Source organism: Megasphaera paucivorans, from assembly GCF_900103535.1.
Classification (GTDB): domain Bacteria; phylum Bacillota; class Negativicutes; order Veillonellales; family Megasphaeraceae; genus Megasphaera_A; species Megasphaera_A paucivorans.
The window spans coordinates 1-57,671 of record NZ_FNHQ01000017.1; the positions used below are offsets into that span (position 1 = coordinate 1).

At 38.1% G+C, this 57,671-nt stretch carries 49 protein-coding genes and 1 riboswitch (1 of these 50 running past the window's edge); of the genes, 33 read left to right on the plus strand and 16 right to left on the minus strand.

Annotation, left to right across the window (positions count from 1 at the left end; genetic code table 11):
* The 5 genes from BLR11_RS08575 to BLR11_RS08595 form a co-directional block, all read left to right on the plus strand.
* Window positions 1-739, plus strand: a 739-nt coding sequence (locus BLR11_RS08575; protein ID WP_143006418.1) for a beta/alpha barrel domain-containing protein, incomplete at its 5' end; no start/stop codon positions are given.
* Window positions 740-775: 36 nt separating this feature from the next.
* Window positions 776-2,077, plus strand: coding sequence for an MFS transporter (locus tag BLR11_RS08580; protein ID WP_218118755.1), 1,302 nt, complete (start codon window positions 776-778; stop codon window positions 2,075-2,077).
* A 174-nt stretch (window positions 2,078-2,251) separates the two neighbouring features.
* Complete coding sequence (locus BLR11_RS08585; protein WP_176762927.1) at window positions 2,252-4,162, plus strand: sigma-54-dependent Fis family transcriptional regulator; 1,911 nt, start codon at window positions 2,252-2,254, stop codon at window positions 4,160-4,162.
* A 202-nt stretch (window positions 4,163-4,364) separates the two neighbouring features.
* The gene (locus BLR11_RS08590) at window positions 4,365-5,189 is read left to right on the plus strand and encodes a basic amino acid ABC transporter substrate-binding protein (RefSeq protein WP_091650750.1); all 825 of its coding nucleotides are present in this window, start codon (window positions 4,365-4,367) and stop codon (window positions 5,187-5,189) included.
* A 30-nt stretch (window positions 5,190-5,219) separates the two neighbouring features.
* Window positions 5,220-6,029, plus strand: a complete 810-nt coding sequence (locus BLR11_RS08595) for a basic amino acid ABC transporter substrate-binding protein (RefSeq protein ID WP_091650751.1) — start codon at window positions 5,220-5,222, stop codon at window positions 6,027-6,029.
* A 205-nt stretch (window positions 6,030-6,234) separates the two neighbouring features.
* Here the strand turns inward: BLR11_RS08595 and BLR11_RS08600 are convergent, their stop codons facing one another.
* The 8 genes from BLR11_RS08600 to BLR11_RS08635 all read right to left on the minus strand — a co-directional run bounded on the left by BLR11_RS08600 (window position 6,235) and on the right by BLR11_RS08635 (window position 16,781).
* Window positions 6,235-7,650, minus strand: a complete 1,416-nt coding sequence (locus BLR11_RS08600) for a sodium:solute symporter family protein (RefSeq protein WP_091650753.1) — start codon at window positions 7,648-7,650, stop codon at window positions 6,235-6,237.
* Between the two features lie 309 nt (window positions 7,651-7,959).
* Window positions 7,960-10,521, minus strand: a complete 2,562-nt coding sequence (locus BLR11_RS08605; RefSeq protein ID WP_091650756.1) for a heavy metal translocating P-type ATPase — start codon at window positions 10,519-10,521, stop codon at window positions 7,960-7,962.
* A gap of 12 nt (window positions 10,522-10,533) precedes the next feature.
* Window positions 10,534-10,854 (minus strand): metal-sensing transcriptional repressor, encoded by a 321-nt coding sequence (locus BLR11_RS08610; RefSeq protein WP_091650758.1) that lies wholly within the window; start codon window positions 10,852-10,854, stop codon window positions 10,534-10,536.
* 319 nt (window positions 10,855-11,173) lie between these two features.
* Window positions 11,174-13,720 (minus strand): EAL domain-containing protein, encoded by a 2,547-nt coding sequence (locus tag BLR11_RS08615; protein ID WP_176762928.1) that lies wholly within the window; start codon window positions 13,718-13,720, stop codon window positions 11,174-11,176.
* A gap of 166 nt (window positions 13,721-13,886) precedes the next feature.
* Window positions 13,887-14,315, minus strand: coding sequence for an OmpH/Skp family outer membrane protein (locus BLR11_RS08620; protein ID WP_091650763.1), 429 nt, complete (start codon window positions 14,313-14,315; stop codon window positions 13,887-13,889).
* 119 nt (window positions 14,316-14,434) lie between these two features.
* On the minus strand, window positions 14,435-14,866 hold the full coding sequence (locus BLR11_RS08625; protein ID WP_091650766.1) for a GerW family sporulation protein: 432 nt from the start codon (window positions 14,864-14,866) through the stop codon (window positions 14,435-14,437).
* Window positions 14,859-15,599, minus strand: a complete 741-nt coding sequence (locus BLR11_RS08630; protein WP_091650769.1) for a hypothetical protein — start codon at window positions 15,597-15,599, stop codon at window positions 14,859-14,861. The genes BLR11_RS08625 and BLR11_RS08630 overlap by 8 nt, the downstream gene beginning before the upstream one ends.
* A gap of 84 nt (window positions 15,600-15,683) precedes the next feature.
* Window positions 15,684-16,781 (minus strand): NADH:flavin oxidoreductase, encoded by a 1,098-nt coding sequence (locus tag BLR11_RS08635; protein ID WP_091650771.1) that lies wholly within the window; start codon window positions 16,779-16,781, stop codon window positions 15,684-15,686.
* 269 nt (window positions 16,782-17,050) lie between these two features.
* Between BLR11_RS08635 and BLR11_RS08640 the strand changes: the two genes are divergently transcribed.
* Complete coding sequence (locus BLR11_RS08640; RefSeq protein WP_091650773.1) at window positions 17,051-18,337, plus strand: adenylosuccinate synthase; 1,287 nt, start codon at window positions 17,051-17,053, stop codon at window positions 18,335-18,337.
* Window positions 18,338-18,407: 70 nt separating this feature from the next.
* Here the strand turns inward: BLR11_RS08640 and BLR11_RS08645 are convergent, their stop codons facing one another.
* From BLR11_RS08645 to BLR11_RS08655, 3 genes are read right to left on the minus strand one after another with little or no spacing between them, the layout of a single operon-like run.
* Window positions 18,408-19,265: a methylenetetrahydrofolate reductase gene (locus BLR11_RS08645; protein WP_091650775.1), complete on the minus strand. Its 858-nt coding sequence runs from the start codon at window positions 19,263-19,265 to the stop codon at window positions 18,408-18,410.
* Window positions 19,262-21,649 carry a homocysteine S-methyltransferase family protein gene (locus BLR11_RS08650; RefSeq protein WP_091650777.1) on the minus strand — a complete coding sequence of 796 codons (2,388 nt, stop codon included), beginning with the start codon at window positions 21,647-21,649 and terminating at the stop codon, window positions 19,262-19,264. Before BLR11_RS08650 ends, BLR11_RS08645 begins: the two co-directional genes overlap by 4 nt.
* A gap of 7 nt (window positions 21,650-21,656) precedes the next feature.
* Window positions 21,657-22,325, minus strand: coding sequence for a vitamin B12 dependent-methionine synthase activation domain-containing protein (locus BLR11_RS08655; protein WP_143006420.1), 669 nt, complete (start codon window positions 22,323-22,325; stop codon window positions 21,657-21,659).
* Window positions 22,326-22,394: 69 nt separating this feature from the next.
* A riboswitch (SAM riboswitch) is annotated at window positions 22,395-22,488 on the minus strand.
* Between the two features lie 234 nt (window positions 22,489-22,722).
* On the opposite strand from BLR11_RS08655, the gene nuoE reads away from it, so the two are divergent.
* The 9 genes from nuoE (at window position 22,723) to BLR11_RS08695 (ending at window position 31,823) form a co-directional block, all read left to right on the plus strand.
* On the plus strand, window positions 22,723-23,220 hold the full coding sequence (gene nuoE / locus BLR11_RS08660) for an NADH-quinone oxidoreductase subunit NuoE (RefSeq protein WP_091650782.1): 498 nt from the start codon (window positions 22,723-22,725) through the stop codon (window positions 23,218-23,220).
* 115 nt (window positions 23,221-23,335) lie between these two features.
* Complete coding sequence (gene nuoF, locus BLR11_RS08665) at window positions 23,336-25,213, plus strand: NADH-quinone oxidoreductase subunit NuoF (RefSeq protein ID WP_218118756.1); 1,878 nt, start codon at window positions 23,336-23,338, stop codon at window positions 25,211-25,213.
* A gap of 13 nt (window positions 25,214-25,226) precedes the next feature.
* Window positions 25,227-26,951: an NADH-dependent [FeFe] hydrogenase, group A6 gene (locus BLR11_RS08670; protein ID WP_091650784.1), complete on the plus strand. Its 1,725-nt coding sequence runs from the start codon at window positions 25,227-25,229 to the stop codon at window positions 26,949-26,951.
* A gap of 195 nt (window positions 26,952-27,146) precedes the next feature.
* Window positions 27,147-27,911 carry a ParA family protein gene (locus tag BLR11_RS08675; protein ID WP_091650786.1) on the plus strand — a complete coding sequence of 255 codons (765 nt, stop codon included), beginning with the start codon at window positions 27,147-27,149 and terminating at the stop codon, window positions 27,909-27,911.
* Window positions 27,901-28,824 carry a ParB/RepB/Spo0J family partition protein gene (locus BLR11_RS08680; protein WP_245675124.1) on the plus strand — a complete coding sequence of 308 codons (924 nt, stop codon included), beginning with the start codon at window positions 27,901-27,903 and terminating at the stop codon, window positions 28,822-28,824. Before BLR11_RS08675 ends, BLR11_RS08680 begins: the two co-directional genes overlap by 11 nt.
* Window positions 28,825-28,924: 100 nt before the next feature.
* Window positions 28,925-29,449: a DUF4446 family protein gene (locus tag BLR11_RS08685; RefSeq protein ID WP_091650792.1), complete on the plus strand. Its 525-nt coding sequence runs from the start codon at window positions 28,925-28,927 to the stop codon at window positions 29,447-29,449.
* A 15-nt stretch (window positions 29,450-29,464) separates the two neighbouring features.
* Window positions 29,465-30,415: a M23 family metallopeptidase gene (locus BLR11_RS08690; protein ID WP_091650794.1), complete on the plus strand. Its 951-nt coding sequence runs from the start codon at window positions 29,465-29,467 to the stop codon at window positions 30,413-30,415.
* 205 nt (window positions 30,416-30,620) lie between these two features.
* The gene (locus BLR11_RS14600) at window positions 30,621-30,755 is read left to right on the plus strand and encodes a hypothetical protein (RefSeq protein WP_281240850.1); all 135 of its coding nucleotides are present in this window, start codon (window positions 30,621-30,623) and stop codon (window positions 30,753-30,755) included.
* 201 nt (window positions 30,756-30,956) lie between these two features.
* Complete coding sequence (locus BLR11_RS08695; protein ID WP_091650796.1) at window positions 30,957-31,823, plus strand: cation diffusion facilitator family transporter; 867 nt, start codon at window positions 30,957-30,959, stop codon at window positions 31,821-31,823.
* 53 nt (window positions 31,824-31,876) lie between these two features.
* Here the strand turns inward: BLR11_RS08695 and BLR11_RS08700 are convergent, their stop codons facing one another.
* The gene (locus BLR11_RS08700) at window positions 31,877-32,605 is read right to left on the minus strand and encodes a M48 family metallopeptidase (protein ID WP_091650799.1); all 729 of its coding nucleotides are present in this window, start codon (window positions 32,603-32,605) and stop codon (window positions 31,877-31,879) included.
* A gap of 172 nt (window positions 32,606-32,777) precedes the next feature.
* On the opposite strand from BLR11_RS08700, the gene BLR11_RS08705 reads away from it, so the two are divergent.
* Complete coding sequence (locus BLR11_RS08705) at window positions 32,778-33,335, plus strand: 3'-5' exonuclease (RefSeq protein ID WP_091650800.1); 558 nt, start codon at window positions 32,778-32,780, stop codon at window positions 33,333-33,335.
* 165 nt (window positions 33,336-33,500) lie between these two features.
* Here the strand turns inward: BLR11_RS08705 and BLR11_RS08710 are convergent, their stop codons facing one another.
* On the minus strand, window positions 33,501-36,503 hold the full coding sequence (locus BLR11_RS08710) for a diguanylate cyclase (RefSeq protein ID WP_091650802.1): 3,003 nt from the start codon (window positions 36,501-36,503) through the stop codon (window positions 33,501-33,503).
* Window positions 36,504-36,919: 416 nt separating this feature from the next.
* Here BLR11_RS08710 and BLR11_RS08715 point away from each other — a divergent pair, with 416 nt between their 5' ends.
* Window positions 36,920-38,809: an LTA synthase family protein gene (locus BLR11_RS08715; protein WP_218118757.1), complete on the plus strand. Its 1,890-nt coding sequence runs from the start codon at window positions 36,920-36,922 to the stop codon at window positions 38,807-38,809.
* Between the two features lie 78 nt (window positions 38,810-38,887).
* Here the strand turns inward: BLR11_RS08715 and BLR11_RS08720 are convergent, their stop codons facing one another.
* On the minus strand, window positions 38,888-39,730 hold the full coding sequence (locus tag BLR11_RS08720) for a pyridoxamine kinase (RefSeq protein WP_091650805.1): 843 nt from the start codon (window positions 39,728-39,730) through the stop codon (window positions 38,888-38,890).
* A gap of 213 nt (window positions 39,731-39,943) precedes the next feature.
* Between BLR11_RS08720 and BLR11_RS08725 the strand changes: the two genes are divergently transcribed.
* From BLR11_RS08725 to BLR11_RS08780, 12 genes are all read left to right on the plus strand, one after another.
* Window positions 39,944-41,413 carry an aminotransferase class I/II-fold pyridoxal phosphate-dependent enzyme gene (locus tag BLR11_RS08725; protein ID WP_091650809.1) on the plus strand — a complete coding sequence of 490 codons (1,470 nt, stop codon included), beginning with the start codon at window positions 39,944-39,946 and terminating at the stop codon, window positions 41,411-41,413.
* Window position 41,414: 1 nt separating this feature from the next.
* Window positions 41,415-42,092: a dTMP kinase gene (locus BLR11_RS08730; protein ID WP_091650815.1), complete on the plus strand. Its 678-nt coding sequence runs from the start codon at window positions 41,415-41,417 to the stop codon at window positions 42,090-42,092.
* Between the two features lie 95 nt (window positions 42,093-42,187).
* Window positions 42,188-43,177 (plus strand): DNA polymerase III subunit, encoded by a 990-nt coding sequence (locus BLR11_RS08735; protein WP_091650818.1) that lies wholly within the window; start codon window positions 42,188-42,190, stop codon window positions 43,175-43,177.
* The gene (locus BLR11_RS08740) at window positions 43,178-44,029 is read left to right on the plus strand and encodes a PSP1 domain-containing protein (RefSeq protein WP_091650821.1); all 852 of its coding nucleotides are present in this window, start codon (window positions 43,178-43,180) and stop codon (window positions 44,027-44,029) included.
* Window positions 44,004-44,753 (plus strand): tRNA1(Val) (adenine(37)-N6)-methyltransferase, encoded by a 750-nt coding sequence (locus tag BLR11_RS08745; RefSeq protein ID WP_342707196.1) that lies wholly within the window; start codon window positions 44,004-44,006, stop codon window positions 44,751-44,753. The genes BLR11_RS08740 and BLR11_RS08745 overlap by 26 nt, the downstream gene beginning before the upstream one ends.
* Before the next feature lie 22 nt (window positions 44,754-44,775).
* Window positions 44,776-45,618 carry a 16S rRNA (cytidine(1402)-2'-O)-methyltransferase gene (rsmI, locus tag BLR11_RS08750; RefSeq protein ID WP_091650824.1) on the plus strand — a complete coding sequence of 281 codons (843 nt, stop codon included), beginning with the start codon at window positions 44,776-44,778 and terminating at the stop codon, window positions 45,616-45,618.
* 36 nt (window positions 45,619-45,654) lie between these two features.
* A complete protein-coding gene (metG, locus tag BLR11_RS08755; protein ID WP_091650827.1) occupies window positions 45,655-47,586 on the plus strand; it encodes a methionine--tRNA ligase in 1,932 nt (643 codons plus the stop codon).
* Between the two features lies 1 nt (window position 47,587).
* The gene (locus tag BLR11_RS08760) at window positions 47,588-48,358 is read left to right on the plus strand and encodes a TatD family hydrolase (RefSeq protein WP_091650829.1); all 771 of its coding nucleotides are present in this window, start codon (window positions 47,588-47,590) and stop codon (window positions 48,356-48,358) included.
* A 464-nt stretch (window positions 48,359-48,822) separates the two neighbouring features.
* Window positions 48,823-49,698, plus strand: a complete 876-nt coding sequence (locus BLR11_RS08765; protein WP_091650832.1) for a LysR family transcriptional regulator — start codon at window positions 48,823-48,825, stop codon at window positions 49,696-49,698.
* A gap of 50 nt (window positions 49,699-49,748) precedes the next feature.
* On the plus strand, window positions 49,749-50,441 hold the full coding sequence (locus BLR11_RS08770) for an iron-sulfur cluster assembly scaffold protein (RefSeq protein ID WP_091650837.1): 693 nt from the start codon (window positions 49,749-49,751) through the stop codon (window positions 50,439-50,441).
* A 12-nt stretch (window positions 50,442-50,453) separates the two neighbouring features.
* Window positions 50,454-51,464: a GGGtGRT protein gene (locus tag BLR11_RS08775; protein WP_091650839.1), complete on the plus strand. Its 1,011-nt coding sequence runs from the start codon at window positions 50,454-50,456 to the stop codon at window positions 51,462-51,464.
* Between the two features lie 252 nt (window positions 51,465-51,716).
* Entirely contained in the window at window positions 51,717-52,670 is a 954-nt protein-coding gene (locus tag BLR11_RS08780; RefSeq protein ID WP_091650842.1) for a C40 family peptidase, read from the plus strand.
* 53 nt (window positions 52,671-52,723) lie between these two features.
* Here BLR11_RS08780 and BLR11_RS08785 read toward each other — a convergent pair whose 3' ends face one another.
* The gene (locus BLR11_RS08785) at window positions 52,724-53,506 is read right to left on the minus strand and encodes a hypothetical protein (protein ID WP_091650845.1); all 783 of its coding nucleotides are present in this window, start codon (window positions 53,504-53,506) and stop codon (window positions 52,724-52,726) included.
* Between the two features lie 22 nt (window positions 53,507-53,528).
* On the minus strand, window positions 53,529-54,422 hold the full coding sequence (locus tag BLR11_RS08790; protein WP_091650848.1) for a LysR family transcriptional regulator: 894 nt from the start codon (window positions 54,420-54,422) through the stop codon (window positions 53,529-53,531).
* Between the two features lie 178 nt (window positions 54,423-54,600).
* Between BLR11_RS08790 and BLR11_RS08795 the strand changes: the two genes are divergently transcribed.
* From BLR11_RS08795 to BLR11_RS08810, 4 genes are all read left to right on the plus strand, one after another.
* Entirely contained in the window at window positions 54,601-55,776 is a 1,176-nt protein-coding gene (locus BLR11_RS08795) for a DNA polymerase IV (protein WP_091650851.1), read from the plus strand.
* A 48-nt stretch (window positions 55,777-55,824) separates the two neighbouring features.
* On the plus strand, window positions 55,825-56,118 hold the full coding sequence (locus tag BLR11_RS08800; protein ID WP_091650853.1) for a hypothetical protein: 294 nt from the start codon (window positions 55,825-55,827) through the stop codon (window positions 56,116-56,118).
* Window positions 56,119-56,645: 527 nt separating this feature from the next.
* Entirely contained in the window at window positions 56,646-57,533 is an 888-nt protein-coding gene (locus BLR11_RS08805) for a LysR family transcriptional regulator (protein WP_091650856.1), read from the plus strand.
* A 123-nt stretch (window positions 57,534-57,656) separates the two neighbouring features.
* On the plus strand, window positions 57,657-57,671 hold the beginning of the coding sequence (locus BLR11_RS08810; protein WP_091650860.1) for an MFS transporter. The gene runs 1,206 nt beyond the window's last position; the window shows 15 of its 1,221 coding nt (coding positions 1-15); its start codon is at window positions 57,657-57,659; its stop codon lies beyond the right edge, outside the window.

The window sequence follows — 57,671 nt, forward strand, 5'->3', positions numbered from 1 at the left end:
CCCGCAGATGCGGGATGCCGCGGAGGTAGTCTGCCGGACACTGGAAACGCATGGCGATGAAGGCGTAGAACTGTATGCACTGGTTCCCAACACCTACGGGGCTAAGGCCGCCGCTGCTGCCGGACTGAGTGAAGTTGCGACGGTTATCTCTGTCAGTGAATCGCATAATAAGGCCAATATCAACCGGACGGTCGAAGAATCGCTGCAGGGATTGGAAAAAATGCGTCAGGCCCTGCCGGACCTGAATATCAATCTGTCCATGGCAACGGCTTTTACCTGTCCGTTTGAAGGGGTAACACCGGTAGAAAATGTATTAAAGGTTATCCGGCGGGCGGCCGGGCTGGGAATCACCCGGTTCTGCCTGGCAGATACGATTGGGGAAGCCGATCCGAAGATGGTGCGGGATACGCTGACCATCGTACAGCAGGTATTTCCGGATATTACGCTGGACGTGCATATTCACGATACGCGCAACATGGGAATTGCCTGTACCCTGGCAGCCTTAGAGGCGGGTGTTGTCAACGTGCAGGCCGCACTGGGAGGATTGGGCGGCTGCCCCTTTGCCCCAGGTGCCTCCGGCAATGTCGCATCGGAGGATTTGATTTTCATGCTGAACAAAATGGGTTTTGAAACGGGGATCGACTTTGACAAGATGCTGGCTGCCGCTAAATACGAACGGTCCGTCATTACGGGCAACTTCAGCGGCCACCAGGTACATATCGGGGAACCCTGCAACTAATATTATAATCCGTATATATTGAAAGGAAGTGTCTTTATGCAAAAGAAAACCAACTATCGCTGGATAGTTATGGCAATCTTATTTATTCTTTATACGGTAGCGAATGCCGACCGTGCGAATTTGGGCTTTGCCCTTCCCTATATCCGTCAAGAATTTAATATGACGAATACAGAAGCAGGGGCTATTATTAGCTTTTTCTTCTTCGCATATGCGTTTTTCCAAATTCCGTCGGGTTTTTTGGTAAAAAAGTTTGGCAATAAAATTATGTTTTGTTTAGGAATGGCGGTTACCTCTATTTGTACGGGATTAATGGCAATTGCACCTAATGCATTAGCTTTTAAACTTTGCCGTCTCGGTGTTGGAATTGGTGAAGCACCGGTAGCTATTTCCAGTTCTGGTACTATAAATAACTGGTTTCCTCCTAAAGAAAAAGGTACGGCGACGGGGATTTTTTTGGCGGGTTCCAAAATGGGACCTTTAGTCGTTCCTTTTATCTGTGCATGGATCATACAAATGTGGAGCTGGCATATGATTTTTGTTGGATTTATGATCCCGGGGCTGATGTTGGCAGTGGTCTGGTATTTTCTTGTAGCCAATCGCCCACGTGAAAGCCGTTTTTGTAATGATGCAGAAGCTGATTATGTTGAACAAGGGGAAGCCGTTGTAAAAGAAGAAATAAAAAGTTCTTATAATATGAAATGGCTGGATAAAATTGTTCGTGCTAAGAAAGTAGTACCCCTTAGTTCGGCTAAAGAGGTATTTCGCTGCAAAGACATGTGGGCTATTGCAATAGGTTATTTCTTTGTTGTTGGGTTATCTAGTGTATTTATGTCTTGGCTGCCTTCTTATCTAGTTAATGTGAAGCATTTTGCTATTATGAAAACTGCATTTGTTGCTGCCGCACCATTTGCGGGTACGGTCGTAGGAAATTTCTTTGGCGGCTGGGCATCGGATCATATTTTTGGCAAACGCCGTAAACCGATGATGATGATTACAGCACTTTCGACTAGCGTATTTATGTATGCCATGCTTTCTGCTCCGGAAAGTCCGGTGCTTTTGGGACTGTTGCTCTTTGGAGCTGGTGTATTTTTGGCATTTGGTTATTCTATGTATATGGCATATGGCATGGGACGTGCTGATCATAATACCTATCCCGTTGCTTTTTCTCTTGTTAATACAGGCGGTCAAATTGGCGGAGCTATCATGCCGCTGGTTGTTGGAGTTATTTTGGATAACTTTAGCTGGGATGCAGTTTGGCTGACGATTGCGATTGGATCTCTGATTTGTTTTGCTGTAGTGTGTACGGCAGTTGAACCGGTAGATGATCCACTGGTATAAATTTTGCAATAATATCAATTCATTGTAATATACAACAACCGCAGTAACAGCGTATAGAATTTCTGTTACTGCGGTTGTTGTATATATAAAATGTTATATTCTTTATGATAAATTTGTGGTAAAATTTATTTGTATATAATCGGGATGATAGTTGATATAAGGGAGACTATGGACATGAAACAGATATTGCTGATCGCGCCCTCGGAATTATTTGCATTGCGGGCTCAAGAAATTATTGATGAACGGGGTATGGAGGTTGATGTGCAGATTGCTGTACTGGAAGATGCTTTGGAGGTAGCACAGAAGGGCATCAGCCGGGGGGTTAAAGTTGTTATTAGCCGCGGCGGGACAAGCAGTTTTATCCAGCAGCATGTCCAGGTTCCGGTTATTGGTGTAAAATTAAACAGTGGCTGTTATATTGATGCCTTCGAAAAAGCTAAGGATATAGAGGGTACTGTAGCCTTTTTTTCTTTTGACAAAATGGCAGATAGTGTGGAAACATTATGCTATTTATTAGATGTTAAAAGTCGGTATTATCGTATTACTAATTATGAAAGCTGCCAGCATATTGTGCAGCAAGCAATCAAAGATGGTGCAAAATTAGGGATAGGCGGTTCTGTAACTAAAATATATGCTGAACAAAGCGGGTTGGATTATATTATGGTAGAAAACACGCGCGATGATATTGAACAAGCATTGGACTCGGCACAGCAAACACTAAATTCTTTACTTTTAGAAGAAAAGCGCAAGCGTGATTTACAATTGCGCCTGCATCGGTATGAAGCTATTTTTAATTATACACATGACGGTATTATTGCTGTAGATAAGCAGGGCAAAGTAGAAATTGTCAATAAACAGGCTGAAGAAATTCTTCCTTTGAAAAATAAACCGTATGAAGGGAAATATATTGAAGAAATTTTACCGAATACAAAACTTCCCGCTGTACTCCGGAATGGAGAAATGGAAACAGATGAACTGATGAAAGTACAAAATGTGATTATTAATACAAACCGCATTCCGATTATGATTGATGGACATGTAGAAGGTGTTGTGGCTACTTTCCGGGATATTGAATCTATTCGTCTTAGTGAACAAAAAATTCGCAGTAATATGCATAAAAAAGGTCTTATTTCCAGATATCGTTTTCATGATATTATTGGAGAATCGAAAGCTATTAAACGGACGGTACGAATGGCAAAAGGATATGCGAAATCACAATCTAACATTCTGCTTTTAGGTGAAATAGGAACAGGAAAAGAAATGTTTGCTCACTGTATTCATCATGAAAGCAATCGTAAAAAAGCCCCATTTGTAACCGTTAATTGTGCGGATATATCTTCGTTGGCATTAAAAACCGAACTTTCCGGATTTGAAGAAGGATCATCCCCCTATGGTGTTTCGGGAAGTAAAGAGGGTGCTTTTGAAATGGCTCATGGTGGGACGATATTTCTTGATAAAATTGGAGATGCTTCTTTGGAAACACAAACCATGATTTTACGTGTTTTGGAAGAGCAGGAGGTTCGCCGTATTGGTGGAGATCATGTCATTCCTGTAGATGTAAGAGTTATTGCATCTACAAATAAAAATTTGCGGGATGAAATCTTATCAGGAACTTTTTTGGAAGAATTGTTTTATCGTCTTAGTGTGTTGACATTAGCGATTCCACCGTTACGAGATCGTGGCGATGACTATATGTTGTTCAGTGATGATTGGTTTCGTCGCTACTTTAGTGCTGATTATTATAAATATGAACGTTCTATTCATATTATTATGGAACAATTGAAAGATTATTCTTGGAAAGGTAATATGCGTGAATTGTCTAATGTGGTTGAACGGATTAGTGTTTTACTGCAAAATGATATTACTATTGAGGAAATTTTTTCGGCATTGCCGTTGAATACAAAAGATATAGAACAAAAAGAAGATGTTATGTTAGGAAAATGGACACGAGCATCTATATTAGAAGCATTGACCGTCAGCAAATTAAATATTTCTCGGACAGCACGCCTGCTTAACTGCAGCCGCAGTACTCTTTATAAAAAAATGAATGAATTTAATATTAAGATTACTAATATGAATCAGTAAGATAAATTTCCATTTCATTCACATTAATATACAAAAATATTCGAAAAAAGCTAGACATTTTCAGATAAATTATTTATAATTATACCAAGTTATAAATATACTGAAGATGTCTTTTTTTATGTAAGAGTACCGGATGAGTCTTAGGGTGAGCATGTAGGGAGAAAATATCTTTGGTTATGGGGTAAAATGAGGAGGATATAGTATGGGTCGAAAAAGGAAGATAATATGTTTATTGTCGGCAGTTCTGGCAGTGATTGTTATTACTGGCTGTGGACAGCAAAAAAGTGCAGAAAAAACGTCGAATCAGGATAATGCACCGCTTAAAGTTGCAACAAATGCTACCTTTGTGCCATTTGAATTTAAAAGTGAAGAAAATGGTGATTTTGCTGGATATGAAATGGATTTGATTCGAGCTGTTGGCAAAAAACTTAATCGAGATGTACAAATTCAAGATATGGCTTTTAACGGACTGATTCCGGCATTGCAATCGGGTGAACTGGATGTAGCTGCTTCTGGTATGGCTATTACTAAGGAACGAACAGATAAAGTATTGTTTTCTTCACCATTTTATGAAACGCGATTGGTAATTTTAGCTAAAAAGGGAAGCGGGATCCAATCAGAGGCTGATTTAAATACTCATCGGATAGCGTGTCAAATGGGAACAATTGCTGCAGATTATATTCAGCAGATGGGGTTAAAAGCGAAACAATTTGACCATAATGCGGATGCGTTAATGGATTTAAAAGTTGGCGGTTCGGATGCTGTTGTTGCCGCAAAACCGGTACTTGATTATTTTGCTGCTAATAATGGAAAAGATGATTTTGTAGTTATTCCTATAAAAGATACACCGAAACAATATGTAGCATTTGCTCTTAATAAACAAAATACAAAATTACAAAAAGAAATTGATGAAGCATTAGCAGAAATGAAAAAATCAGGGGAATTTCAGCAAATTTATAAAAAATGGTTTGGACATGAGCCAGAAACATTGCCGGTTACAACGGAAGATGCTCTTCAGGCAAAATAATTATTTTATCATATTAGGGAGGATATACTTATGAAATTAAAGAAACTTATGACTATTTTGTTAACTACTGTTATAACAACTGCTGTACTTACCGGCTGTGGGCAACAGGAAAATGCAAAAGATGCGCAGAAAAAACCATTAAAGGTTGCAACGAATGCTACGTTTGTTCCATTTGAATTTAAAGGAGACGGCGATTCGGATTATAAAGGATATGAAGTGGATATGATTCGTGCTGTGGGCCGTGTTATGGGACGTGACATTGAATTTAATAATATACCTTTTAGTGGAATTATTCCTATTATTCAATCAGGTGATATGGATGTAGCGGCTTCAGGTATGACTATTACAAAAGAACGAGCAGGAAAAGTTTTATTTGCGGCTCCATTTTATGAATCTAAATTAGTTATTTTAACAAATAAAAATAGTGGGATTAAATCAGTTGAAGATTTAAAAAATCATAGCGTTGCGGTGCAAATGGGAACAACGGCTGCTGATTATGCTCAAAATTTGGGCCTTAAGACAAAACAGTTTGATCATAATGCGGAAGCTCTTATGGAATTGAAAATTGGTGGATCGGATGCTGTTATTGCGGATAAACCTGTTGCGGACTATTATGTCGCGACGGAAGGCAAGGGGGAAGATGTTGTTATTCCTATTCCAGATTCAAAAAAGGAATATTTAGCGTTTGCTATGAATGCTAAAAATAAAGATCTGCAGAAAGAAATTAATGCAGCTATTGCAAAATTAAAGGAAACGGGTGAGTTCCAGCAAATTTATAAAAAATGGTTTAATGTTGACCCCGGTGATTTACCGAAAACAGCAGAAGAAACATTGCAATAAAGTTACAAGGAATAAAAATTTTGTGTTCTTAATGTTGTAAAAAAAAGTTATGAGTATATGGAAGTGTATGATAGTAATAATATTTTTATCGCCATCCAATCATGGATGGCGATTGTTATATCAATAATAAAAACGAAACGACATAAATTTTCAAGGAATTATCTTACTTTCCGGAAATTTATGTCGTTTCATTTTTTGTGTTTTATTAATTTATGTCATTATTTTTTTTAGGGGGAATAATAGGTGTATGGTCTAGTATGCGGACGAGTAACAAAGTAATAATACAAATAACCCATTCAAAATAAATTACGTGTGGTAAAAATCGTATTGTTGGGCAAATCTGCCAAAGAAATAAACCTAAGATTCCAATCAAAGTTGTATAAAAAGCTGTGTTTTTACGACAAAGACCAGGAAAAAATAAAGTGCATAGAAAAACTAATGTAAATGCAGTAGTTAGACTTAAACCAATCATCATTACTTTAACAATACCTACCGCGTTAAAAGCTAGCCATAAGGTCCCTATCCCAATAAGAAGGATAACAAGCCGATTGATTTTTAAAAACTTTTCATTTGTTACATTAGGGTTGAAAAAACGTTTATATATATCTTGAGAAATCAGTGTTCCTGCACCTAAAAGTATTGTGCAAGCTGTTGATACATCAGCGGCCCATAAAGCAGCAAGAGTGATTCCGGAAGAAAAAGGATCAAGGCTCATAATGATTTGTGGTAAGGCTAATGTAGGATTTAATTCAGGAAATTGTGCTTTTGCAGCGAGACCGAGTATGGCAGAAAAAAAACCAATTGGAAATATCATAATGCCACCTAAAATAAATCCGTTTCGAGCTGACTTGGAATTTTTGGCACCACATGCGATCTGGACAGGTCCTTGCGCTGTAATAGCTTGGGAAACCATAACTAGAATCCAACCAAGAAGGACGGCAACTCCTAATCCACCCATTGGACTAAACCAATCGAAAGGAGCAGCTGGTAGTTTTGATTCAATGCCGCTAAGTCCACCGTCCCGAATTAGAATCATGATCATAGAGTAAAGAATTCCAATGTAAATAAGAGAAACGCTGAGTACATTAGATAGTCCGGAAGACCAAAGCCCACCAATGGCCGTTATGCCAATAAATACGATAGCACTGGTAATCATGCCACCATGCATAGAAAATATATTGGGCATCAGAGTTGAAAGAATAGAACCGCCAGCGACATATTGCAGGGAAGTAATACAAATCATGATGAGGGCTAGGCCAACGACACTAATGACACGTGCTTTTTGATCATAACTTCGTTCAAATAGTTCAGGAATGGTAGTGCAATTTAATTCGCGGTATTTTCCTGCCGCTAAAATTCCCATAACAATGGCTCCGATAGACCAAGCCCCATTATACCATCCTGCGGCAAAACCGATTTTAGTGGCACTTTCGGCAACTCCAACCGTTGAAGCAGCACCAACTGCGAGTCCGGTAACACTTACAGCAACAAGTCCGGTACTTAATTTGCGGCCGGCAAAAAGATATTCTGTTGGATTTTTATCGGCTCTTTTTTTTACGTAAAATGATATAGCGAATAATAAGATAATATATAGTATTACAATTGCTAATTGAATAGACATGCTATATCGACCTCCTTTTTTTTTACAAATTTAGCACTAAACACTTTCACACTGTAAAGCTTGTTAGCACTAAAGTGCATTACTTATATTTTAGAATGAATTTAAAATAATTACAACTGTTTATAAATATTATTTTTAAATGTTTCACGTGAAACATTTAATTTATATAAAGACTACTCATATAAATTAAAATGAGTATAGTCTTTAAATTAATTAAAGCTCGCATAAATCTGATATATTTTCAGATCCTGCGAGCTTTAAGCAATAGATATTACAAGATGTTCAATTAAATAAATTGTAGTTGCATTGTTATTGTACTAATTCATATCCAGCATTTATGATGCTTTTTTCAAACTCTGCAGTAGTTATTTCACGAGTACTTGTAACATCAGCTTTATTTCCTTCTAAATCGACGCTTACTGTTACAACTCCGTCAATTGCTTGCAGTGCTTCCTGAACATGTTTTTGACAATGAGTACACATCATACCTTTAATTTTTAATGTTGTTTTTATCATAGTAGCCTCTTCTTTCTTTTGAATTTGTGAGAATGTTTCACGTGAAACATTCTGATTTATATGATCCGTTTTAAAAAAACGTAATCGTAACGCATTAAGGACAACACATACACTGCTCATACTCATTGCGGCAGCTCCAATCATAGGACTTAATTTAATACCAAACGAAGGATATAACAATCCGGCAGCTAATGGAATGCCAATAATATTATAAAAAAAGGCCCAAAATAAATTTTCTTTTATGTTTTTAATAACTGCTTTGCTTAAACGTATTGTTGTGACAGCATCAAGCAAATCATTTCTCATAAGAACCGCATCAGCACTGTCAATAGCGATGTCGGTACCGGCTCCAATCGCAATTCCTAAATCAGCTTTTGCTAAAGCAGGGGCGTCATTAATACCATCGCCAATCATTGCAACTTTATGTCCTTGACTTTGTAAAACTGTAATTTGTTTTTCTTTATCCTGTGGTAAGACTTCGGCAATAACTTGTGGTATTTGAAGACGTTTGCGCAGTGCGTCTGCAGTGCGTATATTGTCACCGGTGAGCATAACAACAGATATATTCATTTTTTTAAACAAAGAAATAGCACGAGCACTTGTGGGTTTTTCAATATCAGCTACAGCTAAAATGCCAATAATATCTTTTTCACAAGCAAATAATAGTGGCGTTTTTCCTTCATCTGCCAATTGGTTCAGTGTAGAAGAGACAAAAGAAATATTTGTTCCTTGTTTTTCCATAAAAGCGGCATTACCAGCATAATATGTACTGTTTTTATGAATTCCCTGTATTCCTTGTCCAAATGAAGCCTTGAAATTATTAAATACATAAGGCATAATATTTTGCGAATCGGCATATTTTACAATTGCTTCAGCTAAAGGATGTTCACTGTTTTTTTCTAGCCCAGCTGCGATAGCTAATAATGTTTTAGAATCCATATTAATCGGCAGACAATTTGTTACTACTGGATGACCTTCGGTAATAGTTCCAGTCTTGTCAATAACGACCGTGTCAATTGTATGGGCTATTTCCAGTGCTTCACCGGATTTAATTAATATTCCATTTTCTGCCCCTTTTCCGGTTCCGACCATAATTGCTACCGGGGTCGCTAATCCTAATGCACAAGGACAAGAAATTACTAAAATTGCAATACCAATAGAAAATGCAAATTCGATAGAACTTCCTATGAAAAGCCAAATACAAGTAGCAATTACTGCTATTGTTATTACTACAGGAACAAAAATACCAGATATTTTATCAGCAAGTTTAGCAATGGGAGCTTTACTGCTGCTAGCTTCATCAACTAATTGGATAATTTGATTAATGGTTGTATCAGACCCTACTTTTTGAGCAATAAAATGGATAGAACCATTTTTATTCAGCGTAGCAGATATAACAGTATCACCTATTTGTTTTTCAACAGGAATACTTTCACCAGTAATAGCTGATTCATCGATACTTGTATTGCCTGTAGAAATGATTCCGTCGACAGGGATAGCTTCTCCTGGACGAACAATGATTTCATCGCCTACCTTTAAAGAGTCTATTGGAACGATAATTTCTTGATTGTTTTTTAATATTGTTGCTCGTTTTGGTACTATATTAATCAGTTTTTCAATAGCTTCACTGGTTTTTCCTTTTGATTTACTTTCTAAAAACTTACCTAAAGTAATCAGTGTGATGATCATGCCGGCTGATTCAAAATATAAATTGGAACTATAGTCTATTACTAAATTCCAATTTTCATGACCTAATCCCCAACCTATACGAAATATAGAAAAAATTCCGAATAATACAGAGGCGCCAGCACCTATAGCAACAAGACTATCCATATTCGGAAATCCTTGGAAAAGATTTCGGAAGCCATTTTGAAAGTATTTCCGATTAAAATATAAAATAGGTAAAACTAGTAAAAATTGTGTAAAAGAAAAAGTCAGCGCATTTTCTGGTCCATGAAAAATACTGGCAATCCATATAGGAACAGGTAATCCTAACCACCTAAAAAACATATGGTGCATAGCAATATATATAATAGGTATTAAAAAAATAAGGGAAGTAATTAATCGATATTTTATCCGCTGTGTTTCATTTTTTGTGCTAACAGGGGTATTGGAAGATTCTTGCTTTTCTATAGATCCTTTTTTTGTGATAGAAGCTCCGTATCCAGTACGAATGACTGTTTGTATTATCTTTTCAGGAGTTAAACATGTCTCGTCATAGTCAACCTGCATACTGTTTGTCAATAAATTAACATTAATTTTTTTTATTCCTTCTAATTTAGCAATTGATTTTTCAATTCTGGTTGCACACGCTGAGCAACTCATTCCTGAAATATTATATTTTTCATGTTTCATATACAACCCTTCTTATTTCATTAATTTTTGTAATGTACAAACTAATTCATCAACGACTTCATCGTTACCCTTTCGAATATCATGGACAACACAACTTTTGATATGTTGCGCAAGTAATTCTTTATTAAATGAATTTAAAGCAGATTGAACAGCACTGACTTGTGTTAAAATATCAACACAATATCGATCATCTTCAACCATATTTTTAATTCCGCGAATTTGTCCTTCAATTCTATTTAAGCGACTGATAAGATTTTTATATTCTTTGCCATTTTTATCACGATGTTTTATTTTCATGTTTGAACAACATCCACTATAATTATTAGTATCCATATATAACTCCTTAGTTAGTGTTTCTTGACATATATACCCCACGTAGGTATATTATACCTGTATGGGGTATATATGTCAAGAAACGAAAAAGTAGATATGCCTAAATTTGTGTGTATTTTTGATTTTAAGCGCATTTGTCCGTTCTTTATATAAAACTATTAAAAATAAATAAAACGAGCTTACATGGCGACTGAAGAACGTATAAATAATATTTTTATAAGAATTAATATTCAGATAAATAATATATATTTTTATAATAAAAAAACATTGTGATAATGTACCGTCACAATGTTTTTTAAATAAAATACAGTATATTTTCCTATTTAATTTTTTCTAATTTATTATTGTAATATTTAATTGATTCAAAAACATTTTTTACACGCTGTTGTAAAATAGCAGGAACAAATGGCTTTACAATATAATCTTTTATACCCATTTCCAACAAGCGATTTTGCTGCTGGGGAGAATCATCAGCTGTAATAACAATAACGGGAATTCCGGCAATTTCGGGAATTGTAAGCTTTCTTTCCAGAAAAGTAATGCCATCCATTTCTGGCATTACTAAATCCAGCATGATTAAATCTATCAGACTATTGTGGTTTTTTAATATACATAAAGCACCTTTTGCATCAGTGGCTTGAAGAACGTGAAAATCACCTTTAAAAATATTACTTAAAATTGTACGATTTACCTCTGCATCATCAATAATTAAAATTGTTTGTGGTGTGTTTTCTTTTGAAGCAAGAGCTGTACGATATTTTAATACTTCCATTTCCATGATTTTTTGTGAAGTAATATCACAAAGATTTACAAGTATGATATCTTTTTTTGCCATTTTTCTGATATATTTTAATTTCATATTGATCCATTTAGGGTTTCCATTTTTTGGTTTTCGACAAAATTCGCATTCAGCTTTTTGATGATTGGAAGCTACTTTATGAAACGCATTCCAAATATTTTCATAGTCGGAATCACTAATAACGTCTATAAAAATATGACGAATAGTAGCAGCTTCCTGATACCCAAACATTGCATGATAAGTATCATTTCCGCGTAGAACTTCAATATTAGTGCCATCAAATTCATATAAAGCCATAGCTTGAAGCATATTAGAAAACAAAGATTCCAATTGAGAGGTTGTATTCCAAACATCATCTGCACTGATGGTTTGATTTGTATCAGGTGGTGGCGGGATAAACGTACTTTTTTTAGCAATTAGTGTTTCAAAGTCTCCAATAGAAATTGGTTTGGAAAAGTAATATCCTTGGACATATTCACAGCCAATACTGCGAAGAAAATTCACTTGTTCTGCTGTTTCTACACCTTCTACAATAACGAGTAAATCAAGCCATTTTGCCATTCGGACGATAGAACCTAAAATATTTTCTCCACGTCCGGGTATTTCACAATCGGAAAGAAAACGCATATCTATTTTTAATATATCTACGATGATATCTTTTAGCATATTTAGTGAAGAATATCCAGTGCCAAAGTCATCCATCAATATAGTAAATCCTTTTTCCCGCAGTGAAGCCATTCGTTTTTTTATTAACTGTGGGTTGCTTGTGTAAGCACTTTCGGTTAGTTCTAATTGCAATAGCTTGGGTGACAAATTATATTTATTTACAAGCGCGCAAATGGTATCGACAAGTTTTGGATTAAATAAGTCTACGCGAGATATATTAACCGAAATTGGATAAATGGGACGACCTTCATCAAGCCAGCGGCGTAATAATTTACAAACTTGATCCCATATGTAAAAATCTAAATTTACAATAAAGCCATTGTGTTCAAATATAGGAATAAAAACATTGGGGGAAATGAGGCCTTGTTCTGGATTATTCCACCGTACTAATGCTTCGGCTCCATCAATGGTATTTGTTCGCAAATCATATTTTGGCTGTAGATAAATAATAAATTGGTCATTTTCCAATGCCTCTTTCATATTATTTACGACATATTGTTCTTCTATGGATTTATCATTCATAGAATTTTCATAAAAACAAAAATGTTGTAAATAATTTGTACTGCAGTTTTTACTTGCAAGAACGGCTTGATCAAAAAGGATATTAATATCTGTTTTATTATCTTCAATGAGTGAGATGCCAATCCGTGGCTGAATGGCAAATGGAAGGGGATACGTTTCTAAGTTGTTGTACAATTTATTGCTTAAAGCGACAAGTTGATCGTGGGTATTAAAAGATACACAGAAAGAAAAAACATCTCCGGACATATGACCGTAGGAAAAATATGGAAATATCATTTGGTACTGTTGTAAATGCGCGGCAATATATTTAATAACGTTATCCCCTTCACGCCTTCCAAAAAAAGCATTTATCAAGCGAAAACGTTGTATGTCAAAATAAAAAATGGCAAAATTTTTGTTAGGATGGTCATTTAATAATTTTCGAGTTACTGCAAAAAAGTGACGTTTATTATAAATTCCGGATACAGGGTCATAATTAGATAAATATAGAAGTTTGTCAGTCAGTGTAAAATTACTATGCTGTATTGCATTTTTTACACGAAGTTGAAATACACAGTTTTTTATAGGCTTGGCGATGAAATCCCATACGCTGTAATTTAAATATGATTCCTCTTCCTGCCAATTACTAGTTGTAATAATTAATGGAATAGATTTATATTCTATTGCGTTATTATATAAGGTAAGAAATGGTGTAAGCTCTGTAATGGATTTATCCGTATCTATAATGATTAATATAATTTGAGTGACAGTATGCTTGAGGAATTCCGGGGCTTGAGAAATACATACTAAGTATGGGATAAAACCATCTTTTATGATATTTTCTAATATAATTGATTTTATAGAGGTATCGGTTATTAGCATGACAATATCTTTTTTCATATAGTACTCCATTTTTTAACGAACAAACACATTGCTGATAAGGTATATTTCTAATTATAATTTTTTTAAGAAGAATATGCAACTTACAAGTAATCAACACAGTGGTTACACTAATTTATAATAAAAAAAGACTCTGTTTTTGACCAGAGTCTCAATAATAAAATTATTACTGCAGTAATTTACTTACTTCATTTGTTTCGTCTACGGCATTATCAGCACCAGCAATAATAGCTCCCTGGGCTACGATACAGTCTAGATTCTTGTCTACTCGTACTTGTTCTACTTTTGCAACAACGTCTTTTTCAATTGGCGTAATTAATGTATTTTCCAGCGTGTTTAGGCGCTGTGCAAGTTGTTTCCCCAAATCTTGTTTTTCTTGATCTGTTTTTAACGAAGGTGCTTTTTTAGTAAATTCTTCATTGGCAGATTTGATGGCGGATTGCATTTGAGCACTTACCTTTGGGAAATCCTTATGGGCTTGTACTAATGCGTCAAAATTAACATATCCCACACCCGAAGCAAAAGCAGATGTTGTTGCAATAATGCTCATCATACCTGCTATAGTCAAAGATGCTAATTGTTTTTTTAATTTCATGCTATATTCCTCCTGAATTTATTTCAATAATTTTTATTGTTATTGTGACTATGATTATAACAAACTTAGTATAAAAAAACAACTAAACGAAACCTATTTCCGACTGTTTTTGTCTGTCTTTAAAGCGGTGTATTTTTTTTAGATGCTAACGTGTCCGTGTCAATATCATCTAATTCTTCATCTTTAATATAAATGTATTTATCCTTTTTCATTTTATCAATGATTTCCGGTGCCATGGTAATTAATTTTTCAAAAGCCGATGCTTGATAACCGCCCTTTTTGATGGAAAACATTTCTACACGGTCGCCCTTGATGACCAAAATTGCTGTTGGTTCCAATTTGGCTCCACCGCCACTACCAGCACTGTTGCGGCCTGTTTCACATTTTCCGTTATACCCGCCGGAAGCAAAGCCTAAGGTCACGTCAACAAAAGGAATAAGAATTGCGTCGCCGATATGTACTGCTTCACCAACAACGGTTTCTACTTTAATCATACGCTGGAAGTTTTCAAAAATTGTTTCCAAATTGTTTTTTATGTAGCTATTATCCATGTGAGTGTTCCCTTCCTTTTTTTAGCCAGTGAAACAAAAATAAACGGACTGGCTTAGATAATATAAAGTTGATAGAATATGTAAGCAACACCGCTGGATATACACGGCCCGCGGCATATCCTTGACAGTCGTATTCTTCTTCAACAAAATTAAAACGGAGTTCGTTAATATTTGAAGGTATTGCAGCATATAATATGCCTGCAAATATGCCTGTTTCGTAAGGTTCGGGGAATCCTAATGAACCTTTTAAATAAAAAGAACGCATACGGGAATGTCGTAATATTTGCAGCAGATAAGCAGTTCCTGTTTCAATAAATGGCTCATTTAATACATAGGGCCGCCACCAAGATATGGGCGGTTTTTCTTTGGGTGGGAGCGTATTTTTGTTGGATATTTTAATTTTCTCATAGGTTGTCTGGCGGCTTTCCTGCTCTAATTTATGCCAGACTGATTGTGCATCATTTTGAATTGAATCAGCAGTATCGCTGGATTTTGATGGGGGAGTAGATACGGCACTTTTGCATGTGTGCCAGCGTATATACAGGATAGTTTGCAGGGGTTTTCCATATTGGTAATCTAATTCACAGTATAATGCATGTCCTAACCAATGCACTTTCCAATTAAAATGAAATGGATTATGAATATATATTCGGCTCTCATATACTACAGGGATGCAAAGGCATATGATGAGGAGCATGAAGAATAGTACCGGAATAATGGTTAACCCATTCATACAATCACTCCTTGTTTATAATGTAATAGCATAGTTATATTATTCTGCATTATATGGTTTGAATCCTTTTTTTATACACCTATATTACTCTTGTTTGTTAAAAATACAATTAACATTTTCTGAACCAAAACAGCGTGAACAGGAAATACAAAGAGACGGCTCTGTATTTCCTGTTTTCCAGATTTTAGGAAGATCGGGTTGGCGTAATAAAGGGCGGCACATAGAAATAAATGCAACGGGACTTTGTTTTAAATATTGCTCCATATCAGTGGCAGAACGAAAACCACCTACAACGCCTATATCTATTTTGTTTTTGAGTAAGGTCGAAATATCAGCCGCATATTTTGAAAAGTACATCGGTTCTTTTGTACGGCGTATAGCACGAATAGGACCTTGACGAGGTAAGGAAGATGTATTTCCTCCGCTAATTTCAACAGCATTGATACCGATACGGGATATCCACAGAATGACTTGTTTGCTTTCTTCAAAAGTCATACCGCTCTCTTTCATAAAATCAGAACTATTGATTTTGACCCAAATCGGAAAATCCGGACCCACAGCTTGACGGATAGCTCTTAAAGAAAATAAAAGAAAACGAGCTCTGTTTTCTAAAGTTCCACCATAGTCGTCAGTACGAGTATTATAATACGGTGTTAAAAATTTGCTGGCCAAATATCCATGAGCACCATGGAATTGAACACCATCAAAACCCGCTTTTTTTACTCGAATCGCAGCTTTTGCAGCATCTTCAATCAGTTTTTCAATTTCTTTTATTGTTAAGGCGTGAGATTCTTTGCTTCCGGCATTCATCTCTGGAATTCCGCTTGGACTGACAATAATTCGGTTTTCTCCCTCAGGAACTAAGATTGCCGAACCCATGATGACAATTTGAGCAATAATTTTCCCACCTTTATCATGCACACGTTTTGTCAGTGCTTGTAAGGGCGCAATACAGTCATCTGTGTCAATGCAAACTTGGCAATGTTGATGAGGTTCCATGGGACTGATAGCCATCATCCCCGTAATAATAATACCCACACCGCCGTCTACCAGTGTTTCATACATCTGGATCAGGCTTTCCGTAGGGTATCCGTTTCTATCAGCTCTTCCTTCAAACGTTGCGGAACGGACAATGCGGCAAATTGTGTTGATACCGCCGATGGTTGTATTATCAAATAACATAAAATCTCTCCTTAAAAAACTAAATAATGCAAAAAAGTTTTTTGCATTACCACTATTATATGATAAAACTAGTAAAAACGCTACAATTATTATTAATAATTCAGGTAATTTTCCTAAATCAACTTAGACATAACTTTTGTCTTTTCTAGTTAGACAAATGACATTTAGCAGATACAGTATAATGTGTAGATTTCGTTGTATTAAGTAAAGATTTCGTGTATAATAAGGGTGTTTGTTAAAAGATGTTATACGAAGGGATGTTATGATCAATGGCTACTAGCATGGTAATAGGAACCCAATGGGGCGATGAAGGTAAAGGTAAGATTGTTGATTATTTAGCCCAAAAGGCCGATGTTGTTGTACGCTCTCAAGGCGGAAATAATGCGGGACACACGGTTGTTGTGGATGATAAAGCTTTTGCACTGCGGTTACTGCCTTCGGGAATTCTTTTTGCTGATAAAACGTGTATTATAGGAAGCGGCGTTGTTGTTAGTCCAAAAGTGCTTTTGCAGGAAATAGAAAATATTACCTCGCAGGGAGTTGAAATCAGTAAAATAGAACTATCCACTCGGGCCCATGTTATTATGCCTTATCATATTCGGATAGATGAAGCAGATGAAAATTTGAAAGATACTTCCAAAAAAATTGGGACTACCAAAAATGGAATCGGTCCTTGTTATGCTGATAAAGTTAATCGGGTCGGCATCCGTGTAATTGACTTAATGGATGAAGCTGTATTTAAGGAAAAACTCCGCTATAATATTGATACGAAAAATCGTCTTTTTGAAAAATATTATGGGGTACAAGGTTTTGATTATGATGAGGTGTTAAAAGAGTATTTAATGTATGCTGAACAACTTCGTCCGTTTGTCAAGGATACAGATTATTCGGTAAATACATATATATTAGAAGGCAAAAAAGTGCTTTTTGAAGGAGCACAAGCATCTATGCTGGATTTAGATCATGGGACGTATCCGTTTGTAACCAGTTCCAATCCAACTGCGGGGGGCGCATGTACGGGTTCCGGTGTAGGACCGCGCCGTATGCAGAATATTTTTGGTGTTGTAAAAGCATATACGACACGTGTGGGCGCGGGGCCATTCCCGGCGGAACAAAAAAATGAAATAGGAGACTTGCTGCGTAATACAGGACATGAATTTGGTACTGTTACAGGTCGGCCTCGGCGTTGTGGCTGGCTGGATACGGCAGTTGTCCGGTATGCTGCTATGTTAAATAGTTTAGATTATTTGGCAATTACCCGCTTAGATATATTAGATGGTTTGGATAAAATTAAAATTTGCAAGGGATATACATATGAAGGAAAAGAACTAAAGGAATATCCGGCAAGTTTAAAAGTTTTAGAAGCAGTAGAACCAATTTACGAAGAATTGGATGGCTGGAATACGGACATCTCACAATGCAAAAATTATGAAGAATTGCCAGCGAATGCTCGGTATTATGTGGAACGTATCAGTCAACTGGTTGGCGTGCCGCTAGGCATAGTTTCAGTTGGTCCTAATCGTTCGCAGACGATTGTATTGCATGACGTTTTTTAAGATACCATTTGGATAACACCATAACATAAACACAAAGAGCAGCTTTCTTCCTGAAGGCTGCTCTTTGTATTTATGCTTTTACGATTTCGTTTATGATATCAATGTGATTCATTGGCATAATATGTACACCTGCAGAAAGCTGGCGAATTTCTGTATACTGTTCACGAGCAATTTCAATTCCCGCTTCTAAACCGCCTTTGCGGAGACGATCCATTATACTCATGGGAATGGAAATACCTGGAACATTGTTTTCTAAATAGGTTGCCATTTTGATTCCTCGTAATGGCATAAGACCAAGCAGTATGGGAATATTGAATCGAGATGCATTATCTATAAAGCGTTTGGCTACTTCTAGATCATATATTGGTTGGGTTTGAATAAATTCTGCACCAGAAGAGACTTTATTTGCTAGTTTTGCCATTTCAAGCGATTGGTCAGATATCCCGGGATTTGCTGCGGCACCAATGTAGAAATGAGTAGCAGCTCCCAATGCGTTTTCGTTTATGTCTGTGCCTGTATTGAGGGTATGGGCTAATCGAATCAAACCACAAGTATCTGTATCAAAAACAGCTTTCGCCTGGGGAGTATCACCATTTTGTGGATTATCACCGGTTAGAGTTAGTATATTATGTACACCTAGTCCGGCAGCTCCAAGCAGTTCTGCCTGCAAGCCGATATAGTTACGATCACGGCAGGTAAGGTGAAAAATAGTTTCAATGCCGCAGTCTTCTTGAATAATGTGAGCTAAAGCGATAGGACTCATGCGCATTTTTGCCATAGGACAGTCTGCAATATTAATACCGTCTACCAATCCTTTTAATGTGGATGCTTGTTCTTCGGTAATTTTAGCAGAAGCACTTTTTGGCGGATCTAATTCTACTGTGATTGTGAATTTTCCATCCTTGTGTTTTTCTTTTAATGTGTTCATTGGTTTTCTCCCATTAATATATTTGCCAAACGGACAGTATCTGTGGCATTGCTGGCGTAAGCATCAGCACCTGCTTTTTGTGCGTATTCTGAGGTGAGTACTGCTCCGCCGACAATAATTTTAACTGTTAAATTTTCTTTTTTTAATGCCTGTATAGTTATATCAATTTGCGGCATTGTTGTTGTCATAAGAGCACTGAGTCCCACTAGCGGAGCTTTTGATTGATGAACGGCAGATACAATTTTTTCTGGGGAAACATCTTTTCCTAAATCAATGACTTCATAACCACTGTTTTCTAAAAGTGCGATGACAATATTTTTCCCTAAATCATGAACATCTCCTTTTACTGTTGCGATAACAAATGGACCTTTTCTTGTAATATTAAATTTTCCTGGCAGTGCTTTTTTTAAAGCTATAAAAGCTGCTTGCATTGTTTCTGCCGCTATCATTACTTGCGGTAAGTAACAGCGTCCTTTGCCATACTCTTCTCCAATTGCTGTCATAGCAGCAGTGAGGCCATCGTTTGTAATAACCATGGGATCTATACCGGCATTCAAAGCCTCATTTAATAAGGAACCAATTTCTTCTTTTGAACCATCTCGTACGGCTTGTTGAATTTTTTTTAAAGGAGAAAGGGTTTCATTGTTTTTGAGTTGATGCTGATTTTCGATAGGCTGATTTTGAAAACGAGTAATATAATTATGGGCGGCGGAATCATAACCGAGTAATAGAAGAGAACGAACATACGCATCTATTAAATCGGACTGCAATGGATTCATAATCGGAGCGTTGAGACCAAAAGCTAGTGCCATAGCTAAAAAATTGGCATTTAAACCAGAGCGGCCGGGCAATCCAAAGGATATATTGCTTAATCCCATGACAGTAGGTATTTTTAAGGTTTCTTTGTAAGTGCGTAATGTCTGCAGCGTTTCTTTTGGTGCGTTAGTTGAGGCGGCTGCTGTAAGAACCAAGGGGTCTGCTAATAGATCTTCATGGCGCAAGCCTGTTTGCAAAGCTGCGTTGTATATTTTTTTGATCAATGTGAGACGGTCAGCTGCTGATTCCGGAATTCCTTTAGAGCCTATGGGCAGACAAAGAAGGGCAGCGCCGTATTTTTTTGCAATGGGAAAAATAGCGGACATTTGTGCGGAATCGGCATTAACAGAGTTTATTAAGGTTCGTCCAGGATATATACGAAGTGCTTTTTCTAAAACCGAAGGACTCGTTGCATCAATAATTAACGGGGTATCTACAAGCATAGAGAGTTCTTTAACGACATTTTCCATAAGTGCGGCTTGGTCAACGTCAGGAACACCCATATTGATATCCAAAAGATGTGCACCTGCTTTTACTTGATTCAGTGCTTCAGTCTTAATTGGAACTAAATTTTTCTCTTGCAAATCTTTTTGCAGTGTTTTTCGTCCTGTAGGATTAATGCGTTCACCGATAATGACGGGAGGATGACCTTCGCCGATATATACAATGCTGGTTCGGGAAGTAAGTGCGGTAGGAGGTGTAATTACTTTTCGCTTGTATGGTACCGCACGATCTAAAGCCTGTCTCATGGCGGCTAGGTGTTCAGGTGATGTGCCGCAGCAACCGCCAATATATGTAGCACCAGAATTAACCATGGCTTGGACATACTCGGCCATGTCATTGGGATGTAAGGGAAAAACAGTTTTACCGTCAATTAGTTTGGGTAATCCGGCATTAGGCTGAATAACAAGCGGCAAATTACTTACGGCGGACATACGAGAAATAAGAGGAATTAATTTATCCGGACCGAGGGAACAGTTTGCTCCAATAATAGAGGCACCTAAGCTTTCCAGAAGCACCGCAGCTGCTTCTGGTGTTGTGCCCGTAATAGTTCGACCATCTTCGCTGAAAGAAAATTCACACATAATGGGGATGTTTGGAGCTGCCTCTTTAGCGGCCAATATGGCTGCACGCATTTCCTGAATATCAATAATAGTTTGAATAAGTAATAGATCGACACCCGATTCAGCTAATATACTGGCTTGCTCATAATAGGCTTGGTATACGTCTTCAAAATCAGTGTCCCCTAAAGGGAAAATAAACTTACCGGTAGGCCCCATGTCACCTAAAATTCTAGTATTTGTCCCATCAACAGCTTTTTTTGCATTAAACACAGCGGCCCTGCATATTTCTTTTACTTTATCAGCACATCCGTATTCATTCAATTTGATGCGATTAGCTCCAAACGTATTGGTTTGAATCAAGTCACTACCAGCTTTTATGTAACTACGATGAATATTTTCAATAGCTTGTGGATGTTCTATATTTGATAATTCAGGACAATCTCCAGGCCGTAAATAACCTTGTTGCTGCAATAAGGTCCCCATAGCGCCATCTAATAAAAACATAGTATAATCATTCCTTTCTAGAAGAACACGTATTGTGCATAGAACAATTACGGCAACCAGATGGGATGCCGCTTTCGACAACCGAACGAGCCATACCGATAATTGCAGTAATAGATTTTTGGGGTACCAGCATGCAACCGGAAGTTAGATGAATATCAATTTGATCCGCGTGTACCGCTTTAATTAAATTCATCTGCTGCGTCAAAGGCCAATCTCCATATCCGGGACTATAGCGCCAGGTGGTTTCATATCCATGTTTAGCCGCCATTTCATCAATATAATGATTTAATTGATCGGCAATCATTTCAGTAGCAGTTGTGGCGGCTGCATCCAGCATAAGTCCTTTGGAATATTCTTTTTTTGAAAATAGGGTATTAACTTCTTTTTCTATGTCACCGCCAATCGTTACGGCCATGATAATTGCGATTTCTGAATTTTTTAAATGTTCGCGAATTTTAGAGCCTTCAATAGTAAACGGCTCTTCGCATAGGAGTTGGCAAGAATCGGAGTCATAGCAACATTGTTGAAAAATACCCCGTGGTTTGGCAATAGCTTGTGCAGCCATACAAGCGTCTGCCACAATTTTATCAGAAAAATTTTCAGATGTGCGCAAACCAGCATATCGCTTTGTTTCTGCAATGTCTATTTTTTGAAGAAAGCCATTAAATATAGGCATAATATATTTCCCTTCATATAACAAAAAAAGGCTCTTTCACAAATGAAAGAGCCGAATCTACGTGCTATTCTCTCATCTGTCAGATAATATCTGCAGGAATTGGCACCGCTTTTGCGGTTGCCGGATTTCATCGGGCCTGTCCCTCCATCGCTCTTGATAAGAGTTATCTTTATTAATATATCAGGTTTACGTGTATTTGTAAAGATTTATAAGTGTTTTATACTGTTTTAGTAATCTATGAAGTATAAACTAAAAATATAAACACAGGTCAATATCGTATTATGCATAAAAGTAATATTGATAATTCCAAAATAATATGATATTGTAATTGGTATAAAAGTATGTTGTAAAACGATGCTGTATTATGTGTAAACAATGGAAAAGGAAGTGGCAAAATATGTCTTTAGTAGAAAAAAAATCAGCTTATAGAGACGATAGTGTTCCTAAACAGTCTTGTATTGATGAAATTTTGAATACCTACAAAGATGAAAAAGGGGCATTGATTCCTATTCTGCAACACACACAAAACTTGTTTAATTATTTGCCAAAATCGGCGCTGCTGTATATTGCAGATAAGACAGATATCCCTATTTCTACCATTTACGGCGTGGTAACTTTTTACTCGCAATTTCATTTACAGCCTCGCGGACGTAATATTATTTGTGTCTGCCAAGGAACAGCATGCCATGTACGCGGCGGTAAAATCATTTTAAATGCTGTAGAAAAAGAGTTGGGAATTAAGGCCGGCCATACGACAGAAAATTTACGGTTTACATTGGAGACGATTGCCTGTTTGGGGGCATGTGGATTGGCACCGGTTATGAAAGTCAATGAGGATACACATGGCCGTATGACGGAAGAGGAAATTGCCAAGGTGCTGGCACAATATAAATAAACACAGTTGTACTTTTGGAGAATCTAAAACACGGGCATATGTTCGGGAAAGTATTGTCATATTGTCTACAGGAACAGTATACCCAGAAAAAAACTATAGGAGAAGAGGATCGCGTATGATGATTACAGCAGAAAAATTAAAGGAAATGCAAGATGTATATAAAACTGCGGTTTCCCTTCGGCTGGAAAAAAATGATAGAAATGAACAGCCGACAGTGTTTGATGTACTGATTTGCGGAGGCACAGGCTGTAAATCCTCCGGGTCCAAAGAAATCCAAAGACAATTAGAATACGAATTGGCAGCGAGGGGAATGCTAGATAAAGTACACGTAGTACAAACAGGCTGTCATGGTTTTTGCGAAAATGGTCCCTTGATGATTATTTACCCGGGGCAGTTTTTTTACTGTCGAGTAAAGCCGGACGATGCAGGAGAAATTGTAGAGAGTCATTTATGTAACGGCCGGCCTGTTGAGCGCCTGCTCTATTACGATCCCGTTGATGGAAAGCCGGCATTAACGGCGGCGGATGTTTCGTTTTATAAAAAGCAGAAGCGTATTGTATTGGAACATTGCGGTCGGATTGATCCAGAAAAAATAGAAGAGTATATTGCAGTTGGCGGATATGCTGCGTTAGTTAAGGCTCTTACGGAAATGACACAAGATAAAGTCATCGAGGAAGTGATTGATTCCGGTCTGCGGGGACGAGGCGGAGCCGGATTTCCGACGGGTAAAAAATGGAGTTTTGCAAAAAATGCAGAAAGCGATAAAAAATATATTATCTGTAATGCGGATGAAGGAGATCCGGGAGCCTTTATGGACCGAAGTGTTCTCGAAGGAGATCCGCATCGGGTACTGGAAGGAATGGCAATAGCCGCTTATGCTATTGGTGCAGATGAAGGCTATATTTATGTACGGGCGGAATACCCGTTGGCGGTGCAGCGGTTAAAAATAGCAATTCAGCAGGCAGAGGAAAGAGGTTTTTTGGGAAAAAACATTTTTGGCAGCGGGAAAGATATTATGCTGCATATTAAAGAAGGGGCGGGAGCCTTTGTTTGTGGAGAAGAAACAGCACTTATCGCATCCATTGAAGGGCGGCGGGGCATGCCGCGTCCGCGTCCGCCATTTCCTGCAAACGAAGGATTGTGGGGAAAGCCGACAAATAATAATAATGTTGAAACTTATGCCAATGTTGCACAGATTATCAATAAAGGCGCTGCGTGGTATCGGCATTTTGGTACAGCAGAATCGCCGGGTACGAAAGTATTTGCTCTTACCGGTAAGATAAATCATACGGGATTGGCCGAAGTGCCGATGGGGATTACCATGCGTGAAATTATTTATGATATTGGAGGCGGTATCTTAGACGGGAAAAAATTTAAGGCAGTGCAGATAGGCGGTCCGTCCGGAGCTTGCCTGCCGGAAGAACTGCTGGATTTACCGGTGACGTATGATTCTTTGACGGAAGTAGGGGCCATGATGGGATCAGGCGGGCTGGTAGTCATGGATGAAACAACCTGTATGGTGGACGTAGCTAAGTTTTTCATTAATTTCACACAATCTGAATCGTGTGGGCAGTGTACCCCCTGTCGGGAAGGTACTAAGCGTATGCTGGAGATATTGACACGAATTACAGAAGGCGGCGGATCCGAAAGTGATTTGGAATTATTAGAGATATTGGCGAGGAATATAAAGCAGGCTTCTTTGTGTGGATTGGGGCAGACAGCACCGAATCCGGTTCTTAGCACGATCAAATATTTTCGGGATGAATATGAGGCACATATCAAAGAAAAACATTGTCCGGCGGGTGCGTGTGAAAGCCTGGCCAGTTATATCATTACGGATGCGTGCAAAGGATGTGGGTTATGTGCACGAAACTGTCCGGTACATGTTATAACGGGAAAGGTAAAAGAAAAACATTGCATTGATCAAGAAAGATGCATTAAATGTGGCACCTGTTATACGAATTGTCCGTTTGACGCAATTATCAAAGAGTAAAGGGGGCTTGAGTATGAAAACAGTATCTTTGACAATTAACGGAATTGTTGTTAAAGCACCACAAGGCTTTAGCATATTGGAAGCAGCCCGTTCAGCCGGTATTTATATTCCGACACTCTGTTATCATCCGGATCTGGTACCGGAAGGAGCTTGCCGCATGTGCATTGTGGAGGGCAGCGGGGCAAAAACATTAGTGGCATCCTGTATGTATCCAGTAGAAGAAGGGATGATCGTAAAAACAAATACGGCAAAAGTGCGGGAGGCACGGCGCATGGTGATAGAACTTTTGTTGGCAAATCATCCGAAGAATTGTTTGACGTGCCGCAAAAACGGAGATTGTGAATTACAAACAATGGCGGCTGATATGGGAGTCCGGACGCATCGGTTTGACTGGGGAGAACGGAAAATACATACGTTTGATGCATCTAATCCTTGTTTGGTTCGCGATCAGGAAAAGTGCATCTTATGCGGGCGATGTATTCGTGTGTGCCGAGATATACAGCAAATGAATGTATACAGTTTTGCCAACCGGGGATTTAATTCTATCGTTTCAACGGCATTTGAACAAGATTTAAGCAAAGTAGCCTGTACCTATTGCGGACAATGTGCCAGTCTTTGTCCGACGGGAGCCATCGTTGAAAAAGATGATACAGAACGCGTATGGGAGGCGATAAACGATCCGGGAAAAGTGGTGGTTGTCCAAGTTGCTCCCTCTGTACGGGTAGCATTGGGAGAAGAAATGGGGATGGAGGCGGGCAGTATTGTAACAGGGAAAATGGTGGCGGCGCTTCGAAACTTAGGGTTTGATAAAGTATTTGATACAAATTTTAGTGCTGATTTGACGATCATGGAAGAAGGATATGAATTTCTCGATCGACTGACAAAAGGCGGAGTGCTGCCGATGATAACCTCATGCAGTCCGGGATGGGTAAATATGTGTGAGCTGAAATATCCGGATTTATTGAACCATTTATCTACGGCGAAGTCTCCGCAGGGAATGTTCGGCACCGTCATAAAAACCTACTTTGCCCATCAAGCAGAAATTGATCCGGCGCATATAGTCAGTGTTTCTGTTATGCCGTGCACTGCGAAAAAAGCGGAATGTGTGCGGCCGCAATTACGTGATTCGGGATATCAGGATGTCGATATTGTGATTACGACGCGCGAATTGGGACGGATGCTTCGCGAAGCCGGCATTGATTTCAGGAGCATCCGATCTGTGGATTTTGATTCACCCTTAGGGTATGGAACCGGAGCCGGAGCTATTTTTGGAAGCAGCGGCGGCGTCATGGAAGCAGCGCTTCGCACGGTAGCGGATATTGTGACAGGACAGGATTTATGGGATATAGAGTATACGGAAGTACGGGGATTAGATCGTACAAAAGAGGCGCAGATACAGATGGGAGATAAGGAAATTCGGATTGCGGTGTGTAATTCCCTGGGAGCAGCGCAAAAAATGATGGATAGGGTGCGAAATGGTACGGCATCGTATCATTTCATTGAAATCATGGCCTGTCCCGGAGGCTGTATCGGAGGCGGCGGACAGCCGGTTCCAACCAATATGGATATTAAGAAAAAACGTGCGGAAGCATTGTATAAAATTGATGAGTATTCTCAATTTCGAAAGTCCCATGAAAATCCCGATATTAAAACTATTTATAAGGAATGGCTGGAACAGCCATTAAGTAAAAAATCCCATCAATATCTGCATACTACATATGGCAGGCAGAAACGCTGAAAGTACCCTTGATCAAGTTAAATAAAAACGGCTGTAGACGAATTTTAAGGACGATATCTATACGCCGTTTTTGTTTTTTTATTAGTTTAACTCCATGATTTATCAAGAAGAAATACCTGTTTTTTCGTGAAATTCATAAAGACCTATGATATACTATAAGATAGCAAAACTTTTATGTGAAATGAGGTGGCTTTGGTGGCACATATCATTGCCGTAACGAACCAAAAAGGAGGCGTCGGAAAAACAACGACTGCCGTTAATTTAAGTGCCTGTCTGGCGGTAGCGGGAAAACGCACGCTTTTGATAGATCTTGATCCACAAGGAAATGCTACGAGTGGACTAGGAATAGATAAAGAAAGATTGGAAGGCAATTTGTATGATTGCATTATTGAGAAAGTCCCCATGACGGAGGTTTTGCAAAAAACTGCAGTAAAGAAACTCCATATTGTTCCGGCAACAATGGATTTAGCTGGAGCAGCAGTTGAACTGGTTAATATGGAAGGGCGTGAAACCGTTTTACGGCAAGTAATTCAATCTATCCGGGATATGTATGAGTTTGTTGTTATTGATTGTCCGCCTTCATTGGGATTATTAACTATTAATGCGTTGGTGGCGTCTGATTCCGTAATTATTCCCGTGCAGTGTGAATTTTATGCATTGGAAGGTTTGGCACAACTGATGCAGACGGTAGAAATGGTACGGGACAGTATGAATAAAAGTTTGCGGTTATTGGGGTTGGTTCTTACTATGTTTGATGGAAGAACTAATTTATCAATTCAAGTTACGGAAGAAGTTAAAAAATATTTTAGCGGACAGGTTTTTAATACTATTATTCCAAGGAATGTCCGCTTGGGAGAAGCGCCAAGCCATGGCGAACCAATTACTACCTATGATCCCCATTCTCGGGGAGCGGAAGTATATAAGAAATTGGCAAGAGAGGTGATTGACCGTGTCGGTTAAAAAAAAAGGACTGGGTTCAGGAACTGGATTAGGAAAACGGCTGGAAGCCTTAGGACTTACAGAAAGCCATCTGGATGATGTCAGGAAACCTGCACTGGAAATAGAAGTTACCGATATTATACCCAATCCTCGACAGGCACGTAAAATCTTTCATAAAGAAGCGCTGCAAGCATTGGCAGATTCTATTAACCAATATGGAATCGTACAACCGGTGGTAGTTCAAAAAAAAGAAAATGGAAAATATGAACTTATTGCAGGCGAACGTCGGTGGCGGGCGGCTCAGTTATGTCATTTAAAAACGGTTCCGGCTATTATTAAGGAATACACCGTTGATGTAGCTACGGAAATTTCTTTAATTGAAAATTTACAGCGCGAGGATCTTGATGTGATTGAAGAAGCGGCTGCCTATCAGATGTTGATTCAAGAGTTTGAACTGACACAAGAACAGGTATCGGCAAAGGTTGGTAAAAGTCGTTCTCATGTAGCTAATATGGTGCGTCTTCTGCAGCTTCCGCAGCGTATTCAGGAAATGCTTTCTGATGGACGGCTTACTATGGGGCAGGCACGTCCGTTACTTATGCTGAAGAATGAAACACAGCAGCTGAATTTGGCAGAGCGGATTGTTCGAGATGGTTTGTCAGCACGTCAAGTAGAAATATTGGCTAAAGCAATAATAGAACGTGAAGGAAAAGAAGAAAAAAAGCCGGCAGAAAAAGATGTATATTTGGAATCACTTCAAGATAAATTAAAAATGCATTTAGGTACCGGTGTTTCTATTCATTTGAACCATAAAAAAAATGCCGGAAAAATTGAAATTTCTTTTACATCTGAAAAGGAATTTGAACGATTGTTAGCAATGCTTACAGATGAAGATCAGAAACGAGAATATGCTATTTCTGATTTTAGTGTTTGAAAAAAATTATAATTAATTTACAATATAGGTTGTTTTTTTGGCTTTTTTTAGTGTATTATAAAGTACGGACTTTAAATAGATACTTCAGCAGGAGGAAAACATGTGGGATGGAATGAATATGGGGATGATGTATCTGGTTGCTGCTGGCGCAGTGGGGATTTTGCTATTGCTCTTGCTTATATATATAGTAGTGTTGAATTATCGTGTTAATAAATTAACAAGGAAATATAGTTTTTTTATGCAGGATGAAACAGGGAAAAGCGTAGAAACCAAGTTGCGTGAAGATGTAGTACAGCTGCGTGAATTGTCGGACACGTTAGATTCTCTTTACGGCACACAAGCGGAAATGCTGACAATACAGAATCATTGTTTTCGAAAAATTGGGTTTGTAAAGTATAACGCGTTTGATAATATTGGAAATCATCTAAGTTTTGCCTTTACTATTTTAGATGGTAAAAATGATGGTTTTTGTCTTTCCAGTGTGTACGGAAGGAATGAGTCACGTATTTTTGCGAAACCTATTGTTAATGGACGAAGCTTATACAGTATGAGCGAAGAGGAAAAAGAAAGTTTGGAAAATGCATTACATTATACGGGAGAAGTAACTGCCGTTAACAAAGAATGAAGAAGGGACCCATAATTGAATATCCAGACATATAAGCGTCAGTGTCAGTGTGAAGTAAAGAAATTAACTAAACAATTTCACGCACTTCGTAACAATCGAACAGGACCTATTTTAATTACGCCAAGGCAATATAGACGTGCAGTTATAACAGCTGCAGCGGCAGCGCTATTAATTGTAATCGGAGTTGTTGTAGGTATATTTGAATATGTAGAATTACAGAATGTGCGGGAAAAAGAAGTGCTGCATGAGCAGCAACTTGAGATTATGAGGGATAAAACTGCATCGTTGCAGGAAAAAATGGATAAGTTAGATTCGCTGGATCAGGAATTGCGCCAGATGGTGAAAGGAGCTGAAACTGGCGACAGCCCAAAAGGTGATGGTGGGGTAATAGATAAGCCGAAGAAATCTCCGGACATTTCTAAAGCAAGTTTTAATGATTTATTACTTACCACCTCGCGTATGGAAACCAGGGTGAATGCTCGTGTTGTAAGCTTCATCACGTTAAAAACAGTTTTAAGTGACACTGCGGGTGAACAAGTCCGGGAAATGCAGCAATCTCATAAAAAATATGAATCGTCTAATTATCCATCTATATGGCCGGTTAAAGGGACTATTACGTCTAAATTTGGATATCGTGGAAACCCCATCGGTGGAGGTACGGGTTTTCATGAAGGTGTTGATATTGCGGCAGACTATGGTACCCCTATAAGAGCAACGGCCTCAGGAACAGTAACAATTGCCGGTTGGACTGGTGGGTATGGCAATTTGGTAGAAATTGATCATGGCGGTGGATTTGTAACACGATATGGTCACAATTCGATGTTGTTGGTTGTTCAAGGACAAACAGTTAAGACTGGGGATATTATTGCTTTGGCTGGCAGTACAGGAAATAGTACAGGGCCGCATTGTCATTATGAAGTTCGTGTAAATGGCACACCGACGGATCCGATGTTGTTTTTACCATAATATAACAGGGAGAAGCGTTATCTGAAAAGATGACACTTACTCCTTGTTTTTTTAGTTGAGGCCTATATTGGAAGATAGACAGAATGGGGAGAAGTTAGTGAAAAATTAATAAAAATCAAATAGATTTTATATTTTACTAGTTACTATTTTTGATATCCATGCTGTCTAGATAGATTGCGTTGGAAACGAATGCATTAAAAAAAATATGGATAAGATTTTACAAATGGATTCATTGGGACTTGGCGTGATGATGAGCGGGATTGTTGTAGAACAAAATGGTTCTATTTTTTCAGAAGGAATAGCGGACGCTTTCATGAGAATGTCTGATTTTCCGAAGTAATAAACATATTAGCATGATAAATGAGAAAATAACAGACTTATTCTCATTTACGTGTTTACAAATGAGAATAAAAGTGGTAGTATTAGTTCTACCGGACAGATTACATCTTGTAATCGGGCGAAAGCAACAGGTCAGCCTGTGGGAATATAGGTAAGTTCCCACAGGCTGTTTTTATATTTTAATTTGAAGGAAGATATATATATGCTGCAACAAGAAATTCAATTGAAACGCAATACTGCAAGGTTATCCGTAATTAGCAATATAATTTTAGTGATATGTAAGCTCTTTGTTGGAATGTTAACTGGTACTGTCAGTATTTTTTCAGAGGCGGTTCATTCAGGAGTCGATCTTCTGGCAGCGGCAATTGCTTTTATGGCAGTTAAAAAAGCATCATTGCCTCCCGATCAAGATCATGATTATGGACATGGAAAAGTAGAAAATATATCCGCTGCATTTGAATCCTTATTGATTATTTTGGCGGCCGTGTTCATTTTATCAGAAGCGATTACTAAGTTGACGGTACCACAGAAACCACAATCATTAAATTTAGCGCTTATTGTTATGTTAGGGTCTAGCTTGCTCAATATTTTTATTTCACGTCGATTATGTATCGTTGGCAAACAGACGGGGTCACAAGCTTTATTGGCAGACGGAATGCATTTACGCACAGATGTATGGACTTCGGCGGGTGTCATGGCAGGAATTCTGTTTATGAAAATAACCGGATTTTTGTGGATTGATCCGTTGATTGCTTGTTTAGTAGCAGGTGGAATTATGCGCGTTGGTTATAAAATGTGTCGTTCGAGCTACGATGATTTAACAGACGCATCATTAAGTGACGCTGAAGAAAGCCGAATTGGCAACATTATTATGAAAAATCCGGAAGTGCTGGGGTTTCATCATCTTCGTACACGTATGGCGGGTAAGGAAGTATTGATGGATTTTCATTTGGAATTAGACAAAAAATTATCGTTGTGTCAAGCGCATACTATATCAGAAAAAGTCGAAGCATCACTGCATGAAGCATACGGAAATTGCGATCCTGTTATACATATTGACCCTAAATGATAATTTAATACGAAAAAATATAGTAATCATATCCTACGATAAGGTACAGATATTTATATGCAGAATGGTTGATATAGGAGCATTGCTTTTTTTCGTTTCTTCCAATCAGGCATAATTTTTTCTATCAATCCATAGAACTGGGAAGAGTGATTAGGATGCAGAAGATGACAAAGTTCATGTAAAATAACGTATTCTGTGCAATCGTTTGGCATAACCGTCAAATATGTATTTAACGTTATTATTTGTTTGCAAGGGATACAAGATCCCCAACGAGATTTCATTAAACGCTGGCGGAATTGGGGGGGAGTTATGCCATATGGACGAACTAATTTCAGGCTTTGTTTGATGATAGGCGGCAGATGTTGTGATGCTGTTTGATGTAGAAATTTATGATAAAGGCTGCGTTTATACTCCCAATCATCTGGCCGGGTCGTTTTTATTTGCAATATATTATTTTCTATGGATATTAAGTTTGATTGACTGCGGTTGACTTGTACAATCATTTTGTTTCCTAAAAGATATATTACATCTTTTGATTTTAAAGATATTACAGGGTGTAATCGTTTCTGCTGGCGTAGTTGATAGAGCGCACGTAAAATAAAATGTTTATGCAGGGTGAGAAAGATTTCTATGCGGGTTTGAGAAATATGGGAGGGGGAGGAAACATACACTGTTTCATCCGGACGTATACGAAGATTGATGTTTTTGATGTTCTTTTTTTCCCAAGTATATAAAATGGCGGTATTATCAAATGTAATCTGGCATATGTGTATATTTTTCATATTTATTCCTTTGAGTATATTGTTATAAAAGCAGAAAATCAAATCATTGCAGCGGGAATACTATACGCAGGAAGTACCTGTATTTTGAAAGGACAGATTTTATATAAAAAGACTGCATTTTCAAAATACATGGTATAATATAGTATAATTGTTTGAAAGGATGTTATTATAAATGTTGGATTTTACAGCGATTGATTTTGAAACAGCTAATAAATACGCTAATAGCGCATGTTCTTTGGCTGCTGTTACAATGCATGATCGACAATGTGTACAAGAAGCATATTCTCTTATCCAACCGCCATTTATGCGCTTCGATCCAGTAAATGTAGAAATTCATGGGATAACTGAAGATAAAGTAGCACACAAACCAACTTTTGATGTGTTGTGGACAGATATACGACGTCATTTGGAAGGTAGAATTGTTATTGCTCATTATGCAGTATTTGATATGCGCGTTTTGCGTAGTATGCTTAAAACATACGAATTGGAACGACCTAAAATGCAATATGCATGTACGGTGGAAATATCACGTAAAGTTTGGCCAGAGTTACCTGATCACAAACTGGATACCATGGCCGACTATTTGGGGATTTCTTTCCAACATCATCAAGCGCTTGACGATGCTCGGGTTTGTGCAGCAATCGCCTGTTCTGCAGCTGAAAAACTGCATGCAGCTTCTTTTGAAGAGCTAATGGTTCTTACAGGATTGACATTAAAACAGTTTAAGTAAATTGCTATATTTTTATAGGCATATAACGTTGAATTTACAAGGAATGGAAAAAAAGGTTGCAGCATAATAGGATGGAGTCAATAATATAAAAAATAGATAATGATTTGGAGATTAGAAAAACGAAGAAGAAACTTACGTTTGAATTTCTTCTCCGCTTTTTTGATCTTATTTTTTTTCTGTATTTTTAATAGTGTTCTGCAATACGATGTGCCAATTTATTTCAGATGTATTGCCGATAGCAATATCAAAATTAAAATGTAAATGTCTTTTTATTTTTAGAAAAATTTGAACCTTACGTACTTCATCAAACGTTTTTAAAATTTGATTTCGGATAATTGATTTTGAAAATACATAAGGTTTAAAAAGAAAAAACTGGTTTTGTTTATAGTTACTCAGTATGTATTCATTACCTAATATAAATCGAAATACATGTCCCACTATCTGACCTTCACCGGTAAATGAAGACGGGTTTTCTGCATCAAAGGTTTCCTTTAGTCCCAAAATTTTGATAAAAACAACAGCAAATGGTGTTTTTTCCGGCAAGTGAGAAACAAGGGTATCAATATATGGTATTGCTGTATCCTGTGAATATAAACTCAGTTCGTTATCAAGGAGCAGCGGGTTACAGGCCAATGGAAGCCATTGGCGTGATTTGCTGATGTTGCAGCAAAAATTGAAGGCATATATTTCTTTAGATACAGGGTTATTGGTAAACCACATTTCTTGTGAGAAGACCGCGGCAGCAGCATTCGGTTTTTTTATTTTAAATTCTTTATACATTGATATTTTTCCGTTTTTAGCGGCTGTTAATAAATTATTTCGACTGAATATATTCCAATAGGTCGACTTATCCTTACCAGAAAGGTGTATTGCTTTTTGATTGCAGTATGAGCTGTACGAAGGATAATTTTCTATGGTTTTAAGAGGGTAATATTCTTCTACAATATCCTGTGTAAGGTTTATTTTTGCACAGCTATAGGCCGTACGACGCAGTGCTGTGAATAATCGATTTTCTTTTATAAAGCGGTAGTGCTTTGTTTCAATAGATGGTAGATATTCTGTAATGCCGATGGCTTTTCTTGCAATTCCCGTGCTGGTGTATAATGTGTGATAAGATAAAGCAGCCCAACAGTATTCCAGCGTTCTTCTGCTTCTGACCAGAAAAGCGCCGTGACCTGTGGGATTTCCGCGTAAGAGACCATTGCAAAAAGCTTTATAAGAAACAACGGAATCGGGATGAATCCATCCTTCTTTAATAATGGAAAGGGGAAAGTTAGGGACGATAGTATTTGCTACATAAGTTTGCGTTGTATTATCGAACATAGCAAATACTTTGGTTTTAAGATCAACCTCCCAAAGCATACTGGAGGTCTGATCAAAAGCGATACGTAATCGTTCATTGCTTTCTGCGATAACGTTTTCTTGTTCTTTTAGACGCGTAATATCTGTAATAATGGCTAATACCACTGGAAATGTATTGTCATAGGGAATCCGGACGGCCCGCAAATGACGCCAGTTTATTTTTCCGGAAAAATCTTCTGTACGAAAAGTAAGTTCTATAGGAGCGTCCTTCACAGCTCCGGTGCGCAGCGCATTTTCAAATTTTTTTAAATCAGGAGAATATATTTCTTTTAATAAATCTGGTTCCTCCCACTTTTCTGTTTGAGAATGACCGAAAGCTGTTTTAAAACTGGGACTTATGTAAAGCAATTTAATTTCAGCGGCAACTTCAATGAGCAAAATACCGCCATCCATGTATTGCAGCAAAGGTTGCAACTGTATGGAGTTAAAAGACGGAGCTGTTTTTGGGGAAAGCGATACAGAGGGAGCGTCATTTGTAGTTGATGTTTCTACTATTTGATATCGACTTTTTCCTGCATTTTTTGCTGTGTAAGCAGCGGCATCTGCCGTTTTATAAAAAGAAGTAAAAGAAACTTTTTTTTTGGCAACCGCTACACCGATACTGGCAGAAACATTAATTGTTGGATTGGTACCAATCGACAGTTGCAAGGAACTGCAGAGCGCGGCTGCCTTTTTATGAATCACTTCGTCGGAAGCGTTAAACGTACTATATACTAAAAATTCATCGCCGCCAATGCGTCCGATAATATCAGATGTTCGGAAAGAGTGTCTAAGTATAGAAGCAATATGGATTAATATGTCATCTCCTGATTGGTGTCCTAAGGTATCGTTGATTTGTTTAAAATCATCAATATCGATCATAAATAAAGATAAAGTACTGCCATTTTCAAAAACAGATAACTTTTCTGTAATATGTTGTACCGTTGCCTCATGATTGTATAATTTAGTTAAAGAATCGCGCGAAGCCAATTGAGCTAAGCGTTCCATTTTGCGGCGTTGTTCATCAATATCGCTAAATACAAGGACGGCTTTGATTTCATCAGAAGTCAATTGTTTGGTGAGATGTACGTTCAATCGTACCCAGAAAATCTTTTCTGCGGTAATAAAACGGAATTCTAATTTATCTTTTAATATATTACTTACATAAAGACTTAATAAGTGCTCACGTGTCAAAAATTCTGTAAATTCACTTCGATCTTCTGTATATACAAAATGAGTCGAAAGGTATGCAACATAAGATATAATTAAGCCATTTGTCAACTGGCGGCAGATATAATCGGAAGTTCCGTCTTCATAATCAACGATTCCGCTGGTAAGATTCAGTGTAGTATAGAGAAAGTAGTCACCTGCAGGCCGCGCCGGTTCGGATACGGAAATAGATACGGGAGCAGTTGTTGCGGCGCCTTTATTAACAAGTTCAATAATTCCGGCATCAATGACAATTTTTTCTATTTCTCGTCGAGGTTCTCCCACCATATGAACGTAATGAATGCTGCCGTTTTTTGTAATAATGCGAAAAGTAATAGATAAACTTTTCTTTGTTGTAACCGCATTTTTTAATGTTCCGAACAAGGTCGGCTGATCTGCCGAATATACAAGTCTCCAAGTATCGATGCCCATACAGCTGTACATATCTTTTTCATCATTATATCCGCACAGGCGATAAAATGCATCATTAGCAAAAAGAATGACAGGGGGTTGCTGCACGGTTATTGTGCATAAAGAAATACAGCCGTTATCAGCCAGCTGTTTGATGATGGACAGACTATTATCTGCGGTTAATCTATGTGGTTTTTTGCTGTTCATGGTAGACACCTGTTTCTATCATGCAAATAAGGGTTTACAAAATTATTACAATAAGTAAATACACTTATCCTTATACATTATACAACAAACGATTGTAATGTAAATATTTTTTATTGGCTTTTAGTTGAGTATATAAAAATATAATGTATATTATACGTTTTTTTATAAGTTTAACTAATAAATGCAGTATATATATTATGTTTTATACAATTAAACAAAAAAATATATATTTTTGTTGAGAAGCGATGCAGCAGCGACTGGATTCGTATTGCAAACAAATAAAGTGCAATAGTATGCAAAATAATGTGATAATTATATCGTATTATTAATAAATAAATCAGATGTATATGTATCAGGAGGATCTTGAATGTGTTAAAATGTAAGAGCCACAACTTTGATTGAAAGGAGATGTTACATTGCGATTTTTACATCATATACAACAAGATTTAAAGCTTTTTATTTATTTACACGTCATCATAATGATATTCCGCTGGTCTTTTATTGCAATTTATTCAGGGCAATTAAACGATGCCAATATGCATGACTTATGGTTGACTTTCTGGTTTGGGCTGCGTATTAGTTTAAAGACCGCAGCAGCGTTTACGGCAGTATCCTTGGTTTTTGCAACAATACCAGCCAGTTTTTTAAAAAAATGGCCGGGAGACCGGATTCGCTTAATTTGGGGAAGTATCAGTACTGTTGTGTTGTCTTTTTTATTTATGGCGCGGATTCCTTATTATCGAGTGTTCCATCAATCCTATAATATTATGCTCTTCAATGGAATGAAGGATGATAAAACTGCTATATGGCAGACTATGGTTAGTCAATATCAGTTATGGCCGCGTTTGGCAGGTTGTATTATATTAGCAGCTATTTTAGTATATCTATGGTACCGTTTTTCACAAACAAAAACTTGGACACCTAAACAATATGTACGCCCTGTTGTTTGCGTTATTGTTCTATTTTTACCTGTGTTTGGTATTTTTTGCAGATTTGGCGGAGCATTTAATTCGGATAGCGGAGTTCCATGGGAGGATGCAGGACAAACTCGGTCACACTTATTAAATGAGGCCATACTTGATGATGGGCAGGCCTTATATAGGGCATATAAGACGTATCAGCGCGCATATAGCAAGGCTCAACGCAAGATTTCACCACAAGAGTTAAAGGATGCAATTCGTACTTTAGGGGGAAATCCCAATGCTAAGACGATAGATGAAGCTTTTTTGCATAAAGCACCAGGTTCTCCGCTGAAAACACCGCCTAAGGAGGTGGTGCTTGTTGTTGGGGAGAATTATGCGTTATGGCCTCTTTTACCGCAATATCAAGACCTGGGATTATGTCTGAGTGGAGAAAAATTAGCTAAAGGGGGAGCTTCTACGTATCAATTCTTGGCGGCAGGAAACGGTACAATAACGTCACTTAATGGTTTGTTTACGGGTCTTCCTTATGTAGGATTATCCCCTAATTATATCCAAAACCCAGATGGAGCATATGGAATGGGTATTGGGATGCTTATGAAAAAAATGGGATATAAAACGGTTTTCTGGTATGGAGGATTAAGCAGCTGGCAAGATATAAAGGCATTTACTCTTCGAGAAGGGTTTGATGAATTTCATTGTTCTGATGAAATGCCACCGCAAGATGAAGGAACGTGGGGCGTCCCTGATGGAGAACTATTTAATGCTATTCAAAAATATATGGCAAAGGATACGGGAAAAACCTTTCATATGATTATGACGACAACGAATCATCCGCCATTTGCTTATAATGTAGATGCTTATGGTTTTCCTCGCAAAGAAGTTACAGAAAAACTGCCCAAAACGATTCCAACAGATAAAGCAACAATTGACCAGTTAGGCCATATTTGGTATGCAGACAATGTTTTGGGTAAATTTATTGATGATGTTTCGGCTAAGGACCCTAGTGCCTTATTTGTTGTAACCGGCGATCATGCAGAACGTTTTAATTTTGCTACGGATGTGTCTTTGCCGGAACTGAGTGGAATTCCTTGTTTCTTTTATGGTGATGGGGTTACTCCGAATATGTTGCCTCCTGAAGCAGCAGGTAGTCATTTACAGATTATACCGACCCTTGCGGAGTTCATTTTGCCGCAGGGTGCTGAATATGAAGCGTTGCTTCCACCGCTTACGAGGTCACAACAGGCGTTTAACTATCGACTGGTTATTAACAAGGGAGCCATGATGGAAGAGAAAAATATGCATGATATGTCATACGAGAAATATATTACAGCGGCGAATACTATTGCGATATGGCGTATTTTAAAAGGAAATGCAATGCCTTAATATAAAGTAGAACTGCCTCTTGTGCGTTAGCTATATAATCTAATGTACGAGAGGCAGTTTAATGTTTATGCAGCTAATTTATTTTTTTTCAATGTTTTGCAAATGCAATAAACAAGGTTCTATTTGGACGCCTTCACGAGGATCACTGCCGGATTGGTATGTATAATTGATACAATAATTCATAAAGCTGATTACTTTACTGACGGCATCATGAAGAGACAAGTCTTTTAAAAGACAGCCAGTAAGAACACTCGTAAATAAATCACCGGTTCCACAGGTGTTGAAGGGAATACGGGAAATTGTGTATTCGTCAAACGAAGCAGTCATGCTATCATAACTGATATTTTTGATTTCATTATTTGAAGCGGGGACGCTGGTAATAACAATCTTGCTTGGTCCTAATGCAGATAATTTCTGACACCAAGTGGTTATTTTCTTAGTTGTTGGTATTTCGTCTGTATATGGAATATTGAGAAGTAAACAAGCTTCAGTATAATTGGGTGTTATTACCGTAGCTTTACTGATGAGATGACGCATAGCATCAATGATAGCAGGTTTGAATACAGGATAAAGATTTCCGTTATCCGCCATGGCTGGATCTACGATAATCGTAGTATCCTTTTTTGCAAAACGGGAAATCGCATCTTCAACAATAGAAATTTGTTCAGCATTTGCTAAAAATCCACTATATATAGCGTCATATTGATATCCATTTTTTTGCCATATATCCATAAAATGCCGCATATGAGGCGAAAAATCATAAAAATCGATATTATCATAGGTTAAATTATTGCTGTATATGGCGGTTGGAAAAGGGCAAACTTGTATACCCATTGCAGATAATACCGGCAGTACTGCTGTTAAAGAGCATCTTCCAAAAGCACACATATCATGAATTGCCAAAACTCGTGGTGTTTTCATTTCTATACCTCCTAATATAAACTGTACTAATATTTTAATGCAAAATATACATGGTGTAAATAGGACAGATAGAAAATATTTCTGTCCCTTATATATACTTTATTTCATTTAGAATCAGTATAATTTCTTGTCAATATACATGTCTCATGATAAAATATAAAGACATTAATGTCCGTGCTTTTGCATGGATTTTTTTGTTAGAAAGGAAGCACGATGGATAAAAATCGACAAAATAGAGTTCCTTTTGTAGCGGCTTTGGAAGAGTATGTACATCGACAGATGATGCCGTTTCATACGCCGGGGCACAAGATAGGAAAAGGAGCCTCTTGTTATCAGAAATATCTTTTTGGGGGAGCGTTAGCTCGAGATTTGGGATTGATGTATGCTTTGGATGATTTGTTCCAACCGGAAGGACCATTACGGGAGGCTATGCAGCTAGCAGCTGATTTATATGGTGCCGGTCGAACTTTTTTTTCGATAAATGGAACAACTGCTTGTGTTCAAGCGATGATATTGGCAATATGCCGATGTGGGGATGAAATCATTATCCCGCGAGAATCACATAGTTGTGTAATGAGTGGTCTTATTATGAGCGGGGCTGTACCTGTGTATATGGAGAGCCGCTTTGCACAGAAGGAACAAGTATCACTGGGGCCTGATATGGATAGTTTACAAAAAGCGTTAGATAAGCATCCGAAAGCCAAGGCTGTTCTTTTTACATATCCTACTTATGATGGGATTGCGTGTAATCTTCGAGATATGGCGGCGTACGCACATAATAAGGGATTGGTGGTTCTTGTTGATGAAGCCCATGGAGCGCATCTTCCATTTCATGAGGAGCTTCCAGATACGGCATTGTCTTGTGGGGCAGATTGTGTAGCACAAAGTACACATAAGCTAGCAGGATCATTAACCCAGACATCGATGCTGCATTGCCGTAAAGGGTTTAGCGGTACCGAAAAAGTTGCAGCAGCTATGGCGCTTGTTCAATCGACGAGTCCCAATTATTGGTTTTTGGCATCGCTTGACAGTGCCCGCTGCCAACTCGCTTTACAGGGAACTGAATTAGTGGGGGGTGCTGTTGAATTAGCTCGCGGTTTACGTAATCAATTGAATAATATTGAAGGAATAGTTTCTTTTGGGAAAGAAATTCTTTCTTATCCCGGTGTAAGCGGATTTGATGAAACTAAAATTACTATCGATTTTTCTCAAATCGGTTTTTCCGGCCGACAAGCAGAACTTTTGCTGCGGCAGCAGGGAATCGAAGTGGAAATGACAGCCGGAAATCATGTATTAGCGCTGATTACTATAGGCGATGATAAACAGAGCATTGCATCATTACTACGGGCTTGCCAAAAAATAGCATGTGGAAAAAGACGAAATTCCATAGATATAAAAGAACCATCTCTGCCACACCCTGAAATAGTGATTTCACCTCAGAAAGCATGGAATGGGAAGGTTGAAGCAGTTCCCCTAACGAATAGTGAAGGGTGTATTGCGGCAGAAACCATAACTTTTTATCCTCCCGGGATTCCGGTTATTTCTTTAGGGGAAAGAGTTACCAAAGAATGTTTGGCATACATAAAAGATAAATTGACTTATGGATATATTCCGCATGGGAGTTCAGATAAAACGTTGCAGACGTTGTGTGTCTTAAATTATTCTGATAAAGAAGGGAGATAACATGGCAGGATATTTGATTATATTAGAAGGCGGCGATGCTTGTGGCAAAGCAACACAGACAAAACTTCTCTATGAACATCTGCAAAAAGACGGAGAGAAAGTACAGGCTGTCAGTTTTCCCGATTATGATAGTCCATCCAGTGCATTGGTAAAAATGTATTTGGAGGGGGCTTTTGGTAGAGACGCAGATGCAGTTAACCCTTATGCAGCGTCGACTTTTTATGCGGTTGATCGATTTGCATCATATCAAATGAAATGGAAAACTTTTTTTGAGGAAGGCGGCATTATACTGGCAGATCGCTATACTACAAGTAATATGCTGTATCAGATGATAAAGTTTAATACTACGCAGGAACGCCAGACATATTTACAGTGGCTTTGTGACTTGGAATTTTACAAAATGGGCCTTCCTGTGCCGGATTTAGTTGTTTTACTGGATATGCCGTTACATGTAAGTGAAAAATTAATGTCTCAGCGAAAAGGAAAAACAGGTGGACGGACGGGTGATATTCATGAAAAAAACAGAGAATTTTTGACTAAGTGTCATCATGCATATCATGAACTTGCGAAAACTTACGGGTGGCAAAAAATTGATTGTACAAAAGGAGAAGAACTACGATCTCCGACTGATATACATTTAGATATTTATACGAAAGTAAAAGCACTTTTAAGGAAATAGAAGAACACGAATGAAATAATCTGAAATTATGGACTTTATAGGAAAATGCTTTTATAATAAACTAGATAGACATTCTTTTCGAGGAGGGCTTTGTGGTGGATGATTCATATTTTGCCGGTATCATTGGCCATGACAAGATAAAAAAACGTCTGCGGCATTTAATTGAAATTGATCGAATGCCTCATGCGATTATTTTTACCGGATCCTCTGGCTTGGGAAAAACTTGTATGGCTGTAGCCGCTGCTTCGGCAATGGTACATCGTCGAGTGCTTTCCAATTGGGAAGAGTTTCGGGAACAGGTTATTGTACAAGATCGAGATGATGTTTATTTTTTGTCACCTATGGGATCTATGCTTAAAGTTGATCAATTTCGTCAGCTTCAAGAAAAACTTATGCTTATGGGAGAACTTGGCAGTAAACGTATTTGCCTTATTGATCATGTGGAGACAATTAATAAAGAGTTTGCGAATCGCATGCTGAAAATATTAGAAGAGCCGCCGCAGGATGTTTGTTTTTTTCTTGTTACAAATCAAATTGATATATTGTTACCGACAATTATTTCCAGGTGCGCTGTTTTTTCTTTTGAACCCGTAGAAGATAAAGAAATGGCTGATGGATTGATTCGCCTGCGAGGTGGTACGTTTAAAGACTATGAACAAGCGATTTTGTGGGGCGGAGGAAATGTTCGGACTGTACTGGATCTACTGGATGGAAAAGGGGCTGAAAATGTGCACTATGCTTTGGATTTTCTCCGTCTTATGGCAAAGCATGCGTGTCCCTATGCGAAATGGCTGACAATATCAAGTGCGTTCACAGATAAAAATACAATGGAAATTTTACGTTGGACAGGTGTTTTTCTGCGTGATATGATGGTTATTCGAAGCGGGAGTGCTCCGGATCAGATACGATTGAAGCAATACAGAGAGAATATAATAGAATTGCTGCCTTTTTGGTCTGATGAAGCGATAGTTAATGGATTAGAAGCTCTTGATGCGGGAACAGAAGCTGTTTTTCGTCATGTTAATACACGACTTGTCTGGGATTATGTTACTATCCGGTTCCAGCAATCAAAAGGAGGAATTTAGGTGATAGTTGTAGGCGTACGTTTTAAGGCAGCTGGCAAAGTATACTACTTTGATCCTACGGGTATCGAATTAAATATAAATGATGGCGTTATTGTGGAAACCGCTCGGGGTATGGAATATGGAACCATTGTCATTGCTCCGCGAGATGTTCCTGATAGTGAAGTAGTACAGCCATTAAAACCAATAATTCGTAAAGCAACGGCAAAGGATCAACACCAGGTAGAAAAGAACAGAGAACGAGAAAAAAAAGCGCTTTCGATTTGTCTTGAAAAAATTGTTAAGCATAAGCTGCCAATGAAACTTATTGATGTAGATTATACGTTTGATATGGGAAAAATCATATTTTTCTTCACTGCTGATGGACGTATTGATTTTCGTGAACTTGTGCGTGATTTAGCTTCGGTTTTTCGTACACGCATTGAACTTCGTCAGATTGGATTGAGAGACGAAGCGAAGATGGTTGGAGGAATTGGCTGTTGTGGCCGGCCCTTGTGCTGTGCTTCTTTTTTAGGTGATTTTAAGCCTGTATCCATTCGCATGGCCAAAGGACAGGGAATGTCACTTAACCCGACTAAAATTTCGGGTATTTGTGGAAGACTTATGTGTTGTCTGCGTTATGAAAATGATTTATATACGTCAGGCGAGCTGAAATGTACCAATTGTCAGCACAGGTCTGCAAAGTCGGAAGAACAAAGCGCTCCGGCTGTGGGACAGCGGGTTATCACTGATGATGGATTGGGGACGATATTGCGAGTCCATATGAAGGATCATACTGTCAAAGTTCAATTAGAGTCAGGCCATACTGTCAATATATCTTGGGCGGATATTGCCGTTCCAGATCAAGATGATTAACCTTAATGAACACGAACGTCTGGATGATCTTGTCCTCGATGGAATGAAAATCATACAGCGGGATGATCAATTTTGCTTTTCTTTAGATACCGTTTTACTAGCACACTTTGGAGATGTGCCCCATGGACCGGTTCTTGACTTGGGAACAGGAACGGCGGCGATACCTCTTATTTTAACAGCACGCGGAGCGAGAAATATTATTGGGATAGAATATAATCCGGTTATGGCAGATATTGCTCACCGCAACGTTGAACTGAATGGACGGAGCGATTATATTCGTATTGCAGAAGGCGATTACAGAAAGTTGAAAGATAGGTTTTCAAGCGGTGCTTTTTCCGTTGTTTATGCCAATCCGCCATATCGAGAAATAGGCAGGGGCGCAGAAAGTAAAATTGTGGGTGTTCGCCGGGCCTGCCATGAAGAAACTGTTTCACTAACGGATGTAATAAAAGCCGCACGCTATGCTCTTAAATACCATGGACGTTTTCGCATGGTGCATATAACGGAACGACTAACAGATGTATTGACAGCTATGCGAATGTATAATATAGAACCAAAGTCTTTGTGTATGATTCATGGGCGAATTCATAAACGGGCCAAGCTTTTTCTTATTGAAGGCATTCGCGGCGGGAAAACAGGTCTTACCGTGCAGCCTCCACTTATTGTTCATAATGAAGATGGTTCCTATACACAGGTCATCCTTGATTGGTATGGCAAAAAATGATATTAAAATAAAGAGGTATGCTATGGCAGAAGTATTTAAAAAAGGAACATTATATCTTTGTGCGACCCCAATTGGAAATCTTGAAGATATTACATATCGGGCTGTGCGCTGTCTCAAAGAAGCGGATTTAATTGCTGCAGAGGATACCCGTCATACAAAACTGCTTTTGCGTGCTTACGGGATTGAAACTCCCCTTACCAGTTATCATGAACATAATAAGGAAACAAAGGGACCAAAGCTTCTAAATCGAATGATAGCAGGAGATATGGTTGCGTTAGTGAGTGATGCGGGTATGCCTGCTATTTGTGATCCTGGCAGTGATCTTACTACGCTGTGTATAGAACATAATATCTGTGTTGTACCTGTTCCAGGAGCCAATGCAGGACTTACGGGATTGATTGCGTCGGGTATGGATACGACACGATTTACTTTTATGGGTTTTTTGCCTAAAACAAAAAAACATCGGCAGCCTGTACTGGAATCTATTAAATTTTACGAGGGAACGTTAATTTTTTATGAAGCGCCTCACCGTATCCAAACAATATTAGCAGAAATCATAGACATATTGGGTGATCGGAAAGCTGTATTGTGCAGGGAACTTACAAAGTGTTACGAGCAGTACTTTAGAGGAACGCTGACCGAACTACGTATAATATTACAAGCGCAAGAGATTCGGGGTGAATTTGTTATCCTTATTGAAGGAGCAAAAATTGATAAGGAAAATGCTGATGGAGATGCGGATTATGTGTCTTTGGTCAGGGAATTGATGGAACAAGGAATTTCCAAGAAGGAAGCTATCCGTACCGTTTCACGACGATGCGGCGTTTCTAAACGCAGTGTGTACCAGGCTGCGCTTATTATATAATCTGCCGGCTCATTTGTCGGCATAGGAGGGACATACATGTCTGAAAAAAAGAATACCTATTTTATTACTACACCCATTTATTATCCTAGTGCAAAACTTCATATTGGGCATACTTACTGTACAACTATTGCTGATTCACTTGCACGATATCATCGTCTTAAAGGGGATGACGTGTTTTTTCTGACGGGATCAGATGAACATGGTCAGAAAATTCAACGAGCTGCTGAGGCTAAAGGAATGACGCCTATTGCCTATGTTGATGATATTGTGTCTTTATTTCAACAATTATGGAAAAAACTCAATATTTCTAATGATGATTTTATTCGTACGACAGAAAAACGGCACGAAATAGTCGTTCAAGACTTAATGCAGAAATCCTATGACAATGGGGACATATATAAATCGGAATACGAAGGCTGGTATTGCACACCTTGTGAAACATTTTGGCCGGAAAATAAACTTCCGGAGGGGAAACATATTTGTCCCGATTGTGGGCGTCCGTTGGAACTTGTTAAAGAAGAAAGTTATTTTCTTAAAATGAGTAAATATGCTGACCGCTGGCTTGCATTTATTGATGAAAACCCTGATTTTATCCAGCCGGAATCGCGGCGCAATGAAATGATTGCTTTTGTTAAAAGCGGGCTGGAAGATCTTTGCGTTTCCCGCACGTCCTTTGATTGGGGAATTAAAGTTCCGTGGGATCCTAAGCATGTTGTGTACGTGTGGTTTGATGCATTGGTCAATTATATTACGGCAGCTGGGTATCATGATAATCCGGAACGATTTAAAGAACTTTGGCCGGCAGATTTGCACTTGGTGGGAAAGGAAATTGTCCGATTCCACTCTATCATATGGCCAATCATGCTTATGAGTTGCGGATTGCCTCTTCCCAAAAAGGTTTTTGGACATGGATGGCTTATTGTTGATGGCACGAAAATGAGTAAATCCTTAGGCAATGTTGTTGATCCTATTCCACTTATTGAAAAATATGGAGCAGATCCGCTTCGTTATTATCTCTTAAAAGAAATTCGATTAGGGCAGGATGGTAATTTTTCACTTCCTTCTTTTATTCGTCGTATTAATGCGGATTTGGCAAATGATCTTGGCAATTTGCTGCAGCGAACCTTGGCTATGGTAGAAAAATATGAAGGCGGTGTTGTTGCGGCGCCTTCTCTTGCGGAAACGGTTGATGAGGATTTGGCGGCTTGTGGGGTTGATACCGCAAAACGTTTTGAAATTTTTATGGATGATATGAAAATTAATGACGCAATCAATGATGTATGGGTACTTATTCGGCGTTCCAATAAGTATATTGATGAAACAATGCCATGGGTACTGGCTAAAGATAATCAAAAGCAAAAACGCTTGGAAACCGTGTTGTATAATCTAATGGATTCTTTACGGATTATAGCTACTCTCGTTAGTCCTTATATTCCAGCCAGTGCTGAAAAAATGTGGCAGCAGCTTGGTCTTGGCGATTTTTCAAATGCGACATTGCAGATGGCCCAAGTATGGGGACAATATCCGGCGGATACCAAGATATCCAAAGGAGCGGCACTTTTCCCAAGATTTGAACTGCCTGAAGAAGTGGAAGAAAGTGAGCCGGAAAAACTTGTTTGTACTGCGGCAAAAGAAGTATTTAAACCGGAAATTGAAATCGATGATTTTGGGAAAGTGGATTTACGTGTAGCGAAGGTTTTAGATTGTGAAAAAGTTCCTAAAACTTCTAAACTTTTGAAACTAAGTCTGGATTTTGGAACTGAACAGCGTGTCGTTGTTAGCGGAATTTCCCAGTTCTACAAACCAGAAGATCTTATTGGACATTGTATTATCTGCGTAACAAATTTAAAAACGGCAAAACTTTGTGGAGTGGAATCAAAAGGCATGCTGTTAGCTGCTTCGGATGGTGATGGCAAGCTGCAAGTTGCATTTGTTGATGGTATGGCTCCGGGAAGCCGGGTGAGGTAACATGTTGTTTGATACGCATTGCCATATCAATGACACGTCGTATGATGTAGATCGGCAGGCAATGCTGCAACGCGCTTTTGATGCAGGTGTAGGAGTAATGATGTGTCCGGGAACAGATATACTTACATCAGCAGAAGCAGTTGCCATGAGTCGCCAATATACACAGGTATATGCGGCTGTCGGGATTCATCCGGAAGATGCTGCTAGTGCTGATTCTGAAAGTTTCACACAAATTCGAAAATGGCTTGCAACTGAAAAGAAAATTGTTGCAATAGGAGAAGTTGGGCTGGATTATCATTGGCCGGAGCCTTCACATGAAGTGCAGCAGAAGGTGTTTATTGAACAGGTGAAACTAGCGAGTGAATACAATATCCCTATCGATATTCATGATCGGGAAGCACATGGGGATACCATGAACATCTTGCGTCAATATGGCAAGGGACTGCAGGGCGTTTTTCATTGTTACTCAGGCAGCTTAGAAATGGCACAGGAATTGTTGAAAATGGGATTTTATATCGGCTTTACGGGCACTATGGTTTTTCCAAAGTCACAAAAACTGAAGCGTATTGCTTCAGAAATTCCACTGGATAGAATTTTAATTGAAACTGATTGTCCCTATCTTACACCACCACCGTTTCGTGGCAGACGAAACGAACCAGCATATGTAAAATACGTAGCTGCTGAGTTAGCGAGACTTCGAGGGATGGAAGTGGAAGAAATACAAAAAATTACCTTTGAAAACGGAAAACGTATTTTTAGAATTGATTTATAGCTATTTTTTATGGACTTCCGATATTTCTATATCGGAAGTCCATTTTTTGAATAATAGTTATAAAATATAGGAATAAATTTATATGTATCATTCTATATATCGAGCAAGTATCGTTATATAGAATAAAAATTTTTAATAGTATCTATTTTGTATAACATATAAAGGCATCATTTTTTTTGATACACTATACATAGCAGTATGATATGTCATGCTAAATGGGTAAAGACAATAAAATTTTTTTAAAAACAAGCCGAGAGTTGTTTTATTGACACTGCCTATCGTTGGTTTTATGTGATTGCCGGAATAATGTGAAATAGTACAAAATAGGGTTGCAAAAAGCAACCACAGGGATTATAATTGTCCCGATGACTAATTTAACTTGCCATTTTCGAACAAATATCATAAAATATTCTTATGGAACTATTAAAATTAGAATAAAATGATTATTTGAAAGGATGGCAACTATGCTGGATTTTCGTATTCATACGTTTCTATGTGTTTGCCGCCACATGAATTATACTAAAGCAGCGGCAGAATTACGCATTACCCAGCCAGCGGTATCTCAACATATACGTTATCTGGAAAAAGAATATGGGGCAAAGCTGTTTAGTTATACTGGGAAACACCTTGCACTGACCCAAGCAGGCCACATCCTTTTGAATGCAGCGGCAACGATTCGGCATGATGATTCTATGTTGAAACAGCGGCTTCAGGATTTACAGCGCAATAATAAATCGATAGCAATGGGTGCTACACATACTATTGGCGAGTTCTGTATTGTTGACAAGTTAGCGGAGTTTTTGAACCGCAATCCTAATTTAAATTTACGGTTGGAGATTGCTGATACGGAATATCTGTTAAAATTGGTAGATGAAGGAAAAATCGATTTTGCTATTGTTGAAGGTTTTTTTGAAGTATGTGAGTATGATACGCTTCCTTTTTCTGAAGAACCCCTAATTGCTGTATGTGGACCTGACTACCCAGCAGAGGATATTACGGTTTGGAAAGATTTATTAAAAATGCGTATTATTATTCGTGAAAAAGGTGCTGGAGCCCGGGATTTGCTGGAACGGCATTTGGCAGAGCATAATTTGACAATAGAAGATTTTGCGTATCGAGTAGAGGCTGGTAGTCCTAAGGCAATAAAAGAGATGGTTTCGCGTAATTGCGGAGTCGCTTTTTTATATGAACATTCTGTGCGCAGGGAATTAGAACAAGGATTGCTGCGTCAGGTTCCCATTCGCCATTTTAATGTGCGTCATGCGTTTTCCTTTTTATGGCGTAAAGGCAGTATGCATAAACAAACATTTAAAGACATTTTTAAGCAGTTAAAAAATTGAAGAAGATTGTTTTGAGATAGGTATATATTCTGGGGAGGGAAATATAAATTATGTTATATTCAACAGAAGTAAAGAATATGTGCTCGGTTAAAAAGGGTGCATATCATGGTCCCGCACCAATTCCTGAAGAAGGAAAATGGGTGCAGGCTAAAGAGATAAAGGATATTAATGGGTTGACGCATGGCATCGGCTGGTGCGCCCCGCAGCAGGGGGCTTGTAAACTGACCTTAAATGTAAAGGAAGGTATTATAGAAGAAGCACTTGTAGAAACTATCGGCTGCTCAGGGATGACGCATTCTGCCGCGATGGCTTCGGAAATTTTACCGGGTAAGACATTGCTTGAAGCATTGAATACCGATCTTGTCTGTGATGCTATCAATGTTGCTATGCGCGAACTTTTTTTGCAGATTGTATATGGCCGTACACAAACCGCTTTTTCTGAAGGGGGACTTCCCATCGGGGCTAGTCTTGATGATTTGGGAAAAGGTATGCGCAGCCAAATAGGAACTATGTTTGGAACAAAGAAAAAAGGAACTCGGTATTTAGAACTTACAGAAGGATATGTTACCAGAATGGCTCTTGATGAAGAAAAGCAAGTGATTGGTTACGAATTTATTCATCTTGGAAAAATGATGGAAGCTATAAAAAAAGGTATAGAACCGGCTGCTGCTATGGAAAAAGCAAAAGGACAGTATGGCCGTTTTGATGAAGCAGATTCATATATCGATCCAAGAGAACAATAGGAGGGCTTAAACATGGAACTATTCGAAAGCTATGATAGAAGAATCGATAAAATTCTGGAAGTGTTGAAAAAATATAGTATAAATAGTGTGGAAGAATGCCGGGATATCTGTGCGAAAGCAGGAATTGATCCATATACGATCGCAAAAGAAATTCAGCCCATTGCTTTTGAAAATGCGGGGTGGGCGTATACGGTAGGGGCGGCGATTGCTATCAAAAAAAATTGTCGTACTGCTGTAGAAGCCGCGGCCGCTATTGGAATTGGATTACAAGCGTTTTGTATTCCCGGTTCGGTAGCAGACGATCGCAAGGTTGGCTTAGGTCATGGGAATTTGGCATCGATGTTGTTAAAAGATGAAACGAAATGTTTTGCTTTCTTAGCGGGTCATGAGTCTTTTGCAGCGGCAGAAGGTGCCATTGGTATTGTTCGCAATGCTAATAAAGCGCGTAAAGTTCCACTTAAAGTTATATTAAATGGATTAGGCAAAGATGCAGCTCAAATTATTTCTCGTATCAATGGATTTACCTATGTGCAGACACAATTTGATTATATGACTGGAAAACTTGCAATTGTTAGTGAAATTCCTTATTCTAAAGGTGAACGTGCAGATGTTTGCTGTTTTGGAGCGGATGATGTCCGTGAAGGTGTTGCAATCATGCATTATGCGGGCGTGGATGTATCTATCACCGGGAATTCTACAAATCCTACGCGATTCCAGCACCCTGTAGCTGGCACGTATAAAAAAGAATGCATTGAAATGGGGAAAAAATATTTTTCCGTAGCTTCCGGCGGCGGCACGGGCAGAACGCTTCATCCGGACAATATGGCGGCAGGGCCGGCATCTTATGGTATGACGGACACTATGGGGCGGATGCATTCAGATGCACAGTTTGCTGGCTCTTCGTCTGTCCCTGCTCATGTTGAAATGATGGGATTCCTAGGTATGGGAAATAATCCTATGGTAGGAGCTTCTGTTGCGGTGGCTGTCGCTGTAGAAGGTGCGGCAAAAGAAAATAAATTTTAATATACATATTATATAATTCAACGGATTCGAATTTATTTCGAATTCGTTGTTTTTTTGACGATATAAAGTAAATATGGTATAATGATTATCGAAATTAATGAGAATGACACAGTATAACAACAATATAAAGGCTATCCTAAAAGTAATGTCAGTGTTCTTTTCGGATAGCCTGTTTAATAAGTGTAAACAACTAACAATGACTAAATATGGGAAAGCAAAGGCTTTATACTATCCAAAAGGAAGGAGTATTTGATGGGTACTTGGCAAAGAGTAGCAGGTGTTACCTGTATAATCATGTTAACAGTTACATCCTATTCGGGTGCGACATTTCATCCGGGGGATCGGGGAACTCAAATAGTTGCTATTCAGCAGGCATTAGGTATTGCTGCTGATGGTGATTATGGCACGGGGACCGTTCAAGCGGTCAAAAATTTTCAATCTAGTCACGGCTTGGATGTTGATGGAATTGTTGGTGCGCAAACGTATAAAGCCATTATGGGATCCGATATTCCGGTAAATAATACAAGTCGTTTTGTACAAAAAAATTTTAACGGGTCTGCAGATGCAGGAACCGTTTCGGCTGCTCCTGTAATAAATTCAGATACAGTTATTACTATTATTCAGCAGGCACTTGTCAATAAAGGGTATAATATACCTGTTGACGGTGATTTTGGCAGTGTTACCGAGCAAGCTGTCAGGCAGTTCCAGGCGAGTCAAGGCTTTGACGCAGATGGAATTGTTGGTCCGACAACGTTTAGGGCACTTACAGGACGTGAACTTACTACGGGGTCTGTTCGTCGCTATTCTTACAGCAGAAGTCCTGACCGGGCCTATTCCTCCATGCGGGATCGAGTACTTGGAATAGCTAATCAATATTTAGGAGTACCTTATGTTTTTGGCGGGAATACACCGAGTGGATTTGATTGTTCTGGGTTTACGCGATATGTTTATTCGGCAGTAGGTATTGACTTGCCGCGGATGGCAGATGATCAATATGCTATTGGCAGCTATGTCTCTTCCTCTATGCTGCAGCCGGGAGATCTGGTTTTCTTTACTACCTATGCGCCTGGAGTTTCACACTCTGGAATTTATATTGGAAATGATCAGTTTATCAGTGCGACTACTTCAGGAGGTGTCGCAATAGCTAATTTACACAGCAGCTATTGGGAATCCCGGTATATTGGCGCTAAGCGCGTAATCAGCTGATACGGAAAAGCGATTGTAAACGTAGGAAAATTCTACTTACAATCGCCTTTTTTTTACTTTATATAGGTAGCGGCAACGGTGATAATATCCTTCTTTGTAATAGAAGGGATATATCCAGATTTAAACATATTCCAAATAGCCGTATCGTCCACAATCCATAAAGAAGGGCGCAGCTCTGCACAATGATCTCTCATATAAGCCAGGGTACAGAGGGCAATATTACTTATCGGCAGACTTTGGAGTACATATGAAAAGTTTGTCCGGGGAATTGATTTTGCAGGTTGTTTCCATACATTTTCTATTTCTAAGGTATAATCACATTCATGGTATCCATTGGAGATGGCCTCTTTTCCGATGTCTTCTGTATTTTTTTTTCCCATATCCATAAGCAAATAGTTATAAAACAGTTCTCGTTCCCATTTCTGAAGTATAGCGTCTCGACCTGTTAAAATTTCACAAATGTCTTCTCGGTACAACTGGATTAACTCTAATAAGAATGAGAAACGATGTTGTTTAAAAGTGAAGTCACCAGCGGTTAAGAATAATTCGCGCATGCGGATGTATATTGTGATTTCTTGGCGGTAGTCAGTGTCAAATACACTTAACGGTGTTTGTTGTCTAATATATTGATATAATTTTTTCTCTAAAATAAATGCTTTACGAGCCGCTGCGGTTCTTTTGTTATTAGCAGCCAGTACGTCAAGCCGGCTACGGTTTAATAGGTCTAAATAGTTTAAACCGGCAGTTACTGTCGAAATTGAACTGAACTGTCCGTTTTTCATTTGATGGCTAAATATTTCATGTATATCTTCACTAGCTAATACTTCTTGGCACATGATTATAAAAACCTTCTTTCTTTTATGTTTTATTTTTAAAATATTTTTTGAATGATTCAACCCAAATTTTAGCTGGATATGGCAAGAATCCCTGGCTTTTCCAAGTCATAGCAACAGTCCATGTAATTTTAGGTTCAATTAAAGGAATCGAAACAATATCATTATTTGAATAATGAGTACAAATATTTTGCGGTACTAAGGCAATGCCTAAATGGATGCGTACCATTTCTACAAGAAAATTCCAATTACTGCTCCGGCAGACCACCTTTGGGTGTCCCATTACTTTTTGAAAATAGGATTGGATGAAAGGATTTAAGGCAAACGTGGCAGGATAATATACAAAAGTTTCGTTTTTTATATCTTCTATAGTTAATGATTGTTTTAGTGTTAACGGATGATTGCGCCAGACGAGGATATTTAATAGTTCTTCTTTGAAAATATAATATTCATAGGGGATGTCATAGCGCATCGGTAATATTATAAAACCAGCTTGGATCTTTCCTTCGTCAATAGCGGTAATCGTTTTTTGGGAACTTATTTCCAGAAGTTCTAAATTGATGTACGGGTATGTTTTTAAAAAATAGCTGATAAAAGGTGCGATAGAAGGCATGCTGAGCATAGAAGGAATTCCAATGGATAAATTTCCGGAATTTAAACAACGTGAGGATTCCATTTGTTCATTTATTTTAGTGAAATCGTTCACAATAATTTCGACTTTAGGTAATAAATATAAACCAGTTTCCGTTAATTCAATTGTTTTCCCCTTACGGTTAAATAATGTTGTATTCCAATTTTTTTCTAATGTTCGAATACCTTTACTAATAGAAGGTTGACTAATGTGCAAGGATTTTGAGGCTTTTGTAAAACTTTTTTTGTGAGCAACTTCAACAAAATAGGTTAACTGAAATAAATCCATAAATCATGACACCTCCTAAATAGGAACTATATATATTATATTAACACACTTTAGTAAATAAGAAAACGAATTAGTTATTTAATTCACATATTGAAAGGCGAGTATTTTATATTGATGATATATCAAAAATTGTAAAAAGTTGTATAATAGACTATATAGAAAATACGGAGGAATCAAAATGTCAGTTCGTTGGATCATGCATGTTGATATGGATGCATTTTATGCATCTGTTGAGCAGCGAGATAATCCTGCATTACGGGGACTTCCTGTTATTATTGGTGGTTTAATGGATCGTGGTGTTGTTGCCACTGCTTCATATGAGGCACGTGCTTTTGGCGTTCATTCGGCAATGAGTATGAAACAAGCGCGCCGATTGTGTCCCAACGGTGTATTTTTGCCAGTGCGCATGTCTTATTATCGAAAAGTATCCCACCAGATACGCCTTATTATGTCGCATTATTCACCATTTATTGAACCATTATCTTTAGATGAAGCATTTTTGGATGTGTCTGGTATGGAACGGCAATACCCAAAGATAAAAGATATAGGTATTGCTATTAAAAATGATATTCATAAGAACATAGGTCTTATTGCTTCTGCGGGGATTGCTCCGAATAAATTCTTGGCAAAATTAGCATCTGATTTGCGAAAACCAGATGGTCTAATGTGGATTCCATATGGAAAAGAACAGGAAATATTGGCACCCTTGCCAGTAAACCGGCTCTGGGGAGTGGGGCGAGTAACTGCAGCGGCATTAGAATCTGCTGGGATTTGTACTATTGGTGATGTTGCTGCAGTGGGAGTAAGTGTGTTGACTGCTGTTGCCGGAAGCCAGGCAAAACGCCTTTACGAGTTATCCTGCGGTATAGATAAACGACCATTGCAAGTAAGCCGCCGGCCTCAGTCAGTTGGCAATGAACATACCTATGAACATGATATTTTTACTTTTGAGGAAATCGACGAGCAGTTTCGAATATTGGCCAATGAAGTTTCATGGCGCTTGCGCCGACATCATCTGATGGGACGAACTATTACAATAAAAATTAGATTGGCCTCATTTCATACGATAACTCGTTCACTTACGCTTCAGAATAATGGAACTTGTTCAGAGGAGCAATTATATTTTTCTGCAAAAAAATTGTATAATAAAGCGGGGAGAGTAAAACCGATACGGTTGTTAGGATTGACAGTAAGTCAATTGCAGCCGCTTCGAATTCAGGGAGATCTTTTTTCTGAAGATGAGGAAATAAAAGGTAAAGTAGTTGAAGCGATTGATAACTTACAACAGCGATTTGGCCGCAACGCTATTATGGAAGGGTTTTTATGGGAATTATCTCATGATAAAAATAAATAAAGAGTGTTTAAAATATTGTTAATTTTATTTAGCGAGGAGTAATGTGATATGTCTATTTTCAAGGTAATTGCTCATACGGATTCAAATAATAATGGTTATATTCAATATGATACGGAGACAAAAGAGTTGACAATATGTCTTCATGATTTGGAAAAAGAAAAACAAGTTCGAGAATATTTGACAAAAGAAAAAGCGATGCATCGTTATGTGGGGCTGTCAACTTTTGAAACGATAAGCGCGGCACCTGTTTCCAGCTTAGAAAATTTAAAATTAGCGTTAGGATACATATGGTTGGACTTAGATGTCCACATTGATTGGAGCCGTCCAACAGAAGAAATCTAATAGAAAATAAGGTTATCCACAATTTGTTCACAATTTATCACCATGGATGTACCATTGTGTGCGTAAACGGAAAAAAATATACGATAATAGTCGAATACGCCGAATGTATAGCAAAAATGGAAACAATAAAATGTGGATAACTAAAAAAAACAATGCATCCTAAGTACATAATTATATAGAAAATAAGCACAACCATGCGGATAAGTATGATTATTTTATGTTTATCGGTTAAAGTGGATATATTGTGGATTGCTGTGGATAAATAATGGATATCGGGGTGTATGATCTTGGGAAAATAAAAAAAATGATGATACGTACGCAATTTTTTACAAAAACATAGGCATCTTCTATGAAAATGTATAAGTTATCCACAATTTTTATAAAAATTTCCCTAGTAAAATACATACGTCTATTTGTTGTAATATATAAATATATAGTATAATGTATGGTGTAATAATAAAAAAGTCTCCGAAGAATATGCTGTTTGGAGACTTTATTTTTATATTGGAAATATAAGGGGACAGGTAATGATGAATTTGCCAAATATACAACAATTAGAAAATTTTATTATTTACGGAAAAGTCCGTAATTTTACTGCCGCGGCAAAAGAAGCTAATATAACACAATCTGCCTTTAGTTTCCAAATGAAAAAATTGGAAGAACTGATAGGAGTACAGCTTATTGCACGATCAAATAAGGGCAGTAAGTTAACGAAAGAAGGAGAATTGTTTCTGACGGAAATACAAATTATTTTGCAGGATCTTGAAGAGTGTATATGTGATATACAAGCATTGAGTGGCCAGACACTTTCTCTTTCTGTGGGGACACTTATGTCATTAGGTGACGTGCTTATGAATCGTCATTTAGCATATTTTCAGAAACATCATCCGGAAATGTCTATTAGTGTGTATAATTTAGAGGCACGGGAGCTTCTAAAACAGCTTGAAGAAGATAAACTTGACATTATATCGACTTTTTGCCTTCCGCAAATGAATATTAATAACTATGAACAGACTTTTTTTTGTACAGAAAAAATGGTATATTACGCTCCGAATATGCATGTAGAAAATCAACCGGTTACTGCCGATTATATTGCGAGACATCCATTAGCGCAGTATTCGTCATATTATTTGATGAATACTAATATTGAAAGATATTTTTCGGATATAGATTGTCATCCTGTTGTACAGGCATGGTTTTCTACACCGTATGCGATTATGCAGTATTGTCAGGAAAATCTTACAGGGGCGTTGTTATCTGAACGATTTCTTATGGCGATGGGAGTTTGTAAAGGATACTATGAAGTAGAACCAAAGTTTGATATGTCCTGTTATTTGTTATACAAGAAAAAAAATCCAAAATATAAAATGATGAAAATATTTATTGATTATATTCGAAAATTATATCAAAGCTAATTGTAGGTAACGCTTTATCTGTCATCACATTATTTTATATCCGATATTATTATTATTTGTTATACAAGAAAGACTATTAGGTATAAAATAGGCTCTATCAATTTAATGGAGATGACACAGGGAATGAAGGAAAAATCG

Excerpts from the sequence above, each read along its gene's own strand:
- BLR11_RS08580 (WP_218118755.1), top strand. The coding sequence starts at position 776 with ATGCAAAAGAAAACCAACTATCGCTGGATAGTTATGGCAATCTTATTT.
- BLR11_RS08585 (WP_176762927.1), top strand. The coding sequence starts at position 2,252 with ATGAAACAGATATTGCTGATCGCGCCCTCGGAATTATTTGCATTGCGG.
- BLR11_RS08590 (WP_091650750.1), top strand. The coding sequence starts at position 4,365 with ATGGGTCGAAAAAGGAAGATAATATGTTTATTGTCGGCAGTTCTGGCA.
- BLR11_RS08595 (WP_091650751.1), top strand. The coding sequence starts at position 5,220 with ATGAAATTAAAGAAACTTATGACTATTTTGTTAACTACTGTTATAACA.
- BLR11_RS08600 (WP_091650753.1), bottom strand. The coding sequence starts at position 7,650 with ATGTCTATTCAATTAGCAATTGTAATACTATATATTATCTTATTATTC.
- BLR11_RS08605 (WP_091650756.1), bottom strand. The coding sequence starts at position 10,521 with ATGAAACATGAAAAATATAATATTTCAGGAATGAGTTGCTCAGCGTGT.
- BLR11_RS08610 (WP_091650758.1), bottom strand. The coding sequence starts at position 10,854 with ATGGATACTAATAATTATAGTGGATGTTGTTCAAACATGAAAATAAAA.
- BLR11_RS08615 (WP_176762928.1), bottom strand. The coding sequence starts at position 13,720 with ATGAAAAAAGATATTGTCATGCTAATAACCGATACCTCTATAAAATCA.
- BLR11_RS08620 (WP_091650763.1), bottom strand. The coding sequence starts at position 14,315 with ATGAAATTAAAAAAACAATTAGCATCTTTGACTATAGCAGGTATGATG.
- BLR11_RS08625 (WP_091650766.1), bottom strand. The coding sequence starts at position 14,866 with ATGGATAATAGCTACATAAAAAACAATTTGGAAACAATTTTTGAAAAC.
- BLR11_RS08630 (WP_091650769.1), bottom strand. The coding sequence starts at position 15,599 with ATGAATGGGTTAACCATTATTCCGGTACTATTCTTCATGCTCCTCATC.
- BLR11_RS08635 (WP_091650771.1), bottom strand. The coding sequence starts at position 16,781 with ATGTTATTTGATAATACAACCATCGGCGGTATCAACACAATTTGCCGC.
- BLR11_RS08640 (WP_091650773.1), top strand. The coding sequence starts at position 17,051 with ATGGCTACTAGCATGGTAATAGGAACCCAATGGGGCGATGAAGGTAAA.
- BLR11_RS08645 (WP_091650775.1), bottom strand. The coding sequence starts at position 19,265 with ATGAACACATTAAAAGAAAAACACAAGGATGGAAAATTCACAATCACA.
- BLR11_RS08650 (WP_091650777.1), bottom strand. The coding sequence starts at position 21,649 with ATGTTTTTATTAGATGGCGCTATGGGGACCTTATTGCAGCAACAAGGT.
- BLR11_RS08655 (WP_143006420.1), bottom strand. The coding sequence starts at position 22,325 with ATGCCTATATTTAATGGCTTTCTTCAAAAAATAGACATTGCAGAAACA.
- nuoE (WP_091650782.1), top strand. The coding sequence starts at position 22,723 with ATGTCTTTAGTAGAAAAAAAATCAGCTTATAGAGACGATAGTGTTCCT.
- nuoF (WP_218118756.1), top strand. The coding sequence starts at position 23,336 with ATGATGATTACAGCAGAAAAATTAAAGGAAATGCAAGATGTATATAAA.
- BLR11_RS08670 (WP_091650784.1), top strand. The coding sequence starts at position 25,227 with ATGAAAACAGTATCTTTGACAATTAACGGAATTGTTGTTAAAGCACCA.
- BLR11_RS08685 (WP_091650792.1), top strand. The coding sequence starts at position 28,925 with ATGTGGGATGGAATGAATATGGGGATGATGTATCTGGTTGCTGCTGGC.
- BLR11_RS14600 (WP_281240850.1), top strand. The coding sequence starts at position 30,621 with ATGGATAAGATTTTACAAATGGATTCATTGGGACTTGGCGTGATGATG.
- BLR11_RS08695 (WP_091650796.1), top strand. The coding sequence starts at position 30,957 with ATGCTGCAACAAGAAATTCAATTGAAACGCAATACTGCAAGGTTATCC.
- BLR11_RS08700 (WP_091650799.1), bottom strand. The coding sequence starts at position 32,605 with ATGAAAAATATACACATATGCCAGATTACATTTGATAATACCGCCATT.
- BLR11_RS08705 (WP_091650800.1), top strand. The coding sequence starts at position 32,778 with ATGTTGGATTTTACAGCGATTGATTTTGAAACAGCTAATAAATACGCT.
- BLR11_RS08710 (WP_091650802.1), bottom strand. The coding sequence starts at position 36,503 with ATGAACAGCAAAAAACCACATAGATTAACCGCAGATAATAGTCTGTCC.
- BLR11_RS08720 (WP_091650805.1), bottom strand. The coding sequence starts at position 39,730 with ATGAAAACACCACGAGTTTTGGCAATTCATGATATGTGTGCTTTTGGA.
- BLR11_RS08725 (WP_091650809.1), top strand. The coding sequence starts at position 39,944 with ATGGATAAAAATCGACAAAATAGAGTTCCTTTTGTAGCGGCTTTGGAA.
- BLR11_RS08730 (WP_091650815.1), top strand. The coding sequence starts at position 41,415 with ATGGCAGGATATTTGATTATATTAGAAGGCGGCGATGCTTGTGGCAAA.
- rsmI (WP_091650824.1), top strand. The coding sequence starts at position 44,776 with ATGGCAGAAGTATTTAAAAAAGGAACATTATATCTTTGTGCGACCCCA.
- metG (WP_091650827.1), top strand. The coding sequence starts at position 45,655 with ATGTCTGAAAAAAAGAATACCTATTTTATTACTACACCCATTTATTAT.
- BLR11_RS08760 (WP_091650829.1), top strand. The coding sequence starts at position 47,588 with ATGTTGTTTGATACGCATTGCCATATCAATGACACGTCGTATGATGTA.
- BLR11_RS08765 (WP_091650832.1), top strand. The coding sequence starts at position 48,823 with ATGCTGGATTTTCGTATTCATACGTTTCTATGTGTTTGCCGCCACATG.
- BLR11_RS08770 (WP_091650837.1), top strand. The coding sequence starts at position 49,749 with ATGTTATATTCAACAGAAGTAAAGAATATGTGCTCGGTTAAAAAGGGT.
- BLR11_RS08775 (WP_091650839.1), top strand. The coding sequence starts at position 50,454 with ATGGAACTATTCGAAAGCTATGATAGAAGAATCGATAAAATTCTGGAA.
- BLR11_RS08780 (WP_091650842.1), top strand. The coding sequence starts at position 51,717 with ATGGGTACTTGGCAAAGAGTAGCAGGTGTTACCTGTATAATCATGTTA.
- BLR11_RS08785 (WP_091650845.1), bottom strand. The coding sequence starts at position 53,506 with ATGTGCCAAGAAGTATTAGCTAGTGAAGATATACATGAAATATTTAGC.
- BLR11_RS08790 (WP_091650848.1), bottom strand. The coding sequence starts at position 54,422 with ATGGATTTATTTCAGTTAACCTATTTTGTTGAAGTTGCTCACAAAAAA.
- BLR11_RS08795 (WP_091650851.1), top strand. The coding sequence starts at position 54,601 with ATGTCAGTTCGTTGGATCATGCATGTTGATATGGATGCATTTTATGCA.
- BLR11_RS08800 (WP_091650853.1), top strand. The coding sequence starts at position 55,825 with ATGTCTATTTTCAAGGTAATTGCTCATACGGATTCAAATAATAATGGT.
- BLR11_RS08805 (WP_091650856.1), top strand. The coding sequence starts at position 56,646 with ATGATGAATTTGCCAAATATACAACAATTAGAAAATTTTATTATTTAC.